Origin of the sequence: Paenibacillus sp. FSL M8-0228, assembly GCF_038007385.1 — a bacterium.
Classification (GTDB): Bacteria; Bacillota; Bacilli; order Paenibacillales; family Paenibacillaceae; genus Paenibacillus; species Paenibacillus polymyxa_D.
Genome location: NZ_JBBOXA010000001.1, coordinates 115,001 through 172,671 on the forward strand (window position 1 = coordinate 115,001; position 57,671 = coordinate 172,671).

Sequence of the window (57,671 nt, forward strand, 5' to 3'; positions counted from 1 at the left end):
CTCGTTGCTCAGTTTTGAGAGCTCAAACTCTCAAGCTTCGACGAATACTTCATTCACACATTCGTGTGGAACCGAAATATTCATCGGGTTTCGCTTCGATGAAGCGAATTGCACCTTGAAAACTGGATACCGAAACGAAATTGCGTTTTAGAATATTCCTTTAAGCTGATCTTGTGTAAACAAGTGAAATAAAGGTAGCTGCCTTGAATTTCATTCACACGTAAGTGTTGAACCGAAATTCAAAGCAAATCGTATTTACGATGTAAATACTAGGTTAAGCTACAAAGAGCACACGGAGGATGCCTAGGCGCCAGGAGCCGACGAAGGACGTGGCGAACAACGATAAAGCCTCGGGGAGCTGTAAGCAAGCTTTGATCCGGGGATGTCCGAATGGGGAAACCCGGCTGTCTTCATCGACAGTCACTTTCTGCTGAATACATAGGCAGAATAGAGGCAGACCAGGGGAACTGAAACATCTAAGTACCCTGAGGAAGAGAAAACAATAGTGATTCCGTCAGTAGCGGCGAGCGAACGCGGATTAGCCCAAACCAAGGAGCTTGCTCCTTGGGGTTGTGGGACGTCTCACATGGAGTTACAAAGGAACCGGTTAGATGAAGAGGTCTGGAAAGGCCCGCCAGAGAAGGTAAAAGCCCTGTAGTTCAAAACTTGTTCTCTCCGAGACGGATCCCGAGTAGTGCGGGGCACGTGAAACCCCGTATGAATCCGGCAGGACCATCTGCCAAGGCTAAATACTCCCTGGCGACCGATAGTGAAGCAGTACCGTGAGGGAAAGGTGAAAAGCACCCCGGAAGGGGAGTGAAATAGATCCTGAAACCGTGTGCTTACAAGAAGTCAGAGCCCGATCTATGGGTGATGGCGTGCCTTTTGTAGAATGAACCGGCGAGTTACGTTCCCGTGCAAGGTTAAGGTGAAGAGCTGAAGCCGCAGCGAAAGCGAGTCTGAATAGGGCGATCTTTAGTACGTGGACGTAGACCCGAAACCGGGTGATCTACCCCTGTCCAGGGTGAAGGTGCGGTAACACGCACTGGAGGCCCGAACCCACGCATGTTGAAAAATGCGGGGATGAGGTGGGGGTAGCGGAGAAATTCCAATCGAACCCGGAGATAGCTGGTTCTCCCCGAAATAGCTTTAGGGCTAGCCTCGGAAAGAAGAATCGTGGAGGTAGAGCACTGATTGGGTGCGGGGCCCGCAAGGGTTACCAAGCTCAGTCAAACTCCGAATGCCATAGATTTAGTTCCGGGAGTCAGACAGTGAGTGCTAAGATCCATTGTCGAAAGGGAAACAGCCCAGACCATCAGCTAAGGTCCCCAAGTGTGTGTTAAGTGGGAAAGGATGTGGAGTTGCACAGACAACCAGGATGTTGGCTTAGAAGCAGCCACCATTGAAAGAGTGCGTAATAGCTCACTGGTCGAGTGACTCTGCGCCGAAAATGTAACGGGGCTAAACACACCACCGAAGCTATGGCTTGATGCTTGCATCAGGGGTAGGGGAGCGTTGAATGCGGGTTGAAGGTGTACCGTAAGGAGCGCTGGACTGCATTCAAGTGAGAATGCCGGTATGAGTAACGAAAAGATCTGTGAGAATCAGATCCGCCGAAAGCCTAAGGGTTCCTGAGGAAGGTTCGTCCGCTCAGGGTAAGTCGGGACCTAAGGCGAGGCCGATAGGCGTAGTCGAAGGACAACAGGTCGAAATTCCTGTACCACCGTAATCCGTTATGAGCGATGGGGTGACGCAGTAGGGTAGTGACGCGGACGGATGGATGTCCGTCTAAGCAGTGAGGCTGATGTGTAGGCAAATCCGCACATCGTTAAGGCTGGGCTGTGATGGGGAGCGAAAATTATAGTAGCGAAGGTCATGATCTCAGACTGCCAAGAAAAGCCTCTAGCCAGGAGAAGGTGCCCGTACCGCAAACCGACACAGGTAGGCGAGAAGAGAATTCTAAGGCGCGCGGAAGAACTCTCGTTAAGGAACTCGGCAAAATGACCCCGTAACTTCGGGAGAAGGGGTGCCTCGGTAGGGTGAATAGCCCGAGGGGGCCGCAGTGAAAAGGCCCAAGCGACTGTTTAGCAAAAACACAGGTCTGTGCGAAGCCGCAAGGCGAAGTATACGGGCTGACGCCTGCCCGGTGCTGGAAGGTTAAGGGGAGTGGTAAGCTCGCAAGAGCGAAGCTATGAACCGAAGCCCCAGTAAACGGCGGCCGTAACTATAACGGTCCTAAGGTAGCGAAATTCCTTGTCAGGTAAATTCTGACCCGCACGAATGGCGTAACGACTTGGGCGCTGTCTCAACGAGAGATCCGGTGAAATTTTAATACCTGTGAAGATGCAGGTTACCCGCGACAAGACGGAAAGACCCCATGGAGCTTTACTGCAGCTTGATATTGAATTTGGGTACGATCTGTACAGGATAGGTGGGAGCCGTCGAACTTTGAGCGCCAGCTTGAAGGGAGGCATCCTTGGGATACCACCCTGATCGTATCTAGGTTCTAACTTGGTACCGTAATCCGGTGCGAGGACAGTGTCAGGTGGGCAGTTTGACTGGGGCGGTCGCCTCCTAAAGAGTAACGGAGGCGCCCCAAGGTTCCCTCAGAATGGTTGGAAATCATTCGAAGAGTGCAAAGGCAGAAGGGAGCTTGACTGCGAGACCTACAAGTCGAGCAGGGACGAAAGTCGGGCTTAGTGATCCGGTGGTACCGCATGGAAGGGCCATCGCTCAACGGATAAAAGCTACCCTGGGGATAACAGGCTTATCTCCCCCAAGAGTCCACATCGACGGGGAGGTTTGGCACCTCGATGTCGGCTCATCGCATCCTGGGGCTGAAGTAGGTCCCAAGGGTTGGGCTGTTCGCCCATTAAAGCGGTACGCGAGCTGGGTTCAGAACGTCGTGAGACAGTTCGGTCCCTATCTGTCGTGGGCGTAGGAAATTTGAGAGGAGCTGTCCTTAGTACGAGAGGACCGGGATGGACGTACCGCTGGTGTACCAGTTGTTCCGCCAGGAGCACCGCTGGGTAGCTATGTACGGAAGGGATAAGCGCTGAAAGCATCTAAGCGTGAAGCCCCCCTCAAGATGAGATTTCCCAGTATGTAAGACCCCTTGAAGACGACGAGGTAGATAGGTTGGGGGTGGAAGTGCAGTAATGCATGGAGCTGACCAATACTAATCGGTCGAGGGCTTATCCTAAGATAAAACGCAATGAGTTTCGGATCCAGTTTTCAGGGTGTAAGTTTTGTATTGTATAAGCACAAGTGGCTTATATGGAACAAGCGAACACACAGCATTTGGCGATGCTGATTCCTGAAAAAGAATTTGCTCAGCAGATTCATGTTTGGTGGCGATAGCGGAGGGGTTCCACACGTACCCATCCCGAACACGACCGTTAAGCCCTCCAGCGCCGATGGTACTTGGACCGCAGGGTCCTGGGAGAGTAGGACGTCGCCAAGCAACAAGTAAAGAGGACCATGATCTCATTGAGATCATGGTCCTCTTTGGTATATTAGGGTACAAACCACTTGTATAATTGCTTCTATGCTGCGCATTCAAAGAAGAGATACGCTCTTGTGAATAGCTATTACTCTTAAAAACGCTTATTTTTAAAGGTTGTCCTCCGTAGGAGTACAGTTGTTTGTACAGGGAAATACTAAAAGTTAGGGCTATTGTTGAAGGCTTGACACCCCTATACCGCTTTGCTAAGATTGCAATAATATATTTTCAGAGAGCCTTGATTTGTCCATGTCGGACAGACAACAAGACCAATACAGACTAAACAATTTGAAGGAGGATCATCTTGGTGTGGGAAGATAAATTCGGTAAGGAAGGCCTTACCTTTGACGATGTTTTACTGGTACCTCGCAAGTCGGTGGTTCTGCCCAAAGAAGTAAGCGTGGCGACTCGTTTGAGTGATAACGTAAAGCTGAATATTCCTTTGATGAGTGCTGGTATGGATACTGTTACTGAGGCAGTGTTGGCAATCGCGATGGCTCGTGAGGGCGGTATCGGTATTATTCATAAAAATATGTCGATTGAACAGCAAGCGGTAGAGGTGGATCGGGTCAAACGTTCGGAGAGCGGTGTTATCACCAATCCATTCTCATTGACTCCGGATCATTTGGTATCTGATGCTGAAGCAGTTATGGGTAAATACCGTATTTCTGGTGTACCTGTTGTAAACGAAGAAAACAAACTGGTGGGTATTATTACTAACCGTGATCTTCGCTTTATTCACGATTTTAACCTTAAAATCAGTGAAGTCATGACGAAGGAAGAACTGGTAACTGCACCTGTAGGTACGACTTTACAGGAAGCGGAAGTTATTTTGCAAAAGCATAAGATTGAAAAGCTCCCTTTGGTCGATGATGAAAATTATCTCAAAGGTCTTATCACCATTAAAGATATTGAGAAAGCTATTCAATTTCCGAACGCAGCGAAAGATGCACAAGGTCGTCTTCTGGTCGGTGCGGCTGTTGGTATTTCCAAGGATACATTTGATCGGACTGAAGCACTTGTAAAAGCGGGTGTGGATATGATTGTTGTGGACTCTGCTCACGGCCATCATATTAACATCATTGAAGCGGTCCGCAAGCTGCGTGAAGCTTATCCTGATCTGACGATTGTAGCAGGTAATGTAGCTACTGGAGACGGAACGCGCGAATTGATTGAAGCAGGAGCATCGGTCGTAAAAGTCGGTATTGGTCCAGGCTCCATCTGTACAACACGCGTAATCGCAGGGATAGGTGTTCCACAAGTAACAGCAATTTATGATTGTGCAACAGTAGCACGTGAATATAATATTCCGATTATTGCAGACGGCGGTATTAAATACTCCGGTGAAATTACAAAGGCCATTGCGGCAGGCGCTTCTGCGGTAATGCTGGGAAGTCTTTTTGCAGGTACGGAAGAAAGCCCGGGCGAATCTGAAATTTATCAAGGACGCCGCTTTAAAGTATATCGTGGTATGGGCTCTATGGCTGCGATGAAGCAAGGTAGTAAAGATCGTTATTTCCAAGATGACGACAAGAAATTGGTACCGGAAGGCATTGAAGGACGCGTTGCTTATAAAGGACCACTTTCCGACACTGTCCATCAGCTGTTGGGCGGTCTTCGTTCCGGTATGGGTTATTGCGGGACAGCTAATATTGAGGAGCTTCGTAACGATACAAGCTTTATCCGTATTACAGGTGCTGGTCTGCGTGAGAGCCATCCGCATGATGTGCAAATTACGAAAGAAGCACCAAACTACTCTCTATAAAGTTCGGCTGTAGTAGACTTGACGACAGGCAGAGCGTATTTCGCTCTGCCTGTCTTTTTTTAGAGATACCCCTGTGATAGAATAGACAAGTGTCCGCCTTTATGACGAAATTATTGACGAATTAGGGCACGTAGGTCTTTTGGACGATTCCTACCAGTAAAGAAGATTCGAGCAGAAAATGCTCATGACAGGATACAACTAAGAAAACGAAATAAAACGAAATAAAACGAAATGGAACTGGATTTTAACACTAAAACATTAATTACATTGGCCAAGTAGAGGCTGTAACCACCGTCTCGTTGTACATAACGGATCGGGTTGAGGTACGAGAGGAGTTTGTATTCATTTGAAAGCGAACAATTTAAAGCAAAATACAAAACGCAGCATGATTAAAAAGAGCGTGACTGCAGTCATGGTGCTCAATATGATGTATATGTCGGCATTGCCTGTTGTAGGCAATTTCGATCCGAGCGTGGCTACTTTTGCAGCTGGAGCGGCAACACAGGCAACCAATATTACGGGGACAGGTTCTATTAACCCCCCTAGTCTGGCACTACGTTCTGCCATTTTGATCGAGCCTTCCACGGGGCAAGTATTGCTGTCTATGAATCCAGATGAGCCACTTCCACCAGCAAGTATGACTAAAATGATGACAGAATACATCGTGGCTGAACAGGTTAAGCAAGGCAAACTCAAGTGGACGGATAAGGTTACGGTTAACGAGAATGCTTCTAAGAGCATTGGATCACGTATTTTTTTGGCTCAAGGGGATCAACATACGGTAGAAGAGCTTTATATTGCCATGGCGGTAGGTTCTGCTAATGATGCAACAGTAGCCCTTGCTGAACGCGTATCCGGAACTGAGCAGGATTTTGTAAAACTAATGAATGAAACAGCTCAGAAAATGGGCATGAAAAATACGTATTTTATCAACTCGACTGGTTTGGACCGTGGTGATATGCCGAAAGGCTTCCAGCCGGATACAGACCGGGAAACGGTGATGACAGCGAGAGATGCAGCTACTCTGGCTGGTTACATCATTAAAGATCATCCGGATTACACACGATTCACGACAATTCAATCTTACAAATTCCGTCCTACTGACAAGGCGCCGATTATTAACTATAACTGGATGCTGGAAGCAAACAAAAATATTACTAACTTTAGAAAGTTTGCTTACCCAGGTTTAGACGGGATGAAAACAGGCCATACGGCCAATGCTGGCAACTGTTTTACAGGAACCGCTGAACGCAATGGAATGCGTCTCATCAGTGTAGTTATGGGAGCTGATTCAGATGCACACCGTTTTACAGAGACAGCTAAAGTGCTGAACTATGGTTTTGATAATTTTGAAGTGAAGCAGGTTATTGCCCCAAAGACGGTGGTTAAGGGTGTTGAGAATGTGCCAGTGACCAAAGGTACGGAAACAGAAGTGCCGATCGTTACAAAAGATGCAGTAAGTTTTATCGTACCCAAGGGTGCGAGCAATCCCAAGGTAACCTTTACAACGAACATTACACCAGCAAGCTCTCTTGTAGCACCTTTGAAGCAAGGGGCCAAAGTCGGAACCATTACGTACACGTACAAGACAGACGGTGTGGATAAAGGGCAGACGAAAACCGTTGATCTGGTTACTACGACAGCAGTAGAAGAGGGCGGCTGGTTCCGAATGCTTTTCCGGGCAATCGGTGATTTCTTCGGAGATCTGTTCCAAGGAATTAAGAATCTCTTCTAAATAAGCAAAGCTAAGCGACCTACCTTGTTTTTCATTACTTATTTTGCAGCTTGAAATGATTGTGTATTTGGCATTGGTGCGGTAAAATATTTAGTTAGAATCTAAACGTAACCCTTACAGGAGGCAACGACATGGAAACGGGAACTTCGCGTGTAAAAAGAGGTATGGCAGAGATGCAAAAAGGTGGCGTAATCATGGATGTCATGAACGCTGAGCAGGCTAAAATTGCAGAGGCAGCAGGAGCTACAGCTGTAATGGCTCTTGAACGGGTACCTTCGGATATCCGTGCAGCTGGTGGGGTTGCTCGTATGGCTGACCCAACGATTGTGGAAGAAGTTATGAAGGTTGTTTCTATTCCTGTTATGGCTAAGGCTCGCATCGGTCACTTTGTAGAGGCAAAGGTACTGGAATCTCTCGGTGTTGACTATCTCGATGAGAGCGAAGTATTGACACCTGCGGATGAAGTTTTCCATATTGATAAGCGGGAGTTCACCGTTCCATTTGTTTGTGGAGCCAAGGATCTGGGAGAAGCGCTGCGTCGCATTGGTGAGGGTGCATCTATGATCCGTACGAAGGGTGAACCGGGAACTGGGAATATTGTTGAGGCCGTTCGTCATATGCGTTTTATCAATGGTCAAATTCGCAAGGTGCAAAACTTGTCGAAGGACGAGCTGTATGCAGAAGCGAAAAACCTCGGTGTTGCATATGAACTGCTGTTAGAAGTGCATGAGCTTGGCAAGCTGCCAGTGGTTAACTTTGCAGCGGGTGGTGTAGCAACACCTGCTGATGCCGCGTTAATGATGCATTTAGGCGCTGATGGCGTCTTTGTAGGTTCTGGTATTTTCAAGTCGGATAGCCCTGAGAAGTTTGCACGGGCAATCGTGGAAGCGACCACTCATTATACGGATTACAAGCTGATCGCAGAAGTCTCCAAGAATTTGGGGACTCCTATGAAAGGCATTGAAATTTCCAAACTGGCACCGCATGAGCGCATGCAGGATCGTGGTTGGTAAGAAAGAAGGGACCGGCATGAAAATAGGTGTATTGTCGCTGCAAGGCGCTGTAGCTGAACATATACGAAGCGTTGAACGTGCGGGTGCGGAAGGTATAGCGGTGAAGAAGATCGAACAGCTCGATGAGCTGTCCGGTCTTATCATTCCCGGTGGTGAAAGTACCACTATCGGTAAGCTAATGCGCAAGTATGACTTTATAGAGGCTATACGTCAGTTTTCCAATCAAGGCAAGCCTGTATTTGGCACTTGCGCAGGATTGATTGTACTGGCTAAAACGATTCAAGGACAGGAAGAAGCACATTTGGGACTCATGGATATTACAGTATCGCGTAATGCATTTGGTCGCCAAAGAGAGAGCTTTGAAACAGACTTGAACATTAAAGGGATTGAGGAACCGGTTCGTGCCGTATTTATACGCGCACCATTAATACAGTCTGTTGGAACGGGAGTAGATGTGCTGTCTGAGTATAACGGCGAGATCGTGGCAGCCCGTCAGGGTCATTTGCTGGCTTCATCCTTCCATCCGGAGTTAACAGACGATTACCGGTTACATCAATATTTTGTGGATATGGTCCGCGAATAGTGAAAGTCAGGTTTGTAGTGTAGGAGGGATTACCTGTGTTAGATATAAAGATTTTACGTAATGAGCTTGGTCGGGTTGAGAAAGCTTTGCAGAACAGGGGAAAATCTCTGGATCTGATTAATGGTTTTACAGATCTGGATGTAAGCCGTCGTGAGTTACTTCAGGAAAGTGAAGGGCTCAAAAATCGTCGGAACGTGGTATCCGGTGAAGTAGCCAAGTTGAAGAAGAATAAGGAAAATGCGGATGATCTTATTGCAGAAATGCGTCAAGTCTCCGATCGTATCAAAGAATTAGATGAGCAAGTACGCGAACTGGAAGTTCAGATCGACGAATTGGTGATGTCTATTCCCAATATTCCCAATGAAACAGTACCTGTTGGCGCATCGGAAGAGGATAATGTAGAAATCCGTCGCTGGTCGGAGCCGCGCGAGTTTTCTTTTACACCCAAAGCGCATTGGGAGTTGGCTCAGGATCTAGATATTCTTGATTTTGAAGCAGCAGCCAAGGTAACGGGTTCTCGTTTTACGTTCTACAAAGGACTGGGAGCAAGACTAGAGCGTGCGCTGATTAACTTTATGATGGATCTGCACAGCAGTGAGCATGGTTATGAAGAAATGCTTCCTCCATACATCGTAAATCGGGACAGCTTGTACGGAACGGGCCAACTTCCGAAGTTTGAAGAAGATTTGTTCAAGCTGCGTGATACGGAGTATTATCTCATTCCTACGGCTGAAGTTCCGGTAACGAACTACCACCGTGAAGAGATCATGAATGCGGAACAGCTTCCGAAATATTATGTGGCATACAGCTCTTGCTTTCGCTCGGAGGCAGGATCAGCGGGACGTGATACACGTGGCCTGATCCGTCAGCATCAGTTCAATAAGGTAGAGATGCTTAAGCTGGTTCACCCGGATACCTCTTATGAAGAATTGGAGAAAATGACGAATAACGCTGAGCGTGTTCTACAACTGCTCGGACTTCCATATCGCGTGCTGGCACTTTGCACTGGAGATATGGGCTTTACGTCTGCCAAAACGTACGATCTGGAAGTATGGTTGCCTGAGAGTGGCATGTACCGCGAAATTTCTTCTTGTTCAAATACGGAGGACTTCCAAGCGCGTCGGGCGAACATCCGGTTTCGTCCAGATTCGAAGGCAAAGCCTGAATTTGTACATACGCTGAACGGTTCAGGTTTGGCTGTAGGGCGGACGGTGGCTGCTATTTTGGAGAACTATCAGCAAGAGGACGGAAGCATCGTGATCCCAGAAGTGCTACGTTCATACATGCGAGGCATTGAGGTTATCGCTCCTAAACAGTAAGTGTTGCATTCTTAGAAGTTCTGTGGTAAAATAATTTTGTTGCGCCTGAGTATGTTTAAAGGGGAAGCAGCTTTATCCATTTACCACCTGGAGAGGTACCGAAGCGGTCATAACGGGGCGGTCTTGAAAACCGTTAGGGGGCAACTCCACATGGGTTCGAATCCCATCCTCTCCGCCATATTCTAAATAAACCAAGCCATTCGAATACGATAGCTGGTACATTGGCCTTTATACGCCAATGATCAGGAATCGTGGGGAATGGCTTTTTTGTTGTATAAAAAGCTCGTTTTTTTCACACGTTATCAGATGTGGAGGTGCTGGCATGAATCGAGAAATGACAGTAGATCAGCAAAAGCTGGTAGAGGCCTGGCAGGAACAACTGCCGATTCTTTTGAATTCAGGGGATAAATCGCAGGTACAGGCAGATGAAGCTGACAACCGGGCTATACGAATCCACATCGAGGTAGAAGGCCGACAAATGTACTCCTTTGATTTTGCATGTACTTATGTAGATTCCCGGGAAGTGCAGGTTAGCTTAGTCGATGTAGAGCGGGATGGACAGTCTGTAGATGAACGAACAGATATCATTCAACAGCTGGTGTCCGATTATACTCGGCATATTCACCAATGTGCCCAAACATTACAGTCATTGACGCATTCGTAGTATGAAGGAATGAGGAGGAAGGCTACATGACAAAAGCCAAAAACGGACTGGATAAAAACCTATCTAACATTGTTGATGATTTGGAGCAACGTCCAGTGAATAGTCATCAGGCACAGCAAGTGCAGCAGGATCGTAATGATCGCCGTCATCAGGATTCACTAAACCACGATAAAACAGAAGATCTACACCATCTATAGTCCTATTTTTAATGGTAATAAACGGATTTGTTGATGTACCACAAATATAGACTGAGAATGGAGGATGCATAAATGGGCAAGCCTAAAGCCATTCCTGTCCCTGAAGCACAGGATTCTGGTGGAAGTAACGAAAAGCGTGAGCGTAGTCATCAGCAGGAGCCGTTATCTGGTTCCAAGAAGGTGAAACAGCGGAATCACGTGGATCATCATAACAGAGAAGGTTCATAAGCAGGAAGACCTTTCTCCTAAAAATATATTGCATCGATAGTACACCCTGGTTAGGAGAACCAGGGTGTCTTTGTGCTTATTGTAAGAAAATTTTCCAATAAGTGTTTCGCTGTTTGAGAATATGAGTTAAAATAGGAGGTGTGTATTTTTTTTGTTAGCATAAAAAAAGGGGTTAATTACGAGAGGAGAGAATCTACACAATGAGTAAAAAGTTATCCGTCTTGGTACTCACTATGGTGTTGCTTTTGACGGTAGCCCTGGTAGGTTGTAGCAAGAAGTTAGAACCGAAGGAAGCAGTTACGACCGGTACTGCAAATGCAATGAAGTTGAATTCTTATGAATCCAAAAGTCAATTTACCGTTAAGGATCTGACAATTTCATCCGCTACTTTACCAAGTGAACAAAGTGCAATGATAACCAGTATGCTGAAAAATGCAGACATTACGCTGGACGGTGTATATCAAAAAGAACCTTTCCAATCTGAAATGACGCTCGGCATTCATTTGAAAGGTGATCTTTCCACCAGCTTCACGATTCCAATGGTGATGACTAAAGATAAACTGTACGTTAAAATTCCTAATATTCCATTTTACCCGCTTCCACAGGATGTTGTAGGTAAATTCCTGATCATTGATCCACAAGAACTGGCTAAACAATCGGGACAAGAATTTAACCCTGCAGCTATGGATCAAGAAAAATCGCAGAAATTTGCGAATGAAGTGATCGCTGCTATTATGAACGAGTATGATCAAGCTACGTACTTCTTTGATATTGATCCTAAAGACGCTAAGTTGCCACAAGGCGTTGAAGCTAAACAAGTAGTTCAGTTTAAAATAACGAACGACAACGTGAAGAAAGCTGTCGATACATTTGTTACTAAAGCAGTTCCTAAAGCTATTGATATTATGTCAAAAGACGAGTACATTAGCTTGTTCCAATTGAAGAAAGAAGATCTTACTGCAGCAAAACTTGCAGTAGAAACAAACACCAGCGATTTTAGGAAAAAGCTGGATGAGTTGAAAAACTACTTGACAGTGAAGCAGTTTGACATTAACACAGCTTTGAACAAGGATAACATTCCTGTGTATCAAGACCTGAATGCGAATGTAGAGATGAATGATCCGGCTACAAAAGACAATGTGAAATTGTCTGTAACAGGCTACACGCAATACAACAAAATCAATGCTAAAGCAGCATTTAAAGTAGGTATTCCAACAGCTGATCAAGTCCTGACGATGGAACAACTGCAACAAAAAATGCAAACTGTTGCTCCTTAAGTATGGGATAACATGATTGCAAGAAAACCGCTCGGCATAGGCCGGGCGGTTTTTTGTTTACTTTTAATGTTGTCCCTGTACAGTCATTTAGCTCTGCCACACGTCATCCTCGGCTAAAAGTCCAAACATCTGGTGATCCTGCCATGTGCCCTGAATCTGTACAAGCTTGCGAGCAATGCCTTCTGGTCGAAAGCCACATTTTTCTAATACACGTTGTGAGCGATCATTATGCAAAAGAGTACCCGCTTGGAGACGATGTAGAGATAAGGCACGAAAGGCATATTGTATGATCAACTTTAAGGCGGCGGTCATATGCCCTTTACCCTGTTCATGATGATCCATCATGTAGCCGATATCAGCGAATTGTCCAACTCCACGTACTAGATTGGAAATGGAGATATAACCGATGAGCCGTTCTTCCTTTAAGAGAAAGATACCGAATACGTAACCTCGATCTTCTTCAGCTTGCCGCAATTTCTGACGGATGTAGTCCTGTTGTTTCTCTAATGTGAAAAATGAATCCTCGTAAAGCGGCTCATAAGGCGCATGGGAATCCCTATTTCGGTGCCTAAGGGCGAGAAGGGCTTCGCTATCCGCCAAGCTAAATGGCCGTAAAAAGATACCTTGAGGCGTATTATACAAGCTCATAGGCATGGGGTGATCTCCTTCCATGGGGAATTAGCAATGAGATGAGGTATTTTGGACTGTGTCTCCTCAGAATGAAGACGGGGGAGGAGACAATTTGGCTGCCGCTCTTTTTTGCCGCAGATGCCGAAAGAAGCTCGTTAGCAGCGATGCACATTCCTCCTGCAGTACACCACTAGTTACTTCTGTACAATGATTGAACCGAGGCTCCTGTAATAAATTCATCAGCGTGCCTGCGCAGCCTGCCTTGGGATCTGTAGTGCCGTATATCAAATGGGGAACCCGTGATTGCACAATGGCTCCGGCGCACATTGGACACGGCTCCAGAGTGACATACAGCCTACAATCCAGCAGGCGCCAGGCACCTAAGTGCTCACTGGCCTGACGAATGGCGACCATCTCTGCATGTGCGGTTGGGTCAGCATCCGTCTCGCGCAAATTGTAGCCGCGACCGATGATTTCATTATCTTTTACGATGACAGCCCCGATAGGGACTTCACCTAATGTTTCTGCCTTATACGCTTCCTGAATGGCTTCTTTCATCCAATAGGCGTGATCCATGGTGGTCACTGGGAAAATGCTCCTTTCAAAACGCGGAATTATCCAACGAACAAATATTCCGTTGTTAACATGATGTGAATAAAATTGTGGATAACAAGGTACTTGTCCACAGGTTTATCCACAGTTTATAATAAAATCTGTGTATTTGTGGACTACCTGTGGATGATTATCTTTTATATTGTAGGCAAATCCTCGTCTATTGACAATACTGTACACAAGGTGTGTATTTATGTATATCCGGTAAATGTAAATGCTGGTATCACAGGCGCTATTACGGTATCATTGAGTTAGCAATTCCCAGTAATCGCCAGCATGCGGCAAGAGGTGAGAAATCAGTGTGTCGATAAAAATCAGAATAACGATCATTTTGTCGGGGTCCGTCCTGTTTATCCTTTTATTAAACATCGCACTTAATTATTACACGACCCACGAAAACCTAAGAAGTGACAGTGAAACTAAAATGGTTCTGACGGCTAAAATTATCGGAGGAGCTATCGAACAAACCCAACATAGCTGGGAGGCCGTTGACAAACAGCTCGGATATAATCTGTGGCTTTCTGCCACGTTGGCTGCCAATCAGCTCGATCCTGACATTCGAAATATTCAGCAGGAACAGCTTCAAAAGGTGGCCTCACTCCACAGAGATACTAATATTTCCTTGATGATTCGAGACGGGCAGGGGTATAAGGTTGTTAGATCCTCGGATCCTAAAGAAGTAACGCCATCCGATCCATTGACAGGATATTGGAAAAATGCAGTTGACCAATTATATGAGCACGGACAGGCTGCAATGGTGCAAGGTCAGAAACTGGATCATTTTTGGACGGGGTCATTTGACTACACCGGTTCAGACTCCTCAGATATTAACAAATGGGGATTTTATTATGATCAAAAACGTAACTACTTAATTCGAATTTCCTTTCAGGATACTTCAGTACAAAATTTCATAACCATCCTGAGCCCCGATGAGATCGTAAAGCAAACTCAACAAGTGGATTATCGCATCATGGAGATTACAGGAATTAACCCTGCAACCTTTGGTGGCGCTTCGATGGACAAGAACGGAAACGATTCGAAATACTATTACATGTACAACAAACCGATCCAATTCGGCACGTATCAACTAACAAGGGTGCAGGAAGATCGTTTGGCCGTGTCCAGAGCTATCCTCTCGGGGGAGAGTATTGTACAAGACTGCTATATTAAAGGTGAGCGGGTTCTCGTCAGTTACATACCTTTTTATCCGGCTAATCGTGATGCCTATGTTATCCGTATTGTTATGAATTATGATACGATCACTTCTGTTATTTCCAAGCAATTGATAAGTTTAATTGCCATTTCCATTGTCCTTTTAGAGGTGGTGATCATTGGAAGCTATGTGCTGGCAAGTCTGTTTGTCCGCCCAATTCAGTCGATTCTGGGGAAAGTGAATGAGATGGCTGACGGTCATTTTGATACACGGCTAGAAATAAAAGGTGGTCATGAGCTTGCACAGTTGGGTGAGCGCATCAATGCGATGGCCTACAACCTAGGGATGTACACGAGAAGACTCGAGCAGATGTATGAAGAGAACCGTTCTGTAAAGGAACATCTAGAATCGGTTATTAATCAGACAGCAGATGCGATTCATGTAACCGACGAGGAGGATCGCGTCGTTCGGGTCAATCATGCCTTTGAAGCTTTGTACGGCTGGACCAAGAAAGAATTGGTTGGTCGTAAGCTGGAATTTGTACCTCCACAGCAACAGGAGGAATATGAATTTCAGAAGAAGAGCCTGCTTCAGGGAGAGAGTATCGTATCAAGTGAGTCCCTTAGAATGCGGAAGGATGGAAGTACAGTAGAGATTAGTATGAGCACATCGCCTATTCTGGATGAAGAAGGCCAGATTTTGGGGTTTATCTGCGTGTCGCGTGATATCACGGGTCGCAACCGGATGGAGGAGTTGTTGCGCAGATCAGAGAAACTGACAACCGTCGGGCAACTGGCGGCAGGCGTAGCGCATGAGATTCGTAATCCGCTAACCACGCTACGTGGCTTTCTCCAACTACAGCAGCAAAATCAAGTGTTGAATATGAAACACAACGATATTATGATGTCTGAGCTGGATCGCATTAATTTGATCGTTAGCGAGTTTTTAATACTGGCGAAGCCACAGGCAGTGCATTTTCAGAAAAAAGATGTTCGTTATATTGTGAGCGACGTGATTTCTTTACTAGATAGTCAGGCGCATCTGCTGGGCATTGTATTCAACCTTCAGGTCACGGACGAGCCTGCCCTGGTATACGCTGAAGAAAATCAGTTAAAGCAAGTATTCATTAATTTACTTAAAAATAGCATGGAGGCTATGAGTAAAGGTGGCATCATCACGATTCATTTGTTCTTGGAGGGAGAAAACGTTAAAATCTTCATACGGGACCAGGGAGCGGGTATTCCCGCAGAAATGCTGTCCAAGTTGGGAGAACCTTTTTTCACAAACAAAGAAACAGGTACAGGACTAGGACTTATGGTCAGCCAGCGTATTATACAGAGTCATAAAGGCACACTGGATATTGAAAGCACAGAGGGAGAGGGAACGACAGCCCTGGTGCAGCTTCCGATTGCCAAGCCGGAGTAACGGGCTGGGGCGCAGGAGGAAGTGTGTTAGTAGAAATGGAGGGTACACAGGTTGCGCATTAACAAGTTTATCAGCGAAACCGGTTTTTGCTCGCGCCGGGAGGCAGACAAGCTGGTAGAGAGCGGTCGCGTGACGATTAACGGCGAAGTGGCTGTGCTGGGTAGTCAAGCGGAAGAAGGCGATGATGTTCGCGTGAACGGCAAGCCACTGCGCGATAAGTCTGATCACGTCTATATTGCATTGAACAAACCGGTGGGCATTACAAGTACAACGGAGAGCCACATTAGAGGCAATGTTGTTGATTTTGTGGGGCACCCGCAGCGGATATTCCCGATTGGACGCCTGGATAAGGATTCGGAAGGTCTCATTTTACTTACCAACGATGGAGACATTGTGAATAAGATTCTACGGGCAGAAGGCAAGCATGAGAAAGAATATATTGTAACAGTGGACCGCCCTGTCGTACCGTCTTTTGTGCAGGGCATGTCTAGCGGGGTGAAAATACTCGGTCAGCGGACGCTACCTTGTGAGGTGACGCGTGTATCTGAGTATGTATTCCGTATTATCCTGACTGAAGGGAAAAATCGTCAGATCCGGCGTATGTGTGCAGCCTTCGGTTATGAAGTTAAAAAACTGCAAAGGCTGCGAATCATGAATATTCGGTTGGGGTCCCTTCAGAAAGGTGCCTGGCGTGATCTGACAGAGGCTGAGAAGCTGGAGCTTGGTCAGATGCTCGATTATACGCTTAGCTAATGCCAGAGGGGCTCGTATAGCCTAGAGCGTATGATCGTCGTATCTGAAAGGGCAAAGTACAGGAAGCACTAAACAAAGAGGCACCAGCTGCATAAAAATGCGGCGGTGCCTTTGTTCATATAACATATGCATAATCAACCTTCACTCGAGCTTGAGGTAGGACTGATGACTTGTGTCCCGTTCTGATATTTGCGGAGAACAGATATTTCAACACGACGGTTTTTAGAGCGTCCTTGACCATCTTGATTGCTTGCCAATGGACGATACTGGCCATAACCGATGGATACAAACTTGGTTGGGTCGAGATCTGGATTGAGCAACAAGATACGCAAGAAATTCAGAGAGCGCTTGGCGCTCAAATCAAAATTGGACGGGAACTGGCTGTTGGAGATCGGTACATTATCCGTGTGACCCGATACGATAACATCATAGCCAGGGAACTGCTGGAGCATACTAGAAATGGACTTGGCCAGCTTTCTTGCTTCCGGCTTTACTTCGGCCTGCCCGGATGAAAACAAGGCATTATCACTAATGGTGATCATTAGTTGCGATTGGTTTAGCTTGGTATTCAGCAACGGGGTCAGGCCGTTATTTTGAATGTATTGATCCATCTGTTTTTTAAGCTTTTTTAAATCTTCTTCTTCCCGTTGGGCCAGCTGTTTTTGCAGTTCAGAGGTAGAAGTAGCTTTCGATTTTACGGGTTGTGACACTTGTTCTTTATTTTTGCCCATATCCATGGATTGTGACGACGGATTCGCGGCTGAGTGATCCAGCACGCCAGTGCCGCCATTAAAAGCTGCACTCAGGGATTGAGCCATAGTTTCAAATTTTTTGGCGTCGAGCGAGCTCATACCGAATAAGACAATGAAAAGAGCCAACAGAAGGGTCATTAAGTCGGAATATGGCAACAGCCAGCTTTCGTCAGCATGCTCTTCATGCGGTTCATGTCTCTTTTTACTCACTGGAATCGCCATCCTTCTGGGTCATCGTAGCCCGTTCGGTCGGAGTCAGGAAGATCGTCAGTTTCTGACTGATGGCGATCGTCGATATCCCCGATTGAATGGAAAGCAGACCTTCGACCATCATTAATTTAAGCTCGACTTCTTTTTTGGATAACCGTTTCAGCTTGTTGGACATCGGATGCCACAGGACATAACCTGTAAAAATACCGAGCAACGTCGCAATGAAGGCTGCTGCAATGGCATGAGAGAGCTTTTCCATGTCACTAAGGTCGGCCAGAGCGGCGATCAGACCTACAACCGCACCGAGTACCCCGAGCGTTGGAGCGTACATACCGGCTTGGGAGAAGATCAGCGCGCCAGAGCGATGTCGATCCTCGGTGGCATTGATATCCTCCATTAGAACGTCCCGTACGAATTCCTGATCATTGCCGTCAATAATCATTCGCATGCCGCCACGCATAAAGGGATCGTCGATTTCCTCTACCTTGGATTCCAAGGCGAGCAGACCTTCACGACGGGTAATGGATGCCCACTCGGTAAACGTACCGATGAGCTCTTTGCGGTCTAACAGTTTTTGTTCGGTGAAAATAACCTTGAACAGCTTCGGAATCCGTTTGATTTCTGCCATCGGGAAGGCCATAAATATACTCGCTGCCGTTCCGACGAAAATAATCATGTAAGCAGCGGGATTATTGACCAGATTGACGACCGGAGCGCCTTTTAAGATCATCCCGACGACCAGTGACAAAATCCCGAGCACAAGTCCAATAATGGTTGAAATTTGCATGATACACCTCATCCATGAGAATAGATTTTGAATCCTTTCATGCCGCCGGGGTCGTCCTTGCCCCAAGCGCGTCATTACAAGACGGATTATAGTATTTATCGACAAAACTCTCTTTTTTGTTAAGTGCGAATTTCCGGTATAATAAGGTGATTATGTATTGAATGGCGGAACCATTGGAGGAAATGGCATGGGAGTAAAGCATGGACGTGAGTATGAACAAATTTTGAACGATTTGACAGAGGCTGTGGGGCGCATCCCAGATAGCTATGAATTTTTTGAGATGGAAGCAGAAGATTGGGACAGGCTGGACCCGGCGGGACGTCAGGAAGTCAATGAAGCTTTGGCAGAAGACTTATTTTATGCACTGGGTACAGAGCCCACAATCACTGTAGGGAGTGGCGTTGTGATCTATGAGCCGGAGCAGCATCGTATCTATGTACTGATTGGGGACGAGGAGCTGACGTCAGTCCCTTTGATTTGAGGTCCGTCTTATGGATTTATCAACGGGGCCGTGGTAATATGTACACCAATATATCGTAGTTTTGGCCGTATTTAAGCGGTCGAAAGGCTTCCGTATAAACGGGGAGGAGTTCGTAACATGCCTTTTACACAAGAAGAGATTGAAGCACATCTGGAGAAACTGGAGGGCTGGGAGCTGGAGGAAGGACGTTGGATCGTTCGGAAATATAATTTTTCCAGTTTTATGAAAGGGATTGCATTCGTGGATGAAGTTGCCGCTATATCTGAAGCATTCAATCATCATCCATTTATTACGATTGATTACAAGACCGTGACTCTGCGTTTGACCTCTTGGGACGATGGCGGTATTATGGCCGTGGATATTAAGGAAGCCCAACAATATAATGAAGCTTTTGAAAAAATGCGTAGCAGTCATTGAGCTTGTAATGATCTGTCGTATGATGATAAAAGCGCCTTCGCTATACAACATCGTGGTTGTATGCCGAAGGCGCTTTTATCATAGAATCTGGGTTGGGTGCTCGGGACGATATACCATACAATAAAATGGTTTCTTGCCGTCGGGGGTCTGGCGTTCATAGGTATCTGTAAGCTCAAATCCAGCCGCCTTGTAGGCCCGGATAGCGCGCCCATTCCAAGTAAGCACCTCTAGATCAATTTCATTCTTCGGGTTGCGTCGTTGGGCTTCCTCTGCAATGGCACGGACAAAATCAGAGCCTTTGCCATGTCCGCATCTTTCAGGATGCATGCCAAGACCTAGCCGGGTCACACCGATCATAGGAAAATATTGAGCAAATCCCATCAGCTTGTTCTCTTCATCCAGTACGGCAACATATTGCTCTTGGCGAAGCGTGGGACTTCCAAATTCGACCTCAAGCGCCTTCATTTGTTCCCAGGGGAGCCAACCGTATATGTTATAAGGTGGATCATAGCGCCACTCACAGATTGCAGCCGCTTGATGCTCGTCCATGGGTACGATCCGATAGTTGGATATTGAGGCCGGCATGTGTTCCATCCTCCTTTTACAGGTGCTTCAATCATTAACAACAGATTGTAGACAAGTTGCAGGGGAATGGCAAGCGTGTTTATTTTATACCCAAGACGGGTATACATTCAATAAGAAGGAATTACTGCTCATATGCTCCCCCAGCGGTGACGGTAAAACCGACGATGTTCGCTAAAATTGAAACCTTTTGAGGTGTCAGTTCGTCAGTAAAGATAATCATTGCTGATGTTGTGGACATAAAAAGCCGCAATTCGATTCCGGCAGAATCAAATTGCGGCTAGAGTTAGCTTGCTGTGCGTTAGTTATTCTACGTTGTCGTCATCAGGAATATCTGAAGCTACAGAATGGTAAGCGTCTGTGCTCATAATTCTTTTTGCACCGACATAGCGGTTAGCGTAATAATTTTCGTTCAGTGAGCTAACTACTACACCACGTGAAGTCGAGGAGTGGGCAAATTTCCCTTCACCTACGAAGATACCTACATGGGAAATGCCTCTTCCTGTGGTGTTGAAGAACACCAGGTCCCCAGGCCTCATTTCATCGCGGGATACAGAAGATCCCATTTTGAATTGTGATCCAGATTGATGCGGAAGTTTAATTCCCAGTTTGTTGAATACATACATTGTGAAGCCGGAGCAATCGAATCCCTCGAGTGTAGTGCCTCCGCTTCTGTAGTTCGTTCCTTTGGCATCTTGGATGACCTGGTCCATCTTGGAGTCTGCAAATGCACTGCCGCCACCGAATGTAAAAGATGTAAAGGCAATGGCAAGACTCATAGCTGCGATCGTTAGCTTCTTCTTCAAAAAAAATATACCCCTTCCAATGCCTGCGAGGTTAGCTTAAGGATTCGGTAGAAGGTTCCCCTATGACCACTCTGTTGCGAGATCAATTCACCCAAACTGGTTCCCCCGCTTCCTAGGTGCCAGGAATTAGGCTTTACTTAAGATGTGCACCTTGGAGAGCAGTATTCACAATAACGATATTTTTGAGATAAAGGTTACAATAAAGATTACAAAGTTGTTACTATCAGTTCACTGCGATTATTGTAACAAAGTCGGCTGGCTTTGGCAAATGTTTCATTGCAAAAAGTTACAAAAAAAATCTGCTCCTAATGTCCCAGGAACAGATCTTGTTAACAGTATTCAGTTATGTGCCGTTTGCGCGGTTATGCATAAAGTTTTTTCGACAGACGGAAATGAAGTGATTAACATAAAGGAAGGGCTTAGCTTCTACTGGAGATATCGGTATGCCATAGTCTGTACTGCGAACTGATATGCCACAGCCTGACCAGACTAGTAACAAAATGATACGATTGTTGGAGAATGAGCGCGAGCATGCCAGTCCAAATCATCGCCACGGTGCCAAATAGACCGAAGACCAGCAGCACACAAGCACCGAGCAAAAGGGATATACCGACAGCTGGGAGAAGCTGGCGAAAGAAGGCGAGCAGGGACGATAGTATGGCGTGACCACCGACAGTGCCTAGTTGCATATACAGGATGCACTGCCGAATGAACCATCCGTATGCCATCCATCCCATGGCATAGGGCAACAAGTGCAGCAGGTAAGAGGGAGATTGAAGCGTACCTGCTACAATAGGGTAGAGTCTCGGTACTACCCAAAAGGCGGGAATCAGCAGCAGTCCCAACTCGATGATGTAATACAACAGCGACGACATGCCATGGCGTTTCATACCTTTGAAAAAGGACAGGCTTTGCGGCTCAGTCGCATCGGTATGCAGGCTTTGATATATTCCGGCTCTAATGAAGGGAGTGATTAGTATGCGTAGTACAGTCGCCCCTAGTAGTATCCACAAATACACATGTACTTCCCGGCTGTCCATCAGAGCAATCTGGCTCTCCATCCAAAACAAGGTCTGTCCCAGCTCGTTTTGACCCTGATCAGGATAACGGAGCAATAGCGGGATAACGGCAGACTGCACCAGTCGATAGAGAAACACCCCCCACAGTAGTCGATACAGAAATAAAATGATAACGATATAGAATCGTATGCGCACCAGCGCCCAGCCCTCTTTTATAACAGTCCGCATCTATAGACACCTCACCATGACAGACTTCCAAGCAGTGTCTCCAACAGCTTGGTTACACTTATACTCCAACGGGTTTGTTGCTTTTCGTCCAATTCGGCTTTTAGGGTATTGTTAATATGCTTGTTCTCCAGTGCAATGGTATATAGGGGATCAAGGGTTACATAGGAAACGGGAGAAGTACTTTTGATCCGAAAAGTTGTGCTTTTGCCCGCACCGTCCCAAGCCTTGAATTTCGTGGTTCCATCCTTGAAGGTAAATTGGACAGGGATCTTGGGATAATCCGCCCCTTTTTTGCTGACCGTCACGACTGCTTCATATCCATTCTCCAGCTTGTGGTTTGTGATGTGATCCACTGAAAAGTCCGCCATCTGGCCGTCATATACATACTGTTCAAAATAGTGGCTCCATGAGCGTCCGGTGACTCTCTCCACGATACGTTGAAAATCCTGTGAGGACGGATGCTTAAATCGGTACGTCTGGACGTAGGTCCGCATAATGCGATCCATTTTTTTCATACCCACCTGACGTTCAATGCCCCGTAGTACCAGCTTGCCTCGAGAGTAGGCATTTTGCGCGTACTCAGCAGCCGAGCCGTACTTCCATGACTCACGGTTTAGCGGCTGTGGGGAGGATACCTGTCCCGATTGTAATGGCAAGTTGGGGGTAAGCCCATATTCTTGCTCCATAAGTCGCTCCTCTGCATAGGAGGTGAAGCCTTCATCCAGCCACGGCTCCTCAAATTCATTATTGGCTACCATTCCATAGAAATATTGATGTCCAATCTCATGAACTAATGTCCGTTCCAGACTATAGCCAGGATTGAGATTACCCGCAGCAGCGGCCGTGATGAGTGTCGGATACTCCATGCCGCCAGCTCCATTGCCTGATTTAGGTGGAACCACGATGGACAGGGTGGAATATGGATAAGGCCCGTACCATTTGCTGTAGTACAAAAGAGCGGCCTTCGCTGCGCTCATATAGCGTCCTTTGAGCTCCTTGTGCGATGGGTCAAGGTAGAGCTTGATTTTGACACCAGGGACTTCAGCAGAAGAAAAGGGTTCTTCTACGGCTACAAAGTTGGGTGAAGCGGACCAGGCAAAATCGTGTACATCATCGGCATAAAATTGATATATTTTTTGTCCGTTCTGTCGGACGGCACCACGGGTGGGAAATCCGGTCGCTGCTACGATATGAGTTTCAGGCACCCGAATCCGTACGCTGTAAATTCCAAAATCGGCATAAAACTCGGAGTTACCATGATACTGGTGGAGGTTCCAGCCCTCCTCGGCGCGTCCACGCTGCCCTGCAGTCTCGTAGACACTGAGCTTCGGGAACCACTGTCCTGCCATTACAAAATCATCTGTCCCACCCATACGAGCAAAGATGGCAGGCAGTTTTACCTCAAACTTCATATATAATGTGATTTCTTCGCCACCTCGTACTGGCTTGGGTAGACGCACCTTCATGAGCGAACGGTCGCCTGCGTTACCGTCATCTGGCTGCACATATTGGATGCGATGCATGAGGGATAAACCGTCTTCTGTTTTTAGTTCAGTCAGCGTCATAGAGCCAAAGCCGTCTTTGGGCATGGTGTCTCCGCGCAGCTTTCCACCGGATTCCTTCATAAAGGTGGTTTCCATGGAAGAGAAGGCGTTCGGGTATAGATGAAGATACAGATCATTCACGGTTTTCTTGCCCGGATGTTTCCAGGTCAGTGTCTCAGTGCCTCGCAAAACCTGTCCCTTTTCCAGAGATACATCAATGTGGTACTCTACCACCCGTTTGCTGAGGATTTCTGTAGCGGGTTGTGGAGGGTTCTTGGGCAGGTCAGGCAGGATGTTTGCCCCTAGAGGCTTGCCCACATTTGGGGCAAGCGCAGACTCAGACAGGGAGCCGTATAGTGGTTGGCCTATGGACTGCGGGTCGGATTGCGATTGGGGCTGCCAGGCAAACCATAACGTCCCTGCGAGGAGACCGAGGGCTAGTGTAGACAATAAAACGATTTTAGTGCGTGCTGGGGTCATACAATGGATACCTCCCGTTGACAAGCATCTACAGCATGTATATGTTTGCTTTCAGGAGATTATTAGTTAAAATATTTATAGTGTAGAATGAGTGTGAAGACGGAAAATGGAGGTCTAGTGACGCATGAGTGAAAATCAGCCGGACGGCAAAAAACAGATTGCACTGAACATTGTCAGTGGCAAGAGTAAACATAAGGGTTTCGGCGCAGGCTCAATTGACCTGAACAGCATGTCACCGGTCATCATTGACCGAGGAGAGGCGAAAATTGATATCGGTGCCATGCATGCCAAAAGTAAAGTAGAACGTGGTATCAAGTTCTCTACGAATAAAGAGGACGTACCGAACGGACGCCAGGTATGGCTCGTATGGGTAGCTGTGGACCGTACAGCCGAAGGACGTATGTACGGCGGCGCCACCGCCTGCGAGATGCTGATTGACGACGAGGCCAAACGCGGCTGGAAAATCCTCGCCGATCACGTCAACCGTATGGATTACGCGCTCAAGCGTCGTTTCATGCTGGAGGATCTCGGCAGCGAAGATAAGGCAGCGCTCAAAAGCCTGCTCATTTCGCATAACGAGGAATGGTGGGACGCTTCGCCTGAGGAATTGAAGCAGGCGCTGGAAGGGTAGGCCAAGCGTTAACACGATTCCAGTGTACACAACTGCTTAAAGAGCAGTCGGCAGTAAGGTTCAGAAGTAGACCGATACCTTGGTTGGGGGCGGTCTACTTCTTTTTCATGTAGGTAAGCAATGCTGAATGAACATGCCAAACATGATCATCAAAGAAATTGCTGGAAAAGTATACTATAAAAAATCTGTTTTTAAGAGATAAAACACTTAAATCCGCAATTTGTTAGAGCACCTCCAAGTTACATGAAAATTATTGTAACAGATATGTAGTTATGAACTGATAGCTCCTTGACATCCTGGAAAGGCATTCACTATAATTCAGATAGAAATCGCTTCCACTCTTCTTTCTATTCATTTTGTGGAACCGGTTCCTTGAAAGATGTAGTTAAGTCCTATTTACTGTTTATGAATGTAATCTCTAAATAAGGTGGCATCGTTATGTTTAAATGGTTGAAAAAGAAGGCGGCTCCTCGTATTGAAGAATTCGAAATGATAGCACCAATCAAAGGAAAAGTGGTTTCCCTGGAGGAGGTTCCAGATCCTGCGTTCTCTACGAAAGCTATGGGGGATGGCATCGCTATTCATCCGTCTGAGGGTAGGGTCACCGCTCCTTTCGCGGGAAAAGTTGCCCATGTCATGGAGAAAAGTAAGCATGCTCTGATTATTGAACATGAATCCGGCGTACAAGTTTTGATACATGTCGGGATTAATACCGTCTCTCTCAAAGGACAAGGGTTTAATCCTCATGTCCAAGTAGGAGATAGCATTAAAGCTGGGCAATTATTGATGGAGTTTGACCTGGATGCGATTCAACAGGGTGGATTGCCTGTAATTACGCCGGTAATCGTTCCAGATGGGCAAGAGATGATTAGCCATGTGGAAATCCTGGAAGGTACATCTGCCTCTCCAGAAGTACCTGTATTAAGAGTTCACTTAAAAGCCTAGTTCTCATTCAAAAAAGACTAACCAGGAATTCCTGGTTAGTCTTTTCTTTAGATGATTCACTGACCAGTCAAGGGGTGGGTACGACCATGTAAATCAAAGGTTAGGATTCATATATTTCAGATATCCGCTGATTACAATTGCCTTCGTACAGCCCTCCATGAAAGCAGACCACTTTTTTAATATCATATGGCAGCAGGTTTTTAAGAGATTCTTTGGCCATATTGAAATCACAGCAATATTGCGGGTCTGGAGCCAGTAATTTGCCGCTTACCACGCGTAGAGCATCTCCTGCAATCAGGGTTTGACTGGATTTATGATAGAAACTTAGGTGTCCTGGTGTATGTCCAGCAGTATCTATAACTACGATCCCCCCACAGAAGGGCAGTTTCTCTCCGGCAACGATGGTGGAGTTTACAATAGCCTTTGGGGGATTTTCAAGTGTACGCCGGAATGCGTGTCTCCACTCTACCGGAACGGATTCGGGCATGGAGCTTACAGCTTGATCTATTGCTTCTGGAGTCAGCTTTATAAGCTGTTTTTCTCCCTGTATATAGGGCTTTTCGATAGAACTGGCTAATACTTGAACTGGGGATGAAGAGGCTCGGACTATATCTGCTAAACTGCCGATATGGTCAAGGTCCTGGTGTGTTATTAATATAGAGGTAAGTTTATGGATTGCTAATCCGGTGTCTAGAATAGCCTCATGTAAAAGTGAGAGTTGCCCGGGGTAAGCCGTATCAACTAAAATCATGTTATCTTCGTCCCACACTAAAGTCGGGTGAATACTCTCTATACTTCCCATAATGTTAGCAGAAACCTGGAGCATGTGTATTCCCTTGTCTAATTGCATCGAATCCCTCCCATAAGAGTTGATGTAATACAAAGGAATCGTATCATTAAACATAAATATGTAAACCTATACTATATCATAAAAATAATTATTTGTAAATATGTAGAATTTTAAATTTGTGTGACAGTTAGGAGTGATGACGTGAAGAGAATTTATTTTGTCAGACATGCCCAAGCAACAGGACAGGAACCAGATGCCCGACTTACCGATGAGGGTACCCGACAAGCTGAGCAGTTGGTTGATTTTATGGAGAATGTAGGTGTGGAATATATTGTGTCCAGCCCGTGGAAACGGGCCGTGCGAACCATTCAGCCCTTGGCTGAACGGAAACAGTTGCAGGTGTATACTGATGTACGTCTTCAAGAACGGGTACTTAGCCATGAGCATTTGGATCATTGGCTGGACGTGCTGGAACAGACCTATTTGGACGAGGACTTGAAGCTGGAGGGAGGGGAATCATCCCGTGAAGCAGTAGATCGAGGAATCCAGCTTGTTCAGGAGCTTATAGAGCGGGCGGAAAAAACGGTTATCATTGTAACTCATGGAGCTTTACTATCTCTTCTCATTCGACATTACGATCCGCAGTTTGGGTTTGAGGACTGGAAAAAGCTTTCGAATCCCGACGTGTATTTGCTAGAACTGAAAGAAGCAGAAGCCAAGATTCACAGAGTGTGGGGTTGAAATAAATAAAGCACGTTCACATAAGTGCAGAATGGAATCGAAAGGGGAGGCGCATGTTGAAGGCAAACCGTTTTTTAGAATTAGAAAAGGCGTTGTTTCAAGCTTGGTCTTTGGAGTCTAGCTCTAAATGGACCGCAAATAATCCTGCGTCTGGGCAATGTGGTGTCACAGCACTCGTCGTTCAGGACAGGCTTGGCGGCGATATTTTGAAAACATGGCTGGATAGTGGTTGGCACTATTACAACCGTATTGGTGAGGACATTGTAGATTTTACGAGGTCGCAATTTTCAAGCCTTCCACAGTATCAGCATGTACACTCCAACCGGGAAGAAGCATTCTCAGACACCAATGCAGAGCAGTATGCAGCCCTAAGTCAGAGATTAAAGGAATTTCTAAACGAAGAAGAATAAGGGGATTTAAATCTGGATGCAGTCATAAAGGCGTGATTTTTGAACCTGATCCAATGGAAGGTGCTTTTTGTTGCCCAATATACATTAAAGAACTGAGTAATCAGTAAAATTCTTGAAGATAAAAGCTGTATTTACGTTATAAAATGAGCTATATACTGAGGTGAGAATAATAAAGAAGTCGTGCGCTAACACGACTCGAATATACAACCACTGCTTAGAAAAAAACTAATGCAGCCAATGGTTTGGAATGCTTAGAGAAGGGGGCAGTTTGGTTTTACAATTGCCCTTAGCCGAATTTAATTGCGCCTGTGTAAGAAAGATACTTCCTTCCAGATTAGCCCCACTTAAATCAGCATCTCTAAAATCCGTACCGATCAAGTCCGTCATTCTCAGATCAGCCTCTCGCAGATCAGCAGCAATCAGTAAAACTCCTCTCAGGTTGGTACCTCTAAGATCAGCGCCTCTCAAATTGGCCCCGATAAGGTCTCTACTCCTGATCTTTTTACTATATTTGTTGTGCTCTATGTTTTTCTTAACTTTTTCTCGTACTAACTCACTTGTTTGTAAAAGTAAATCATTGACTAACGCCCTATGGGTGGGTACATGAAGATTTATGAGAGATTTTGGATCTTGATTCGTAAGCTGCTCGGTTTTCGCCATAGCCTTTTGTAAGTCTGTATAGATGGGATGAGTTTCTTTTAAGTTAAGGGCTTCATTTAGGTAATAAAGCATTTCATGAAGCTGTTGCATGATGGGAAATATATTGAACATTTCCTCAGCTATTGCCGGATCGTCTCGCCAGCTTTTTCCGTTGTATGTAACTTGGGAAACTTTTTGGCCTGCTCCAAAGCAATCATATACTGTACAGCCTCGCAAGCCGTTATTTCTTAGGTTCTTATGAATATTACAACGATAATCCGCATTTAGGTTTTGACAAGGGGTTCCTCCGTCCTTATTAAAAGCAAAATCGGCTGATTTAGCATAAGGCAAGGCTACACAGCATAAACCAAAACATTGTTCACAATTTGCACTATACAATAAACACACATCCTTTTATTGGCACCTATTAAATATAATATTACCAAAAAAAGATGGAGCATGGTCTATTGTTTTTCTATAGACTTCTAGAGTCTGCTGGATCGTTTAGAGAAGAAATTTAGTCTTTTGCCAAATTTAATTGCCATGAAACACCGTATTTGTCTTCAACCCAGCCAAATTGTTGGCTTACGGGCGAGGCTTCAAGGGGCATTAGAACTCGGCCTTCCTGAGATAGCTGACCAAACACACGATGAATTTCTTCTTCCGAATCACAAGTGACGAATAGCGATAGAGCTGGGGTAAAAGGGTGTTTGTCCTGATGGTTATAGTCTATAGCCATAAAGGTTTGCCCTTTGAGGTTGAATACGGCATGTAACACGGTCCCATCTTCCTGATGGAAAATGCTCATGATACCAGACGGCTTAAAGACAGAGGTATAATATTGCATGGCTTCTTCTGCTTGACCAGAGAACATGAAAAATGTTGTAATTTTTGGATTGGAATCATGCATGAGATCAGCTCCCTAGACTGGATCGTAGATGGTAACATCTTTCCTCTTTTTTAATAGAAATATTCAGCATTAGAGAATTGCTTTATGAAGACGTACACACGTGAAAGGAGAAAACAGGATGATGGACACGACAGCAAGACTTATGGATATGTTCGGCTCAGGCAAGAAGCTGGACGCCAGCATCATTTCCGCCTATACGGATGTGGTTGCCCAATATGGGACAGTGGAGGATGCGTGGGAGTTATATAGGCTTTTTGTAGAAGATCCCCACCATTATATCAGGGGGTTGCTCCTCCAGCCGATCATGAGATGCGGGGATGTTACTTTGGCGCAGGATATGTACGAGCGTTATGTGCGAAATCAGGCATCCCCAGAACATATACCTGACGGCGTGCTGTATGTGCTAGGTTATTTGGGTTATGTGGAGGCTGCTGCTGATCTTGTCGCTTTGGTGAACGGACCGTATGGAGCTGTGTCTGTGGATGCCTGTTTGGGACTGGTACATCTTCCATGCGAACCGTACCGTGAGAAACTGGCGGCTGAATTGGAAAAAGTGTTGGATCAGCATTTGTTTAATGAATTCTTACCTCTGCTAAGCTTCAAATGCACTACTGAAGATATGGTTCCACGATTGGTGCATTGGGGAGAACGACATGCCTCGGTAGACTGTAATGCGGGAATTATTGCTGGAATTGCCTTGTTTGGAGAGGAGCAAAGGGATACGATTCGGTCTATTTTGTGGAATCCGCTTTGGGAGGCTCATGGAACAGCTACGGGAAGCTGTGTGTGGTCTTATATTGCTATGCAGCATGTAGGGTTGACCTTTAGAGAGCTTATTCAGGATATAAAAAGCTGTGATGTGTCCAAAGCAGGTGTACAGGACTTGGAGTACCGTTTGGAAGTGTTGTATGAGATGCTGGAACTAAAACTAAGTTATACAGCCCGACCGATCCGGTTCGCTCGCTGTAACGAGGAATCATTTGGTCAGCTCTATAGCGATTTATTTAGCTGGTCCACAGAGCATAAGGATGACTCTATGATAGGCTGGATGAACGACAATTTAGGGTATAAGCATCGGCTGCTGGAACAGTATGATGAGCTCAGGAAACGAGTCGAGATTAAAATGATACATGAAATTGAGCTGGAGCATGTTCAAAAAGGAAGTTAATCGTATCAGGAAATAAGAATTTTTGATGTAAAAGGACGAAATAGCGGAGTTTGGCGGAGATATGGGGATTCGCCCAGTCCGCGGGCTGGTGTCCCGCATAGGATACATCAGCCTAGACACAAGGAGTGAAACACATGTCTTTACTGCCACAAGTTCCTTTCGGAACGCAACCGGGTATTCCGGGTCCATTCACGCCGTCAAGTCCTTCGATTCCACAATTTCCTGATATGCAGGATTCGTTCCCGTCTCCGATAGGTCCGCCACCAGGCCCAGGATCATTTTCGCCACAGCCGTTCTCACCGCCGCCGCAAGGGCCGTTCGGTCCGCAAGGTGGGCAGCAAGCTCAAGCACCCACTTCTCCACCACCGCAATTTACGCCACCGAAGCCGCTGGTTTCGGCCTATGCTGTTGACCCTGGAGCCATCTTCGGTTGTTTGTTCCGCAACACGTTTGTATGGCTGACGAACGGAGAGCGTTTTTGGCTGTACCCTGTCTTTGTAGGCAGGACATCGGTAGCGGGTTTTCGGTGGAGTGGACGTTTTTGGTTTTATTATGGTGTAGACCTCAACCGTATTGAGTCGTTTAGCTGTTATTGGTAATAGCGCAGCTTTAGGGAAGAGCGGGGTTTAACGGGATGATGGCTGATGGCACTGGCAAGAGAGGTAAATGGGCATATGAGGTAAGTGATGCGAAAATAAAAAGACTGAGAGAGCGGTCATCGCGTTCCCCCAGTCTTTTTTTGCTATTAATCCATCCACCAACGCTTAAAATTGCCCCACCACGATTTCTTTTCAGCTTGTCGCTCCGCTTGGTCAGTTGGTGTGGATGCCGGTTGGTTATCTTGCCCCGATAGCGTCTCCTTCGGCTCCGTGCCGCTGACGAATACCTCCAGCCGCTTGTCCGGGCTGTCCGGTGCAGCCAGCTTGCCGCTGGCCGGGTCAATATAAGCGCTGACTACGCCGTCAGGGATAGGAAAGATTTTGGGTGGCACATTCTCCAGCGCTTTCTCCGTATATTGCGCAAAAATCGGAGCCGCCCGTCGGGCATCCTGTGTGCTGATGTCCTTGCCCTTGTCATAGCCGACCCAGACAGCGGTGGACAGCTCGGGGGTAAAGCCGACCATCCACGCATCGGTGTTGGTCGTGCCGCTCTTGCCGGCAACCGGGCGCTTGATCAGCTTCGCGACCCGGTTGCCAGTGCCGCCTTCCTCGAACACGCCTTCCATAAGGCGTGTGAGGACGTAGGCGGAGGCGGGCTTCACCACCTGCACGGGCGCGGCTTGGGGCGCTTCGTACAGCGACCGCCCGGCAGCATCGGTGATGCGCAGCACTGCCACCGGAGCCACCTTTTGCCCGCCGCTACCGATGACCGAGAAGGCCGAGGCCATCTCGAACGGGCTGACGGGCGACACACCCAGCGCTAGCGAAGGTACGGGCTTGAGCTCGCTTGTAATGCCCATTTTGCTGGCGAGGTCCATGACCTTATCCGTTCCCACCTTCAAAATGGTGCTTACGGCATAGATATTATCGGACGCCGCAATTGCGCGCCGAAGATCTATTTCGCCCAAATATTTGTCTCCAAAATTTTTGGGCTTATAGGTCTTGCGATTGTTATCGTAGTGGAACAACGTCGGTCGGCTTTCGAACTTGGACGTACTCGTCAATTCGCCGGAATCCAGTGCGCTTAGATACATAATCGGCTTGAAGGAGGAGCCTGGCTGCCGGGTTGTGGCCAGCGCATGATTATATTGATTCCCGACATAGTTCGTTCCACCAACCATGGCTTTGACATGTCCGTTGCGCGGGTCCATGGAGATTAACGCGGTTTCCAGTCCGTTGCTGTTCTTCATGCCTTCGTTTACAGCCGCCTCGGCTGCTTGCTGCATGTGCATGTCCAGCGTGGTATAAATACTCAGGCCGCCATGCTCAAGCACCCCTTCGCTAATCCCGAGCTGATGTGTCACCAACTGGCGGACGTAATCGCGGAACCAGGGAGCGGTTTCCACTGTCCGACGCTGGCTCTCGGGCCGCAGGGCTAACATTTCCTCATAGGCCTTGGTGGCTTCAGCCGGTGTAATTTTGCCGATAAGCGCCATGGAGTCCAGAACAATTTTCTGCCGATCCTTTGCATTTTTCATATGATTATACGGTGAATAGTAGGTTGGCCCTTTTGGAATACCTGCTAACAGGGCGCTTTCGGCCAAATCCAGATCTTTTGCGGATTTACCGAAATACATTTGCGAAGCTGCTTCAATGCCATAGGCGCCGTGACCATAGTAAATTTCGTTCAAATACATTTGTAGCAGCTCATTTTTGGTGTACTTCATTTCAAGCTGTGCGGTATAGATAGCCTCCTTGGCCTTGCGCGTCCACGTTTTCTCATGAGATAAGTATAGATTGCGTGCAAGCTGCTGAGTCAGCGTGCTGGCCCCTTGCGACATATCCCAGCGGGTCAGATTAACGATTACCGCCCGGCCCAGACCTTTGAAATCAAAGCCAAAATGATCGTAAAACTTCCGATCTTCCACAGCCAGGGTAGCTGCAATCAAATCGGGTGAAATGTGATCAAGCTGGACCGGAATGGATTCTTTGCCTCCAGCAGAGAAAGTGGCGATGACTTGCCCCTGACTATCGAGCAGACGTGAATTCCGATCCGTATCCGCGAGCGGAAGGCTGGTCGTGTACAAATAGGCGAGCAGGATGCAGGCGGCGATGACCGTCAGGATCGTGAGAGACATCAGTCCTTGAAACAATCGAAGCCAAAGCGGTTTACGCTTGGGGGATCGTCCGGTCGTATCGGTCATCATGCCACCTCCTTCCATAGTTGATGTTCTCAGTATAGTCAATCCGAAAGCGTCTATTCATCAGATACACATACGTGTCTATTTTAAACAAGATTAAATCTCCAAATTGCTTTAGCAGCTCATTCAGGTATCACTTATAATGCAAAAAGTGTGAAATTCCAATGTGTTTGGTACAATAAATATAGCAAACTTGGCGTTTGCGTGTTACTGATATAAGGAAAGTCAACGTTTATGCTACCGGATTGCCGGACACATACTTTGATCAGAAAGAAGGTTGGAATGATGGACTTGTGGTTTACGGAGAAGCAGACTCCCTCTTTCGGCATTACAGCAAAAATCAAACAAACCTACGTCTCTGAGAAAACAGATTTTCAGGATCTGGCTATGATCGAGACAGAGGAATTCGGCAATATGCTTGTTCTGGATGGCATGGTGATGACAACGGTTAAGGATGAATTTGTGTATCACGAAATGGTAGCACATCCGGCTTTGAATACACATCCGAATCCGAAAAAAGTTTTGGTTGTGGGTGGTGGCGATGGCGGCGTTATTCGTGAGGTCATCAAGCACCCTGAAGTGGAAAAGGCTGTATTGGTGGAGATTGACGGTAAGGTGATAGAATATTCTAAAAAATATTTGCCTGAAATTGCCGGAAAGCTGGACGAGCCTAATGTAGAAGTGCTGGTCAATGACGGATACATGCACATTATTGAACACAAAAATGAATACGACGTCATTATGGTCGATTCGACGGAGCCGGTAGGTCCGGCAGCCCCGCTGTTCGAGCGCGGGTTTTACCAAGGTATTTTTGAAGCATTGAAGGAAGACGGTATTTTCGTTGCACAAACGGATAATCCTTGGTTCAAGGCAGATCTGATTCAGAAGGTTAACAAAGATGTGAAGGAAATTTTCCCGATTGTGCGTGTATATGGTGCGAACATTCCAACCTATCCGAGTGGTCTATGGACATTCACGTTGGGTAGTAAGAAGTATGATCCGCTCGAAGTAGACGAAAACCGAATTCCAGAGATGGACACCCGATATTATAGTCCGCGTTTGCACAAAGCGGCGTTTGTACTACCTAAGTTTGTAGAGGATTTAACGAAGTAAACATTTTAAGAAAAAGCGTCTTAGTGGTCTTTATTGCCTGTTTCTGGGCGGAAAGGAGCGCTATAGGCGCTTTTTTGTCTTGAATAAGATTTAAAAATGGCCATGAAAGCATACTGGACACTGAATTTCCTTTTAAGATAAAAGAAGGAAATTTAAGGGTGTGTGTAGAATATACAAAAAACCAGACATTTAACAGATTTGTAATGTCAACAGGGACGGTTTGGTTATGGAAATACATAAATCGGCGATGTACCAAAGAGGGGGAAACTTTTTTGATCAGACGCTCTTTTTATTACCTGTGGGGGTCCCAGACGATCTCCAACGTAGCAGATATCATCTACATGTTGAGTGTAGTGGTATTGGTGTTCAGCTCAAGTAATTCCTTAATGACGACTATTCTAATCCCGCTGTTCCGATTGTCTGCCCAAGTGCTTAGTGGGCTCGTTGCACCAATCGTCCTCGGCCGATTTCGGCTAACACGCGTGTTGCTATTTTCCCAGTTTGGTCAGTTTGTCATTTTTACGCTACTGCTGCTTTATTTGTGGATCGTACCTGAGCAGAGGTCGTTTCTATTTATTTTTGTGATGGTGTTCGGTATGTCTTTTCTGGATGGCTGGACCAATCCTGCGCGTAATGCGCTTGTACCCCGTTTGGCTACGGGTGAAGGGCTAATGCGTGCCAACGGCATGGTGGCGGTCAGTGATCAGGTGGTCAGGTGTGCAGGCTGGGCGCTGAGCGGAATTATTGTGGCTTGGCTGGGTTCCCTGAATACGCTTGTGATTGCATCCTGTTGTTATCTCGTGGCTGTAACTGTCACGTCCTTTATTCGTGATCCGCTGGATCAGAAGGAATTAAGTCTTGAAGCTTCGGATTCCTCGACAAATGCAGTAGAGCCTGCAAAGGCAAAGGAAAAAGGCTCCCATTGGAAAGAGCTTGGGGAAGGCTGGACAATCATTTGGCACAACCGTCGTATTCGTTCTCTGATGATCGTCGATAGCGTGGATAGTATCGGGGGAGTCTCCTGGCTTGGGGTATTTATTCTGGCGTACGTCAGCCAAGTGCTGCATCGGGATGCGAGCTGGTGGGGCTTTATGAATGCGTCCTTTTTCTCGGGCACGATTTTGGGTGGATTGATTGTCGTTGGCTTGGTCAAGCGATTGCAAAAGAACAGCTTTTTGTACATGCTCGGAGCATTGCTGGTGTATGTACTGATTACCATTGTATTTGCGCTGAATACCATCCCCGTTGCTGCGCTTATTCTTTTTGCTGTATCAGGCTTACCTGTTCAAATGGCGGGGATTATTCGCCGCACCTTGCTGCAAACCAGTGCACCGCCAGCCCAGCTGCCCAAAGTGATGGCGGGAATTGATGTGCTTACAAATCTCGCTTTCGGTCTGTCTTTGTTATTCATGGGCTGGTATGCAGACCGTTTCGGTATGGTGCAGGTGTATTTGTTGGCTGCGGCCATGACTACCGTTGCTGTTCTGATCGGCTGGTTCTACCGCAGGGATTTTCAGGAAAGTGAGCAAATGGACCAACCAACCGCTACGGGCGCTGGGATTTAAAATTGGGGTTCCCGTTAGGCGTGACAGCATTCATTGGATGAGTTCAATTTTACAGGAACACCACTGGAATAACGTTGACGGTGGTGTTCCTTTCATATCATATTAAATTAAATGGTATGTCTGTTGAGCAATACGTGCCATTCCTAATGTCAGGTCCGTTTGCTCGTGAGATATGTTTTGACGGCAGGAGGAGTGTAATTTGTAAATTGCTGTAGGATTCCTTGCGAAGTAGTATCCGTAATTACCAACGCACGATATTTTTCCTGCATAAATTGTTCCTCAACCATACGATTAAACAAGGAAATAAGAGGATCGTAATAATGGTTAATATTTAAAAGACCGCATGGCTTTTCATGCAAGCCTAATTGCGCCCATGTGAAAATTTCAAAGTATTCTTCCATTGTACCTGGGCCACCTGGTAAAACAATGAATCCGTCCGCAATCTCTGCCATTTTAGATTTTCGTTCGTGCATGGAATCAACAATGATTAATTCGCTCAGGCCATTATGTGCAATTTCACGGCTTTGCAAAAAGTGAGGGAGTACACCGATGACGTGACCTCCTGCATGAAGTGCCGCGTCAGCCACTGCACCCATTAAACCAACACTTGCTCCTCCATAAATCAGGCTTATTTCCTGTTCGGCAAGTGCCTTGCCCAGAGCAACAGCATGCTCTCGATAAATCTCAGACGCTCCATTACTGGAACCGCAAAAAACAGCAATGCTTTTCATATGAGATTCTCCTTTATGTATATCTTTTTGCAAGTTTTTGCTGGTGTGTTCGAAATATATCCTCCAAGGTGATGTCATACTTGTTGGCGATCACGATGAGATTACCCAGTACGTCTCCAAGTTCTTCAGTTAAATGCTCCCTGTTCTCCTCGAATGAACCATCGATCTCATCAGGCCGGTCTCTGCCGATCTCCAGGGCGCGAATAGCTCTCGCAACCTCCCCGGTTTCCTCTGCCAAGAAACCAATTCGGACGAAGATATCTAAATCAGACCAGTTCCTCTCTTGATAATATTGCTTGACCCACTTTTGAAATTCATTAATATCCATATTCAGCCTCCCAACTGAAACCCATGCATGATGTTGGCTATACAAACCATAAGGTTTAGATGAAACGGAAACGTTTGTTCTCGTTTTATTATATAATATAGGGGGGGATTTATCAAAGAAAAATAAAAAAGCCAATTGCTTAAAAAGCAACCGACTTTTTTTAAGAACGTTGACCTTACTGATGCGACCGTATCCGGTCAGCCTTTTAAGCCGTAGTAAACTGGCTGTTATAGAGCGAGGCATAATGGCCGCCGCTGGCAAGCAGCCCCTCATGGGTACCACTTTCGACGACATCGCCGTTTTTCATGTATAGAATCAAATCCGCTTCGCGGATGGTCGATAGTCTGTGGGCGATCACAAAGCTGGTGCGTCCGGCAATCATTTTCATAAATGCTTTTTGGATACGTGCTTCTGTCAGGGTGTCTATGCTACTGGTGGCTTCATCTAGGATCAGCATAGGTGGATCGACCAGGATAACCCTCGCGATGGTGAGCAGTTGCTTTTGGCCTTGCGACAGGCTGTCGCCGGAACCGCTGATGACCGTATCGTAGCCATGAGGCAGTCGCTTGATGAAGCTATGCGCATTGGCAGCTGTTGCAGCCGCGATGACTTCTTCGTCCGTGGCTTCCGGCTTCCCGTAAGCGATATTGTCCCGAATGGTTCCGCTGAACAGCCATGTATCTTGAAGCACCATACCAAAGTTAGTCCGCAGGCTGTCCCGGCTCATGTCGTTGATATTCACCCCGTCGATGGATATCGAGCCGCTGTCCACATCGTAAAACCGCATGAGCAGATTGACGAGTGTGGTTTTGCCAGCTCCGGTCTGCCCGACAATGGCCACACGAGTGCCTGGCTTAACTTCTAAACTGAAGTTCGTAATGAGCGTACGTTCCGGGTTATAGGAGAATTTGACATGATCAAAAAGAATCGTGCCTTTGCTGCGCTCCAGCTGTACGGCGTTCGATTTTTCCGGCTGCTCTGGCGGTGAGTCCAAAATCGCAAATATGCGCTGAGCAGAAGCCGTGGCTGCCTGGAACTGGGTGAGAACACCCGTAATTTCATTAAAGGGCTTGGCGAACAAATTGGTATAAATCAGAAAGCTCGACAATCCACCTACCGAGATCCCACCCAAAATAATGGAAATACAGCCAATCATGGCGGTGACTGAAAAAGTCATGTTGTTCACCAATCGGGTAGAGGGGTTGGACAATGATCCGTAAAACTGCGATTTCACCCCGGCTTGATACAATTGTTCGTTTCTGGCGGAAAATTCCTCAAGCGAGCGGTTTTCATAATGAAAAGCAGTAACTACCCGTTGCCCGCCGATCATTTCTTCCACGTAACCGTTCAGGCTTCCTAAAATTTTGGCCTGTTCGCGGAACATACGCTGTGACCTTGTCGTAATGAACCGTGCCACACCGTATGTGATCGGGGCAGACACCAATACGACCAACGTCATGATCGGACTGATATACAGCATGAGTACAATGGAGCCTATAATCGTAATAATCCCGGTAATCAAGGTGGAAAATCCCTGCAGCAATCCATCCGACACAGCATCCATATCGTTCACGAAACGGCTAATGCTGTCTCCTTGCGGATGAGTGTCATGAAAGCTTAACGGAAGGATATTAAAATGATCAAATAACTCCCGCCGCATATCATTTACGGTCTGAAAAGCAATACGGTTCGTCAAATACGTGAGTAGCCAGCTAAACAGACTGCCTACAACATATACAATGCCTAATCCAGCTAGAATCTGTGCAATACCTTTAAAATTCACTGCTCCCTTATCCACCATGTGGTCGATAGCTTGACCAATCATGTAGGGTCCGATCAGACTGGCAAGCACGCTGAGAATCGCACTGACGATGACCCAAAATGTTGTTGTTTTATATTGACCGACATAGGTTAACGATCTTCTCCAGGTTTCCTTGCCACTCATTGGTCCACCTCCTGCGTTGAGAGCTGGGAGCGATTAATTTCCTGATATACCTCCGAGCTGCTCATCAACTGATCATGTGTGCCGATTCCGACAATCCGGCCTTCATCAAATACAATGATTTTATCAGCATGCTGTACGCTGCTTACTCGTTGCGAGACCAGTAGGACAGTCATGCGGGTGCTTTTTTCCCGTAGCGATTTCCGGAGGGCGGCGTCAGTTGCAAAATCAAGTGCGCTTGAGGAATCGTCCAAAATCAGAATTTCCGGATTGCCTACAATAGCTCTGGCAATGGTAAGTCGCTGTTTTTGTCCTCCCGATAGATTAAGTCCTCCTCGGGTGATCGGGGCATCGAATTTTTCCGGCAAGTTAGAAATAAATTCATCCGCTTGCGCGATTGCTGCGGCTTGAGCGACTTCCTCGTCGGTGGCGTGTTCATGTCCCCAACGGATATTATCCGCTATCGTCCCAGTGAACAGCAGCGCCTTCTGAGGAACAATACCGATTTTCTGCCGCAATTGCTCAAGCTTATACTGCCGTACGTCGATGCCGTCAACCTGTACACAACCCTCTACCGCATCATAGAAGCGGGGAATGAGATTCACAAAGGTGGATTTCCCCGAACCTGTTCCTCCGATGATTCCAACCGTTTCACCAGAATAGATGTTTACCACTACATCGTTAAGTGCCAGTTGCCCTGTCGTATTGTATCCAAAGGAAACATGATCAAAAGAGATGGCTGGTACAGCGCCATGCCCACTTGTTCCCTCCCTATCTATAGATGTAGAAGTAGCAGCAGTGTCGGAAATCGAAGCTTGCGTGTCTAGGACCTCCTGAATCCGCGCTGCTGAAGTGGCAGCCTTGGTGAACAAAATAATTAAATTGGTCACCACAATCAGAGCTAATAAAATTTGCGTAATGTAATTAATAAAGGCAATAATCTCCCCTTGTGTAAGTGATCCATATTGGATATGGATGGCGCCGATCCACAGGATTGCAATAATAGCTCCGTTTACCACCAGCAAGGTGGCAGGGCTTAGCAAAGCAGAAATACGTCCGACACGAATAGCGGTCTGAGTCAGGTCATCCGAAGCGGCGTTGAATTTAACTCGCTCAGCGCCTCTTTTGGCAAATGCGCGTATGACCCGTACGCCTGTAAGATTTTCGCTAAGTACCAGAGCGATTTTATCGAGTTTTTTTTGATACCGACGATACAGTGGTGAAGCCTTCGTAATGACCACATACAGGATCAAAGCTAGAACCGGTGTAGCCGCCAACAGCACCAAAGCCAGGCGGAAATCCAGGATCATGGACATGATAATAGCCCCGATACAAATAAAAGGAGCACGAATGACCAGACGAATCAGCATCGCTACAGCCGTTTGGAGTTGATTGACATCATTCGTAATCCGGTTGATGAGCGAGGGCGTACCGAACTTATCGAGATCAGCATAAGAAAACGATGAAATATGTTTAAACATCGTATTGCGCAGCGTAGTTCCGAATCCTTGGGAGGCACGGGCTGCGTAAAACTGACACACTAATGAACTGCCAAAGCCCAGTATAGTCATGAGTAACATCAAAAGACCCATCTGCCAAACATAATGGGTGTCTCCTTTACCTACACCATGATTGATCATTAAGGCAACCATAGTGGGCAGCAATAGTTCCAAGATGGCCTCAATCAGTTTAAATAGAGGCCCAAGAATCGTTTCCTTTTTATAGGGTTTCAAAAAAACAGCAAATTTCAGCAAATAAACCATCACCTAACCTAAATAATGTATATAGCCTCATGCCGCAATAGCATATCTGAATTTGATTATGTCATATCCCCAACCATATGAATAATATTTAATATATATTAGAGGTATAGGTTTTACATATATCAGTACCGGAGGGCCATAATGATGGAATTGAGACATCTCAAGTATTTTTTGGCGATCGCAGAGGCCGGACAGATTACAGCGGCAGCCAAAAAGCTGCAAATCGCACAGCCTCCCTTAAGTCAGCAGCTCATGCAACTGGAGGAAGAGCTTGGTGTAAAGCTCGTGCATCGAGGCTCGCGAAGCATCCAGTTGACGGAGGCCGGCATCATTTTACAGAATAGGGCCAAGCAGATTCTGGAGCTGACAGATGCCACAACGAGAGAAATTAACGATTTTGCCTTGGGGATGAAGGGTACGCTTACCATTGGAACGGTCTCCTCTTCCGGCGCAGCCCTAATGAAAGACAGGCTTTCCGAATTTCATAAAACCTATGCGGGTGTAAAATTTGAAATTCATGAGGGAAATACCTTTAGGATTCTCGATCTTTTGAACAAAGGAATTGTCGAGGTCGGTATCGTCAGAACCCCTTTTAATACCACTGATTTAGGGTGCAGATATGCGTCCTCCGAACCGATGATCGCAGTGATGACAGAAGAACATGACTGGAACCCCGAACAGAAGACCATCCCGTTGTCTGACTTGAAAAACAGGCCGCTCATCGTTTATCGCCGCTTTGAACAATTGATCCACGATACCTGTATAAAGCATGGCTTTGAGCCAAATTTCTTTTGCAAAAACGATGATGCTCGCACCACGCTTCATTGGGCTAATGAAGGGTTGGGGATCGGTATGATTTCGCGGTCTGCGTTGTCACTCGGAAGCAATAACCAGTTAATCGTTAAGGAAATTATGTGTGAAGAATTGCATACACGTGTGGCGGCTGTCTGGATGAAGGATAAATACATGTCTTCTCTAGCCTCTCGATTCATTGAAAGTTTTAGCCAAGCATCTGATGGAGCTGACTTAAGGTAGCTAAATTTTTTGGATGAAAGCATCTTTTTGTAAAAACTCATTTGAATTGCAATCGGGAACTGGATATAGTAGTACAGTAGGATAGCAATAGAATGGAGTTTGAATACATGCCACATAATGCAAAGGTCCGAATCCGTCTTCATAGTCATCATGACGGAGAAGATGTGGTACAGGAACTTCCCGGAGAAGCGATTGTGCGTGGGAAGCATCTATATATAAGGTACGATGAGCCGCAAGAAAGTCCTGAGGGCGGTACGACACGGAACACAGTCAAGATCGGACCGGATGAGCTAAAGCTGATTCGTCACGGTGAGGTACAATCAGAGCAGTCGTTTGCGCTGGGACGCAGGTTGCCTGGATTTTACCGCTCGCCTTATTTAAACCTGAACATGTCTGCGCATACGCAGAAGCTTGATATTCGGATGGATGGATTCAGCGGACATGTGAGCTGGACCTATGATCTGTACGTATTTGAGGATTTCTCGGGGCATTTTGCCATCAGTTTGCATATACAGGAGGAGCAATAATCATGACAAGCAATCCACTGGAACTTATTAATCAAAAGGTGACTTTAGCAATCGAGGCGGCGGTGCTGGCTGCCGGAATCGTGAGCCGCGAAGAGCTGCCGACCATTACGCTGGAGGTGCCCAAGGACAAGTCACACGGTGATTTGGCTACCAACGTTGCGATGCAGCTCACCCGCATTGCGAAGAAGAACCCACGGCAAATCGCTGAAGACTTAATCGCGAATATGGATTTAGCTTCCGCTTCTATTGAAAGTGCGGAAATCGCTGGACCGGGTTTTATTAACTTCCGCCTGAACAAGAGCTACCTGTACGCAGTCATTGGACAAGTGCAGGAGCAGGGGGCAGATTACGGGCGTATACAGGAAGGTGCAGGCAAAAAGGTACAAATCGAGTTTGTCAGCGCCAATCCGACAGGTAGCCTTCACTTAGGTCATGCACGTGGTGCAGCCGTAGGGGATGCTCTTTGCAACGTGCTTGATTTTGCCGGATACAAAGTAACTCGTGAATACTACATTAATGATGCGGGCAACCAGATTTACAACATGAGCCGCTCTATTGAAGCGCGTTATTTGCAGGAGCTGGGACAGCCTGCGGAGATGCCGGAGGATGGTTACCATGGTGAGGATATCATCGGGTTTGCCAAGGAACTGGTGGCCGAAAAGGGCGATTCTCTGTTGTCCATGGAACCGGGAGATCGTGCTGCTTATTTCCGTGACTACGGTCTGGAAAAGGAACTAAACAAGATTAAGCGTGATCTGGAGCTGTTCCGTGTACCTTTTGACTCCTGGTTCAGCGAAACGTCGCTGTATGAAAATGGTGAAGTGCTTAAAGCGCTGAATGAGCTGCGTGACCGTGAAGAGATTTACGAGAAGGACGGAGCTACATGGCTGAATACGACCAAGTACGGCGACGATAAAGACCGTGTCTTGATCAAAAATGACGGTACATATACGTACCTGACCCCGGATATCGCTTACCATCGCGATAAATATGCTCGTGGGTATGACACGATCATCAACATTTGGGGAGCGGATCACCATGGCTATATTCCACGGATGAAGGCAGCAATGGAAGCACTGGGTAATGACCCGGATAAGCTTAAAGTGTTGATTGCCCAAATGGTCAGCTTGTTCCAAAATGGGGAAAAAGTAAAAATGTCCAAACGTACTGGCAAGGCCGTGACGATGGAAGATCTGATGGAAGAAGTGGGTGTAGACGCGATCCGTTACTTCTTCACTATGCGCAGCATGGATTCGCACCTGGATTTTGACATGGATTTGGCGATTTCCACTTCCAATGAGAATCCAGTATTCTACGTACAATATGCGCACGCACGTGCATGCAGCGTATATCGTCAAGCTGAAGAGCAGGGGATTGCTGTGCTGCCGTTGGCGGAAGTTGACTTGTCCAAGCTGACGGCTGAGCATGAATACGATTTGCTCCGCAAAATCGGCGAGCTGCCGGAGGAAGTATCGGTGGCGGCTGCAAACTTTGCACCACACCGTATGATTCGCTATGTCTACGAGCTGGCTTCATTGTTCCACAGCTACTATAAGGCAGAGCGCGTCATTACAGAGGATGCCGCTCAAACGCAGGCACGCTTGGCGTTGTTTGGTGCGGTGCGCACGACCATTGCCAACGTACTGAAGCTGGTGGGCGTGTCTGCACCGGAACGTATGTAAGCAAGCAACTTTAACATCATGACCTTGTAGTCATATAAATAATAATAAAAGGAACCGAGGCGCCACTCTCAACAGGTTGGCGCCTCGGTTCCTTTTTATGTTGGATTAGCTTAGTAGCGTTCCAGTACCAAATTCGTTTTCAGGGAATCGGCGGGAACCAGCCATCCTTTGGATTGCAACAGGTTCATCAGCTTGGTGCGGTTGCTGGCGGCAACACTGTAATCCGAGGTTTTGAAGGAGATTTCGATAATATTTTCTGTACCTGATCCGTTTGCGCTGCGAATAGGCCATATTTCAACGTCGGTATCCAGTCCCTGAAAGCTACCTTCATATTTGCTGACCTGTACCGGACCGCGTACTCTGGAGTCTGCCAGAGTTTTCTTGCCCCAGTTGCTGGATTTCCAGTTTTGCAGCTTGCCCGGAAGATTATCCTGTAGTTGCTTTAATGCTTGATCTGGGGAAGGCAGAGCCAATCCTTTGGAGGCGTTTGTTTTTTTATCATTGGAAAAACTTAGTGTTTGCTTGCTGTATCCCCAATCCACCTCAGCCTCATAATTATCATCAGATGCGCTGAACCCTTCTTTATTCGCTTGGGTGAGCGCCGCGTCGATATTTCCATTTGTGACCGTATAGCGCTTTTTGTAGGTTAATTCATAATTTTTTTTGTCCTCTTTTTTGCGAAACCTCACGTTCCAGCCCTCGTCATTTAATTGCAATGAATTTGTATCAAAATACTCGACGCTCAATCGTTGTGCATCGTCGCTAATTTGAAACTCGTTCACGATGCCACTTTTTAATGAGCCATCCGCATTGAGCACCTGAGCCGTATCCAGTAGTAGCTTCACCTCATAGCTTGGTGTGGCATTGGCGGCAGCTTGTACCGGTTCTGCTCCTTTCCATCCTGTTACGAGCAGTACTGCACTCAGAGTTACTACCGACATCAATTGGGTGATACGAAGGCCTGTTTTCATTTCATCCTCTCCTGTTCGTCCGAATAGGTTACACGCTACACTTTATGGGTGTATTGTCAGTCGTATGTCAAAGCAAGAGGGTACTCCGGTAAAAAAAAGACATAATTTCTATATGACAGGTAAGATTTAATCTTGGTTCCATGATAAATATTCGGTGAATCTGTGAATGAGTGCCGAGCGATGGCGGTCTTTGTTGCTGACCATATAAATATACCGCTCAACAGACTGCCCCGGAATAGGTCTTACAACCAGTAAGCCCCGCTCAACCTCTGACTGAACGGCAATGCGAGAGACAAAGGAGATGTGTTCTCCCAGCATAACCGCCTGTTTGATGGCTTCCAGTGAATCCAACTCCAGATAGGAGGGAAGTCGCCGACTCCCACGCTCCAGCCATTTGTCGGTCACGTGGCGTGTGCTGGAATCCTTGCCATGTAATACGAAGGAGGAAGAAGCGATAAGCTCGGGTGTCAAATCGGTTTCGTTGGCGAGCGGATGAGTGGGTGAGCAGATGAGCATCAGTTCATCTTCGCCCAAGGATTCTGAGAGTAGCGTTGGGGATTGAAACGGCTCTGCCGAAATGATGCCAAGATCAATTTCGTGACGAGCGAGCATGTCCTTGATCACGGGCGCAGTTTTCACAGACAAGGCGATGTGAATGCCCGGATGCTCACGGGCAAAGCGGTGCAACACAGCAGGAAGCAAGTAGGTAGCGGGTACATAGCTTGCGCCAATACGTATGCTTCCCCGCTGGAGCGTATCGAACTCGCGGACGACTCGCTCAGCTTCGGCAGCCAGTGCATTAATTTTGCTGGCATAGTGCAGTAGCGCATTTCCAGCATCCGTCAGGATGATTTTGCCCATGCGTGTGTCAAACAGCTTTACGCCGAATTCACGCTCCAGATTTTTCATATGAAAAGTAACAGTGGGTTGCTTTAGGCCAAGAAGCTCGGCGACCGTGGTAATTTTATGGTGCTTATTCAGCAGTTCTACAATATGTAACTTTAGAAGACTTAAATTCACTTAGAATGCCTCGCTTTCAGGTTAATCGAACAATCATGCCTATTTGTATGGGTAGCAGCATCAATCCCCTCTATATAGATTAAATCTATGAGTGTTAACACAATTCATTGAAATAATTAATTTTGTTTTAACTTTCCAATAACACAGCTTGCGAATTCAAGTTTTACACTGGGGTCAGTCAGAAGAACAGGCAGGTAATGCGATGAATCAGGATCTATATATTCACGGATTAAGTAAAACCTTCAGCCAAATAACAGCGCTGCATGAGACGAATCTGGTCGTACGACGGGGTAAATTCACAACACTGCTCGGACCGTCCGGATGTGGGAAAACAACGCTCTTGCGCTTGATTGCTGGTCTGGAGACACCGGATACCGGCACAATCACGATGGGAGAGGAAATTCTTTTTTCGGCAGAACGAAAAAAGGATATTCCCGCGCATCTCCGCCACTTTGGTATGGTCTTTCAGGATTTCGCGTTGTGGCCGCATATGACGGTGTTTGAAAATGTGGCCTTCGGCCTGCGTGCGGGCAGGCGCGGGAAAGGGTTTGCCAGCGCCCGAGACAAGAAACTGCGGACAGTGGTGCTGGAGGCGCTCGACATGGTCAGATTGTCAGGGATGGAGGAACGGTATCCTCATCAGCTGTCCGGTGGTCAGCAGCAGCGGGTTGCCTTCGCAAGAGCGGTTGCTATCCGGCCTCGACTGGTTTTGTTCGACGAGCCTCTCAGTGCGCTGGATGCGGTGCTACGGGAGGAGATGCGCATTGAGATGCTGTCGCTTGTGCGCGATCTGGGGCTGACCGCCCTATATGTCACCCATGATCAGATCGAGGCCATGTCCATGTCTGATGAAGTGGTTGTTATGAAAAGTGGACATATTTTGCAGACCGGAACACCAGAGGTGATCTACGGTTGCCCAGCTCATCCAGAGGTGGCGAGGTTTATCGGCAAATCCAACTGGCTGGAGTTGGAACGGACACTATTTCGTCCTGAACATGTCCGTTGGGAACAGGAGCAAGCGGATCAGCACGCTTTTACAGTAGAGATCCTGCATGTCAGCTATGTCGGCGATCGTTATGAAATTCGTATACTAGCCGAGAGCGGCGAGCAATGGACTGCATATCATTCCATCCGCTTGCCCATAGGTCAACAAATGAACATTTGGGTATCACCGCAACACATCCACCAACTTGAAGCATAGGGAAAAGGGGTATATAAGATGATGAATAGGCATGTTTTTCGTACAGGATGGAAAAAAGGGACGATGCTCGCATTAACCTTGACTTTTGGACTCGCTGTGGCGGGTTGCGGAACAGCAACGCCAACCAAGGATGGGGCGCCAGCTAATGGATCAGCAGGACAAGCGGAGGCGGCATCCACCGATCAGAAGTTGGTGGTCTACAGCGCAGGCCCGGATGGACTGGCGAAAAAGCTGATAGCAGGATATGAGGCGCAGAGCGGAGTGAAGGTAGAGTTGTTCCAGGGAACGACAGGAAAAATTTTGGCCCGTATGGAAGCCGAGAAGACAAATCCGGTAGCGGACGTGGTTGTGCTGGCATCGCTTCCGTCTGTACAAGGCTTGAAAAAGGAAGGACTAACACTGCCTTACCCGGATGCCAAAAACGCGGACAAGCTAAATCCAGACTGGTCCGATAAGGAGGGCAACTACTTCAGTACCAGTGCTTCTGCTCTGGGCATTGCGTATAACACAAAGCTGGTGAAAACACCACCAACTTCATGGGCCGATTTAGCGAAGCCTGAGTACAAGGATCAGGTTAATATTCCCGATCCATCCCTGTCCGGCTCAGCGTTGGATTTTATGACAGGCTATCTGAGCGCCAAGGGCGATGGAGGCTGGACGTTGTTCGAGCAGTACAAGGCTAACGGTGTTGCTATGGCTGGTGCCAATCAGGAAGCGCTGGACCCCGTGATTACCGGAGCTAAAGGTATAGTCGTTGCTGCAGTCGATTACATGACCTACAAGGCTAAAGCCAAAGGCGAGCCGATTGACATCGTCTATCCAACAGAGGGAACCGTCATCAGCCCACGTCCTGCTGCAATTCTCAGGTCAACGCAGCATGAGCAGAATGCCAAGGCATTTATTGACTATCTGTTGTCGGACGACGCACAGAAACTAGTAGCGGATGCCTCCTTACTCCCGGGCCGCACGGATATCAAAGCTGACAAGCGTGCCAATCTGGACGAGATCCCATTGCTGAAGACCAATTGGGAATGGATGGGCGAACATGGATCAGACGTGACAGAGAAGTTCACGCAAATGTTCAAATAAGCCGATGGGAGGCTTATCCGTTAAACACATCAGAGCGTGGTGTCTGACGCTGGCTCTGATCGCGCTTCTTTTCTTGATTGTGATGCCGTTGCTGCAAATCTTTATCCAAAGTGTGTATGTTGATGAAGAATTTCAGTGGGATGCACCTTTTCGAACGTTAGCTGCTTCACCATTTGCGGGAGTGCTATTCAGCTCGATTTGGCTAGGTATCTGTGTGATTGCAGGAACAACGGTACTTGCACTTCCGCTAGCCTGGATCATGTCCAACACTCGTCTTGCGCACTGGCGCTGGTTGGATGTCGTGCTGCTAATTCCGTTTATGACCCCGCCCTATATCGGGTCCATGGGCTGGATTCTGTTTATGCAAAAAAACGGATATCTGGAGCAGTTGTTCCCGGACCTGTATTTCTTAACGCCATCCTTCTTTAGCCTTGGTGGCATGGTGATGATCATGAGCCTACATCTATTTCCATTCCTGTACCTGCTGCTGCGCGGGGCGCTGGTGAGGATTGGCGGGAGTCTGGAGGAGGCGGGTGCCGTAATGGGCGGCGGCTTTCTGTACAGATTCCGTCGAATCATTTTACCGCTGCTGCTTTCGGCTTACGGAATGGGCGCGCTGCTCATTTTCGTTAAAACGATTGCCGAGTTTGGCACCCCCGCTACCTTTGGGCGACGTATCGGGTATGAGGTCATGACTTCAGAAATCCACAAATACATTTCTAGCTGGCCCATAGATTTTAGCAAAGCGACGTCGATGGCCTCGGTGCTGTTAACCGCCTGCCTGCTCATGTGGTATGCGCAGTCGGTGATCAACCGGAAGTTTACGTATAGGCTGGTAGGTGGTAAAGGTTCGCGTCCGTCCCGTCTTCGTATATCCGGTTGGACTACGGGGCTGAGTGTTGCATTCATTCTATTGTTGCTCATTGCGTCCATTGGCATTCCTTATTTTTCAATTCTTTCAGCCTCGACGATGAAGCTGAGGGGAATGGGACTTGCCTGGGATAATTTGACGCTCGACTCTTACAAGGAACTGCTGTCTTGGGGATCAGAGAGTATGGAGGCGCTCCTGAACAGCGTATTTCTCTCTTTGGGCGCATCGACGCTTGCTGTGGTGCTGGGCACTTGGTTTGCACTTGTCATTGGCGGCTCACGCACAAGAATCCAACGGACGGTTGATGCATTTAGTTTGCTTCCGAATACGGTGCCGGGAATTGTTATGGTGGTGGGCCTGATTTTGTGGTGGAACTCACCATGGATGCCGATTCCATTGTATAACACATACGGCATGGTCATTCTGACGTATGTTATCTTGTTTGTTCCTTATACTGTGCAGTATGTCAAAAGCGCCTTTACACAGGTGGACGCTGGCCTTTTTCAGGCGGGGCAGGTATTTGGCGGGCGACCGTCTTATATATTCCGCCGGATTGTACTGCCGCTGATTGTACCGGGAATGCTCGCTGGTTGGATGATGACATTTACCATTGCTTCACGCGAATTGGTAGGATCATTACTGATTTTGCCACCATCCGTTCAGACGTCAGCAACCTACATATTTGCACAATTTGAACAGGGACAGGTGTCGCTTGGGATGGCGATGGCTGTCATATCGGTCGGAATGACCACGTTGCTACTGATCTTAATGGAAAGCTTAAACTCGCGAAGAAAGTGGAAATAATCATGACTAAGCTTAGGATTTGGGGAGGGGCGGGCGAACATGGCCGTTCCTGCTATGTTTTTGAAGGAAAACAGCATCGCGTCATGCTGGATTGTGGCGTGAAAAAGGAAGGAACCGGACAATATCCGGTTTTCCCACCGCAGGTGGCGGAGAGACTGACCGCTGTATTGCTGTCTCATGCACATGAGGATCATTCCATGGCACTCCCCCTACTGTACAAGTATGGATACCAGGGGGAGGTCTGGACGACCAAGGCCACTGCTGAGCAGTTAGGCTCCTATTTTCGCTCCTGGCATACTTATGTTGAATCAAGAGGAGCAGAACTACCATACGACGAACAGAACATCCAATCCATTGCTTATCGCTATCTAGAAGATGAGGCGCCAGCAGGAGAATGGCTTGAGGCTTGTCCGAGTATGAGAATCATGTGGGGACGCAGTGGACATTTGGCTGGTGCAGTATGGTATGTGGTAGAAATGGAAGGGAAGCGGTTGTTTTTTTCTGGAGATTACAGCCGCGAATCTGAGCTTCTTGCTGCCGATGCGCCAGACTTGGGTGTTGGGGAGGGGCTGCATGACCTGCCTGAATGGAAGTCAGAGCCCAATCTAGCGGACATATCCATTATGGACAATGCGTATGGCATGGATATAGACCCGCAGCCTGTTAAGCTGGAGCGGCTGAGGGTCGAGATGGAGCGGATATTATGGTCTGGTGGCCATGTGTTGTTGCCGGTGCCTGCCTTTGGCAGAGGACAGGACTTGATTGTATGGGCTAGTGAGCAATTCCCTGAACAGGCAATGATTGTAGAGCACGACATATGGCAGGGATTGAAACAGTTAAACCGCTGGAAAGAATGGCTGCGTCCGGAAGCTCTAGCGCGAATAAAACATGTGCTAAACAGTGACAGGGTCTTCGTGCCTCGTGATGCTGCGGAACGAGTGAGTCTGCTGGAACAGAACCCAACGGCTATTATCATAACAAGAGACGGCATGATGGATTCCCCACAGGCGCGCTGGTACTATCAGTATCTATCGGATAACCGCAACATGGGGGAGGGTAATGATAGCGGAGAAAGAATCAGCAACAGTGTTATATTGACCGGGCATGCTCCACATGGTTCTTTTGGCAAATATCTGTTGGAACGTATGGATCAAAATAACAGCTGTGTAGCTCGGCATTTGATTTATAAGGTGCATCAGGGATTATCAGATGTGCGGCAAATGCTGAAGGAGCTGCCTAGCAAACAGGTTGTACTCGTTCATGCGCCGAAGCTGCAGACTGACCTGGTACGAGATGAGTTGATAAGAGAAGAAAATAGTGGATGTGAAGGTCCTTCCAGAAAAGTTCACTCTCTGGAGCCAGGCGATACACTAGAGGTTTAGCATCACATCATCATTCACTTTGTGCCCTCCTGCATCAACCGGAAGGCATCGACTTCGCCAAGTTTGGTCGAGATAGAGCTACGTCCAGCGCTTTTGCGCAGGCGTAGTGGTGTGGCGGTACGCTTAAGCAACGCCTTGATTTCTCCAGGCCCCAGTTCCGGCCTCAGTGAAAGGAGAAGTGCGATGCTTCCGGTCACATGGGAAGTAGCCATAGAGGTACCACTCATTTCGTGATGCTTGCCATGGATCCAGGAGGATGTGATCTTTTCGCCAGGTGCGTACACGTCTACAAATTGCCCTCGGTTGCTGAAAGGTGCAATGCGTCTGTATTTGTCAGTAGCCCCCACTGAGATCGTCTGGGAATAGCGGGCGGGGTAGTCAATACTTCGGCGCTTGCCCTCGTTTCCTGAGGACGCTACAACGACGATGCCGTTATGATATGCCTTATTCACCATATCAAGTAATGCCTTGCTGCGCGACTTCATACCAAAGCTCATATTGATGATATCGACACGATTTAATACACACCAGTCGATACCAAGAATGATATCGGAGACGTAGGCGGCTCCATTATGATCAAATGCTTTTACGGGATGAATTAAAGCTCGTGGTGCTACGCCCACCATACCTTCGTCATAGTTGGACGCCGCGATAGTTCCAGCAATATGAGTACCATGGCCATTATCGTCATAGGGTAGCATGGTTCGGTTAAGCAAATTAATACCTCTGGCGAGAGAATGGCGAAGATCAGGATGTTGAAAATCCGCTCCTGTGTCGATCACACCGATTCTGACCCGATTCCCTGTCGAGGAAGGCCAAGCCTTGTATGCACGTACCTGTTTGACTCCCCATGGCATGGAAAGGTTCTTCTCTGCTTTTGGTATATGAGCAGTTTCAGCGTGAACCTTCATGCGGGTATCTTCTTCAACGGTAACACCGTTGTGATATTTGCCCAGCCTGTCTCCCCCTGAAAGCGGAGCGATTAAAGCACGGATTAGTCTGGCCGGTTGTACTTGCCGTAATCCCGCAAGCTCGGGTTTCAGCTTCCTGAGATAGGACAGGCATTCCCGGTATTGGTGAGGCTTATCGAACGTGATAATCTGTTTGTTCCGTCCACTGCCGGACGGCTCCGAAATACCCTCATGCAAACGCTGCAAAAAATCCGGATAGTCCATTTGAGACGGTCCCCCTCCGATGAGCCATGCTGAGGTATAGTATGAGCAAGCGTCAGCTGCGGCATGGGAAACCTGCCCCTTTTTTAAGTAAATAGGCCTGCTTGTCGTGTCAAAGTGGATGTGGACACATACGATACATGGAGGGCATAAGCTCTTGTGCAACAACTTTGGGGGTTCTCCCGAAGCGGGTACAGTCGAAGACGGGGGGGACCCCGTCTTTTTACGTGTGCCGTCTTGTTTAGGGGGATATTCCTGGAAATTATGACGATACCCATCTTTAACTTGCAATTTGCTTCCAAATAGGTTTTACTTAGTTTTGATAATGGATATGTTAGTATTGCATGTATCGTGTATGCTCTGAAACATGTTCTTGTGAATTACGTGTGAGAGGAAGTGTCCCTAGGTGAGTACCCCACTCAACTTGAAGATTGACCCGGAGAAAGTCCACGAGACTCCAATGGTGGACTTGGCATTTATGGTATTGAAAGCAGCCAATACTCCATATTATTACCGTGACCTGATGAAGGAAGTCGCCAAATTGCGCGGCTTGTCTGACGAAGAAATTAATGACGTTATTGCTCAGCTATATACTGAAATCAACATTGACGGGCGTTTTGCCTGTGTCGGTACGAATCTGTGGGGCTTGAAACGTTGGTATCCGGTAGATAAATCCGAAGATGCCCTGACAGGCGCCAAGCGTCCTCGTATTATTAACGACGAAGACGATGACGACGAAGATGACTATCATGAAGAAGAAACATACAACTCTGATGACGACTTCGATGCAGATAGCGAAGACGAGGACGGCGAAGACGAGCTGTTCGACGGAGAAGATGATGATGATAGTGATGAAGACGTGGTTATAGACGACGAGGACCTCAGTGATGAGGAAGATTCAGAAGATGAAAATGACGATGAGTCGACGGAAGACGACGATTCACTTCGTTAGGAACAGGCTGCAAGGGGAGATGCGTTCTCCCCTTTTTCATGACCGTTTTATTGAAAACCTCTTCTGATTTAAAGCTTTCAGGTGGATTCTCTCCAATCTGGTTCAATGGACAAATTAACACATATAACTTCCTTGACAGCGGATTGGACACGGGGTAAACTATTGCTTGGGCTTATGATTGATTCACTTATATGTTTGCTTTTTTTATAAAAGTGCCCCGTACTACGGGAGTGCTTTTTTGTTTTTTATAGGGGTGTTTTCACTCATGAAAGAAGGCTAAGGGCGGCGGACATGGAAAATGATTCCGCTGCCTTCTTCATGGATGATAATCCGTGCAAACGGGTTACGATAACATCATAATGTCGCCTGAATTTTGCATCTTATCTAGGAGGGTTTTGAACAGTGACAAAGTATATTTTTGTGACAGGCGGGGTTGTGTCTTCCTTGGGCAAAGGGATTACGGCAGCTTCACTGGGGAGGCTTTTGAAGAACAGGGGACTGAAGGTAACGATTCAAAAATTTGACCCTTACCTGAATGTCGATCCGGGTACGATGAGTCCTTACCAGCACGGTGAAGTGTTTGTAACGGATGATGGTGCGGAAACGGACCTTGACTTGGGACACTATGAGCGCTTTATTGATATTAATCTGTCCAAGAACAGCAATGTCACAACAGGCAAGGTATATTCCAGCGTAATCAGCAAAGAGCGTCGCGGAGAATATTTGGGCGGTACGGTGCAGGTTATCCCTCATATTACGAACGAAATCAAGGAGCGCGTGTACCGTGCAGGCCGTGAAGCGGGTTCGGACGTAATTATTACAGAAATCGGCGGTACTGTGGGCGATATTGAGAGCTTGCCATTTTTGGAAGCTATTCGTCAGCTCAAAAGCGAAGTTGGGCGCGAAAATGTGATGTATATTCACGTAACGCTCATTCCTTATATTAAAGCTGCTGGTGAGGTTAAAACCAAGCCAACCCAGCACAGTGTAAAAGAACTGCGCAGCATCGGCATCCAACCGAATGTCATTGTTTGCCGTACAGAGCATGAACTGTCCTCCGATATGAAGGCTAAAATTGCATTGTTCTGCGATATTGATGCGAATGCAGTGGTAGAATGCCGCGATGCTTCAACCCTCTACGAGGTTCCGTTGAACCTACGTGAAGAAGGCTTGGACGAAATCGTAGTTAACCATCTCAAGCTGACAACACCTGCACCAGATATGACCGAATGGGAAGGGTTAGTTGATCGAATCAGCAAGCTGGATAAAACGGTTGAAATTGCTATTGTTGGTAAATATGTTGCATTACATGATGCTTATTTAAGTGTGGTTGAATCACTTTCGCACGCTGGATTTGATGCGAATGCAGACGTAAAAATCCGTTGGGTGAACGCTGAAGAAGTGACGGACGAGAACGTAGCTGACATGCTGGGCGGCATTGGCGGCATTCTCGTACCAGGTGGCTTCGGCGATCGCGGAATTGAAGGCAAAATTAGTACTATCCGTTATGCGCGGGAGCAAAAAATTCCGTTCTTCGGTATTTGTCTGGGTATGCAGGTATCTGTCATTGAGGTTGCACGTTCCCTGGCTGGTCTCGAAGGAGCCAACAGCTCGGAAATTAATCCGGCAACGGATTATCCTGTCATTGACTTGCTTCCCGACCAAAAAGACATCGAAGATCTGGGCGGTACGATGCGTCTTGGCTTGTATCCATGCAAACTGGTGGAAGGTTCCCTGGCTTCGGCTTGCTACAACGACGAGCTGGTGTACGAAAGACACCGTCATCGGTACGAATTCAATAACGAATATCGTGAAGTTATTGAAAAAGCGGGTCTTCGCATTTCCGGTACTTCACCGGATGGACGCTTGGTGGAAATCGTGGAGCTCCCTGAGCATCCGTGGTTCCTGGCGGTACAATTCCACCCGGAATTTACTTCCCGTCCGAATCGTCCGCAGCCTTTGTTCCGTGAATTTGTAAAGGCAGCATTGCAGCTTCAAGGTTAATGCTACGGCTTGAAAGACCTCCTACGGGAGGTCTTTTTTTATCCCATGCTTCCTGATTATGAAAGAATATTCCACAATTATGTATTAGAGAAGGATTTTCTTTTTGCAGGAGCGAATATAGTTTTAGGTATGGGACGGATATTGTACGTCATCGGACGCTGTTATGGCAATAGCTGCATGATCCTCGTTTTAAGATCTTAGGAGGTTAAAACATTGGAAAAGAAGAAAGTATTAATCGTCGATGACCAGAATGGAATACGGATTTTACTGATGGAAGTGTTCGGAAGTGAGGGTTATGAGACCTTTCAGGCGGCGAACGGGAAAATTGCACTTGAAATTGTTGAGAAGGAACCACCTGATCTGGTTCTGCTCGATATGAAAATTCCAGGTATGGACGGACTCGAAATTCTGAAACATCTAAAAACCATGAATCCCGATATCAAGGTTATTATGATGACAGCATATGGAGAACTGGACATGATTAAAGAGGCGACGGAGCTAGGTGCGCTAATGCATTTTACCAAGCCCTTTGATATTGACGAAATGCGGATTGCTGTGAACAAACAACTCAGAGGTGACTAGGTGAGTCACGGTGGTTGAGAACTCTGTTAACACAACAGGGTTTTTTGTTTGTGATTATGGGAAATACTGAAAGTAAATCCTCTCCTTATACAATTCTATCGAAAAACGGCGTCCTGAGCGTGATTTTTGTATGTGTTGATATGCAAAAGCTTGTTTAGTATTTAACATGGGTTGTGGTATAATAAGCCCGTATGTGATGTCGGCTAAAAATATAGACAAACCCAAACACCTTTAGGAGGACTGTAACCATGCCATTGGTATCTATGAAAGACATGTTGAACAAAGCACTCGAAGGAAAATACGCAGTAGGTCAATACAACATTAATAACCTGGAGTGGACTCAAGCTATTTTGGGCGCTGCTGAAGAAGAAAAATCCCCAGTAATCTTGGGTGTTTCTGAAGGCGCAGCACGTCACATGGGCGGATTCTACACTGTAGTTAAAATGGTAGAAGGTCTTATTCATGACATGAAAATCACCGTTCCGGTTGCGATCCATTTGGACCACGGTTCCAGCTTTGAAAAATGTAAAGAAGCTATCGACGCTGGGTTCACATCCGTTATGATTGACGATTCCCACAGCCCAATCGACACAAACATTGCTACAACGAAAAAAGTGGTTGAATATGCTCATTCCAAAGGCGTTTCTGTTGAAGCTGAAGTTGGAATGGTTGGCGGTCAAGAGGATGATGTTGTCGGCGACGTAATGTACGCTAAGTTGGACGACTGTCTGCGTATCGTTAACGAAACAGGTATCGATACACTGGCACCTGCACTGGGTTCCGTACACGGACCATACAAAGGCGAGCCAAACCTCGGATTCAAAGAAATGGAAGAGATCTGCAATGCAATCAAACTTCCACTCGTTCTGCACGGTGGTACTGGCATCCCAACACATGACATTAAAAAAGCAATCTCCTTGGGAACTTCCAAAATCAATGTAAACACTGAGAACCAAATCGTATTTGCGAAAGTGGTTCGTGAAGTGCTTGCTGAGAAACCGGATGCTTATGACCCACGTACATTCATCGCTCCAGGTCGTGAAGCGATTAAACAAACCGTTATCGGTAAAATTCGTGAGTTCGGTTCCAACAACAAAGCGTAATAATAAGTTAAACTGGTCGTGCGTCTGCACAGGCTAGATGTATTTCTTAGTTGTAGCTGTAGTTCTGCTGCACAAAATACTTAAATCTGTACAGTTGAATAGTTTGGTATGGAAAGCACACCGCTTAGCCGGTGTCTTTCCATTTTCACCACTAAAAAAGTTAAAAATTTTGATTTGAGATTATTGTTTGACCGACTGCAAAACACGTAGGGGGACCCTCAAGCTTATGGAAAAATTGATGATCACCGGTGGACGGCCGCTTCAGGGTACAGTTTCCATCAGCGGTGCCAAAAACAGTGCCATCGCCTTGATTCCCGCAGCCATTCTGGCAGAGTCGGAAGTCATTTTGGACAATTTGCCACTGTTAAGTGATGTGGCGGTGTATTCCGAGATACTGGAGGAACTTGGTGCAACGGTTGCCTGGGAAGGTAGCCAGATGAAAATAGATCCATCCTCTATTAAATCCATTCCTATGCCGAATGGGCCTGTTAAGAAATTACGAGCCTCTTATTATATGATGGGAGCCATGCTGGGCAGATTCAAGGAAGCGATCATCGGTTTGCCAGGAGGGTGCAATTTCGAACCCCGGCCCATTGATCAGCATATCAAAGGTTTTGAAGCGCTGGGTGCCACGGTTA

52 protein-coding genes, 1 tRNA gene, 2 rRNA genes and 1 riboswitch (1 of these 56 cut by a window edge) are annotated in these 57,671 nt (G+C 46.9%); of the genes, 36 read left to right on the top strand and 19 right to left on the bottom strand.

The genetic code is table 11. The features are described from left to right. Positions 1-272 precede the first annotated feature (272 nt). From MKY98_RS00435 to MKY98_RS00490, 12 genes are all read left to right on the top strand, one after another. Positions 273-3,202: ribosomal RNA gene (locus tag MKY98_RS00435) — 23S ribosomal RNA — on the top strand. A gap of 144 nt (positions 3,203-3,346) precedes the next feature. Beyond that, a 5S ribosomal RNA gene (gene rrf / locus MKY98_RS00440) occupies positions 3,347-3,463 on the top strand. A gap of 346 nt (positions 3,464-3,809) precedes the next feature. After that, positions 3,810-5,267 (top strand): IMP dehydrogenase, encoded by a 1,458-nt coding sequence (gene guaB / locus MKY98_RS00445; protein ID WP_013308172.1) that lies wholly within the window; start codon positions 3,810-3,812, stop codon positions 5,265-5,267. 346 nt (positions 5,268-5,613) lie between these two features. Continuing rightward, positions 5,614-7,002 carry a D-alanyl-D-alanine carboxypeptidase family protein gene (locus tag MKY98_RS00450; RefSeq protein WP_029514963.1) on the top strand — a complete coding sequence of 463 codons (1,389 nt, stop codon included), beginning with the start codon at positions 5,614-5,616 and terminating at the stop codon, positions 7,000-7,002. 131 nt (positions 7,003-7,133) lie between these two features. Next, entirely contained in the window at positions 7,134-8,015 is an 882-nt protein-coding gene (gene pdxS / locus MKY98_RS00455) for a pyridoxal 5'-phosphate synthase lyase subunit PdxS (RefSeq protein WP_025720037.1), read from the top strand. Between the two features lie 16 nt (positions 8,016-8,031). Next, entirely contained in the window at positions 8,032-8,598 is a 567-nt protein-coding gene (gene pdxT / locus MKY98_RS00460; protein ID WP_029514961.1) for a pyridoxal 5'-phosphate synthase glutaminase subunit PdxT, read from the top strand. 35 nt (positions 8,599-8,633) lie between these two features. Beyond that, complete coding sequence (serS, locus tag MKY98_RS00465) at positions 8,634-9,917, top strand: serine--tRNA ligase (protein ID WP_025720034.1); 1,284 nt, start codon at positions 8,634-8,636, stop codon at positions 9,915-9,917. A gap of 89 nt (positions 9,918-10,006) precedes the next feature. Continuing rightward, positions 10,007-10,095: transfer RNA gene (locus MKY98_RS00470), tRNA-Ser, on the top strand. Positions 10,096-10,239: 144 nt separating this feature from the next. After that, a complete protein-coding gene (locus tag MKY98_RS00475) occupies positions 10,240-10,581 on the top strand; it encodes a hypothetical protein (RefSeq protein WP_029514958.1) in 342 nt (113 codons plus the stop codon). 26 nt (positions 10,582-10,607) lie between these two features. Beyond that, entirely contained in the window at positions 10,608-10,778 is a 171-nt protein-coding gene (locus tag MKY98_RS00480) for a hypothetical protein (RefSeq protein ID WP_007428073.1), read from the top strand. A 72-nt stretch (positions 10,779-10,850) separates the two neighbouring features. Continuing rightward, positions 10,851-11,006: a small acid-soluble spore protein P gene (locus tag MKY98_RS00485; protein ID WP_029514956.1), complete on the top strand. Its 156-nt coding sequence runs from the start codon at positions 10,851-10,853 to the stop codon at positions 11,004-11,006. A 200-nt stretch (positions 11,007-11,206) separates the two neighbouring features. Next, on the top strand, positions 11,207-12,283 hold the full coding sequence (locus MKY98_RS00490) for a hypothetical protein (RefSeq protein WP_069011493.1): 1,077 nt from the start codon (positions 11,207-11,209) through the stop codon (positions 12,281-12,283). 87 nt (positions 12,284-12,370) lie between these two features. Here the strand turns inward: MKY98_RS00490 and MKY98_RS00495 are convergent, their stop codons facing one another. Both MKY98_RS00495 and tadA read right to left on the bottom strand, forming a co-directional pair. Further along, positions 12,371-12,937 carry a GNAT family N-acetyltransferase gene (locus MKY98_RS00495; protein ID WP_069011492.1) on the bottom strand — a complete coding sequence of 189 codons (567 nt, stop codon included), beginning with the start codon at positions 12,935-12,937 and terminating at the stop codon, positions 12,371-12,373. A 60-nt stretch (positions 12,938-12,997) separates the two neighbouring features. Continuing rightward, entirely contained in the window at positions 12,998-13,498 is a 501-nt protein-coding gene (gene tadA, locus MKY98_RS00500; RefSeq protein ID WP_069011491.1) for a tRNA adenosine(34) deaminase TadA, read from the bottom strand. A gap of 328 nt (positions 13,499-13,826) precedes the next feature. Here tadA and MKY98_RS00505 point away from each other — a divergent pair, with 328 nt between their 5' ends. Beyond that, the gene (locus tag MKY98_RS00505; RefSeq protein WP_029514948.1) at positions 13,827-16,103 is read left to right on the top strand and encodes a PAS domain S-box protein; all 2,277 of its coding nucleotides are present in this window, start codon (positions 13,827-13,829) and stop codon (positions 16,101-16,103) included. Between the two features lie 51 nt (positions 16,104-16,154). Beyond that, positions 16,155-16,856 carry a 23S rRNA pseudouridine(2604) synthase RluF gene (rluF, locus tag MKY98_RS00510; protein WP_029514947.1) on the top strand — a complete coding sequence of 234 codons (702 nt, stop codon included), beginning with the start codon at positions 16,155-16,157 and terminating at the stop codon, positions 16,854-16,856. Between the two features lie 134 nt (positions 16,857-16,990). Here the strand turns inward: rluF and MKY98_RS00515 are convergent, their stop codons facing one another. After that, positions 16,991-17,818: a flagellar motor protein MotB gene (locus tag MKY98_RS00515; RefSeq protein WP_029514945.1), complete on the bottom strand. Its 828-nt coding sequence runs from the start codon at positions 17,816-17,818 to the stop codon at positions 16,991-16,993. Further along, entirely contained in the window at positions 17,811-18,605 is a 795-nt protein-coding gene (motA, locus tag MKY98_RS00520) for a flagellar motor stator protein MotA (protein ID WP_029514943.1), read from the bottom strand. Before motA ends, MKY98_RS00515 begins: the two co-directional genes overlap by 8 nt. Positions 18,606-18,792: 187 nt before the next feature. Between motA and MKY98_RS00525 the strand changes: the two genes are divergently transcribed. Further along, a complete protein-coding gene (locus MKY98_RS00525) occupies positions 18,793-19,086 on the top strand; it encodes a hypothetical protein (protein ID WP_013308186.1) in 294 nt (97 codons plus the stop codon). 117 nt (positions 19,087-19,203) lie between these two features. After that, positions 19,204-19,503: a 4a-hydroxytetrahydrobiopterin dehydratase gene (locus MKY98_RS00530; protein WP_007428083.1), complete on the top strand. Its 300-nt coding sequence runs from the start codon at positions 19,204-19,206 to the stop codon at positions 19,501-19,503. Between the two features lie 78 nt (positions 19,504-19,581). On the opposite strand, the gene MKY98_RS00535 is transcribed toward MKY98_RS00530, so the two are convergent. The 4 genes from MKY98_RS00535 to MKY98_RS00550 form a co-directional block, all read right to left on the bottom strand. Further along, positions 19,582-20,088: a GNAT family N-acetyltransferase gene (locus MKY98_RS00535; protein ID WP_069011490.1), complete on the bottom strand. Its 507-nt coding sequence runs from the start codon at positions 20,086-20,088 to the stop codon at positions 19,582-19,584. Positions 20,089-20,390: 302 nt separating this feature from the next. Next, entirely contained in the window at positions 20,391-20,891 is a 501-nt protein-coding gene (locus MKY98_RS00540; RefSeq protein ID WP_029514939.1) for a C40 family peptidase, read from the bottom strand. A gap of 5 nt (positions 20,892-20,896) precedes the next feature. Then, a riboswitch (cyclic di-AMP (ydaO/yuaA leader) is annotated at positions 20,897-21,034 on the bottom strand. 276 nt (positions 21,035-21,310) lie between these two features. After that, complete coding sequence (locus MKY98_RS00545; RefSeq protein ID WP_029514937.1) at positions 21,311-22,138, bottom strand: hypothetical protein; 828 nt, start codon at positions 22,136-22,138, stop codon at positions 21,311-21,313. 11 nt (positions 22,139-22,149) lie between these two features. After that, positions 22,150-24,162 (bottom strand): M1 family metallopeptidase, encoded by a 2,013-nt coding sequence (locus tag MKY98_RS00550; protein WP_069011489.1) that lies wholly within the window; start codon positions 24,160-24,162, stop codon positions 22,150-22,152. Positions 24,163-24,286: 124 nt separating this feature from the next. Here MKY98_RS00550 and MKY98_RS00555 point away from each other — a divergent pair, with 124 nt between their 5' ends. Together MKY98_RS00555 and MKY98_RS00560 are read left to right on the top strand one after the other, a co-directional pair. Further along, positions 24,287-24,793: a YwhD family protein gene (locus MKY98_RS00555; protein ID WP_029514934.1), complete on the top strand. Its 507-nt coding sequence runs from the start codon at positions 24,287-24,289 to the stop codon at positions 24,791-24,793. A gap of 438 nt (positions 24,794-25,231) precedes the next feature. Beyond that, the gene (locus tag MKY98_RS00560; protein ID WP_029514933.1) at positions 25,232-25,738 is read left to right on the top strand and encodes a PTS sugar transporter subunit IIA; all 507 of its coding nucleotides are present in this window, start codon (positions 25,232-25,234) and stop codon (positions 25,736-25,738) included. A 100-nt stretch (positions 25,739-25,838) separates the two neighbouring features. On the opposite strand, the gene MKY98_RS00565 is transcribed toward MKY98_RS00560, so the two are convergent. Next, a complete protein-coding gene (locus MKY98_RS00565; RefSeq protein WP_029514932.1) occupies positions 25,839-26,588 on the bottom strand; it encodes an MBL fold metallo-hydrolase in 750 nt (249 codons plus the stop codon). Positions 26,589-26,729: 141 nt separating this feature from the next. Between MKY98_RS00565 and MKY98_RS00570 the strand changes: the two genes are divergently transcribed. Then, positions 26,730-27,269: a histidine phosphatase family protein gene (locus MKY98_RS00570; RefSeq protein ID WP_029514930.1), complete on the top strand. Its 540-nt coding sequence runs from the start codon at positions 26,730-26,732 to the stop codon at positions 27,267-27,269. A 56-nt stretch (positions 27,270-27,325) separates the two neighbouring features. Continuing rightward, positions 27,326-27,679, top strand: a complete 354-nt coding sequence (locus MKY98_RS00575) for a YunG family protein (RefSeq protein ID WP_069011495.1) — start codon at positions 27,326-27,328, stop codon at positions 27,677-27,679. 225 nt (positions 27,680-27,904) lie between these two features. Here the strand turns inward: MKY98_RS00575 and MKY98_RS00580 are convergent, their stop codons facing one another. Beyond that, on the bottom strand, positions 27,905-28,717 hold the full coding sequence (locus MKY98_RS00580) for a pentapeptide repeat-containing protein (protein WP_069011488.1): 813 nt from the start codon (positions 28,715-28,717) through the stop codon (positions 27,905-27,907). A 118-nt stretch (positions 28,718-28,835) separates the two neighbouring features. Beyond that, entirely contained in the window at positions 28,836-29,228 is a 393-nt protein-coding gene (locus tag MKY98_RS00585) for a VOC family protein (protein WP_029514926.1), read from the bottom strand. A 118-nt stretch (positions 29,229-29,346) separates the two neighbouring features. Here MKY98_RS00585 and MKY98_RS00590 point away from each other — a divergent pair, with 118 nt between their 5' ends. Both MKY98_RS00590 and MKY98_RS00595 read left to right on the top strand, forming a co-directional pair. Further along, complete coding sequence (locus tag MKY98_RS00590; RefSeq protein ID WP_069011487.1) at positions 29,347-30,396, top strand: hypothetical protein; 1,050 nt, start codon at positions 29,347-29,349, stop codon at positions 30,394-30,396. 134 nt (positions 30,397-30,530) lie between these two features. Next, positions 30,531-30,995, top strand: coding sequence for a transporter (locus MKY98_RS00595; protein WP_069011486.1), 465 nt, complete (start codon positions 30,531-30,533; stop codon positions 30,993-30,995). A 146-nt stretch (positions 30,996-31,141) separates the two neighbouring features. Here the strand turns inward: MKY98_RS00595 and MKY98_RS00600 are convergent, their stop codons facing one another. After that, the gene (locus MKY98_RS00600; protein ID WP_029514921.1) at positions 31,142-33,199 is read right to left on the bottom strand and encodes a transglycosylase domain-containing protein; all 2,058 of its coding nucleotides are present in this window, start codon (positions 33,197-33,199) and stop codon (positions 31,142-31,144) included. Positions 33,200-33,481: 282 nt separating this feature from the next. Here MKY98_RS00600 and speE point away from each other — a divergent pair, with 282 nt between their 5' ends. Together speE and MKY98_RS00610 are read left to right on the top strand one after the other, a co-directional pair. After that, on the top strand, positions 33,482-34,309 hold the full coding sequence (speE, locus tag MKY98_RS00605; RefSeq protein WP_029514919.1) for a polyamine aminopropyltransferase: 828 nt from the start codon (positions 33,482-33,484) through the stop codon (positions 34,307-34,309). A 272-nt stretch (positions 34,310-34,581) separates the two neighbouring features. Next, complete coding sequence (locus MKY98_RS00610) at positions 34,582-35,874, top strand: MFS transporter (protein ID WP_069011485.1); 1,293 nt, start codon at positions 34,582-34,584, stop codon at positions 35,872-35,874. Positions 35,875-36,023: 149 nt separating this feature from the next. Here MKY98_RS00610 and MKY98_RS00615 read toward each other — a convergent pair whose 3' ends face one another. From MKY98_RS00615 to MKY98_RS00630, 4 genes are all read right to left on the bottom strand, one after another. After that, positions 36,024-36,605, bottom strand: a complete 582-nt coding sequence (locus MKY98_RS00615) for an LOG family protein (RefSeq protein ID WP_029514915.1) — start codon at positions 36,603-36,605, stop codon at positions 36,024-36,026. A gap of 13 nt (positions 36,606-36,618) precedes the next feature. Continuing rightward, entirely contained in the window at positions 36,619-36,933 is a 315-nt protein-coding gene (locus MKY98_RS00620; protein WP_029514913.1) for a MazG nucleotide pyrophosphohydrolase domain-containing protein, read from the bottom strand. A gap of 205 nt (positions 36,934-37,138) precedes the next feature. Next, complete coding sequence (locus tag MKY98_RS00625) at positions 37,139-38,878, bottom strand: ABC transporter ATP-binding protein (protein WP_069011484.1); 1,740 nt, start codon at positions 38,876-38,878, stop codon at positions 37,139-37,141. After that, entirely contained in the window at positions 38,875-40,629 is a 1,755-nt protein-coding gene (locus MKY98_RS00630) for an ABC transporter ATP-binding protein (protein ID WP_069011483.1), read from the bottom strand. Before MKY98_RS00630 ends, MKY98_RS00625 begins: the two co-directional genes overlap by 4 nt. Before the next feature lie 153 nt (positions 40,630-40,782). Here MKY98_RS00630 and MKY98_RS00635 point away from each other — a divergent pair, with 153 nt between their 5' ends. From MKY98_RS00635 to argS, 3 genes are all read left to right on the top strand, one after another. Continuing rightward, positions 40,783-41,673 (top strand): LysR family transcriptional regulator, encoded by an 891-nt coding sequence (locus tag MKY98_RS00635; protein ID WP_029514908.1) that lies wholly within the window; start codon positions 40,783-40,785, stop codon positions 41,671-41,673. Positions 41,674-41,765: 92 nt separating this feature from the next. After that, positions 41,766-42,200, top strand: coding sequence for a DUF1934 domain-containing protein (locus MKY98_RS00640; protein ID WP_080658551.1), 435 nt, complete (start codon positions 41,766-41,768; stop codon positions 42,198-42,200). A gap of 2 nt (positions 42,201-42,202) precedes the next feature. Then, the gene (gene argS / locus MKY98_RS00645) at positions 42,203-43,882 is read left to right on the top strand and encodes an arginine--tRNA ligase (protein WP_069011482.1); all 1,680 of its coding nucleotides are present in this window, start codon (positions 42,203-42,205) and stop codon (positions 43,880-43,882) included. A 110-nt stretch (positions 43,883-43,992) separates the two neighbouring features. On the opposite strand, the gene MKY98_RS00650 is transcribed toward argS, so the two are convergent. Both MKY98_RS00650 and MKY98_RS00655 read right to left on the bottom strand, forming a co-directional pair. After that, the gene (locus MKY98_RS00650) at positions 43,993-44,853 is read right to left on the bottom strand and encodes a hypothetical protein (RefSeq protein ID WP_069011481.1); all 861 of its coding nucleotides are present in this window, start codon (positions 44,851-44,853) and stop codon (positions 43,993-43,995) included. Positions 44,854-44,979: 126 nt separating this feature from the next. Continuing rightward, positions 44,980-45,873, bottom strand: a complete 894-nt coding sequence (locus MKY98_RS00655) for a LysR family transcriptional regulator (protein WP_029514902.1) — start codon at positions 45,871-45,873, stop codon at positions 44,980-44,982. Positions 45,874-46,075: 202 nt separating this feature from the next. Between MKY98_RS00655 and MKY98_RS00660 the strand changes: the two genes are divergently transcribed. From MKY98_RS00660 to MKY98_RS00675, 4 genes are read left to right on the top strand one after another with little or no spacing between them, the layout of a single operon-like run. Beyond that, positions 46,076-47,074 (top strand): ABC transporter ATP-binding protein, encoded by a 999-nt coding sequence (locus MKY98_RS00660; RefSeq protein ID WP_069011480.1) that lies wholly within the window; start codon positions 46,076-46,078, stop codon positions 47,072-47,074. An 18-nt stretch (positions 47,075-47,092) separates the two neighbouring features. Next, the gene (locus MKY98_RS00665) at positions 47,093-48,163 is read left to right on the top strand and encodes an ABC transporter substrate-binding protein (RefSeq protein WP_069011479.1); all 1,071 of its coding nucleotides are present in this window, start codon (positions 47,093-47,095) and stop codon (positions 48,161-48,163) included. Between the two features lie 4 nt (positions 48,164-48,167). Then, positions 48,168-49,838 (top strand): ABC transporter permease, encoded by a 1,671-nt coding sequence (locus MKY98_RS00670; RefSeq protein WP_069011478.1) that lies wholly within the window; start codon positions 48,168-48,170, stop codon positions 49,836-49,838. After that, complete coding sequence (locus tag MKY98_RS00675; RefSeq protein WP_069011494.1) at positions 49,835-51,220, top strand: MBL fold metallo-hydrolase; 1,386 nt, start codon at positions 49,835-49,837, stop codon at positions 51,218-51,220. Before MKY98_RS00670 ends, MKY98_RS00675 begins: the two co-directional genes overlap by 4 nt. A gap of 14 nt (positions 51,221-51,234) precedes the next feature. On the opposite strand, the gene MKY98_RS00680 is transcribed toward MKY98_RS00675, so the two are convergent. Next, positions 51,235-52,395, bottom strand: coding sequence for a S8 family peptidase (locus MKY98_RS00680; protein ID WP_029514895.1), 1,161 nt, complete (start codon positions 52,393-52,395; stop codon positions 51,235-51,237). Positions 52,396-52,798: 403 nt separating this feature from the next. Here MKY98_RS00680 and rpoE point away from each other — a divergent pair, with 403 nt between their 5' ends. The 5 genes from rpoE to MKY98_RS00705 form a co-directional block, all read left to right on the top strand. Then, positions 52,799-53,344 carry a DNA-directed RNA polymerase subunit delta gene (gene rpoE / locus MKY98_RS00685; protein ID WP_029514893.1) on the top strand — a complete coding sequence of 182 codons (546 nt, stop codon included), beginning with the start codon at positions 52,799-52,801 and terminating at the stop codon, positions 53,342-53,344. 402 nt (positions 53,345-53,746) lie between these two features. Continuing rightward, a complete protein-coding gene (locus MKY98_RS00690) occupies positions 53,747-55,348 on the top strand; it encodes a CTP synthase (RefSeq protein WP_013368772.1) in 1,602 nt (533 codons plus the stop codon). Positions 55,349-55,561: 213 nt separating this feature from the next. Next, on the top strand, positions 55,562-55,930 hold the full coding sequence (locus tag MKY98_RS00695; RefSeq protein WP_013308218.1) for a response regulator: 369 nt from the start codon (positions 55,562-55,564) through the stop codon (positions 55,928-55,930). Between the two features lie 248 nt (positions 55,931-56,178). Continuing rightward, entirely contained in the window at positions 56,179-57,033 is an 855-nt protein-coding gene (gene fba / locus MKY98_RS00700; protein ID WP_013308219.1) for a class II fructose-1,6-bisphosphate aldolase, read from the top strand. 226 nt (positions 57,034-57,259) lie between these two features. Then, positions 57,260-57,671: the beginning of a UDP-N-acetylglucosamine 1-carboxyvinyltransferase gene (locus tag MKY98_RS00705; RefSeq protein WP_029514892.1), read on the top strand. It continues 842 nt past the right edge of the window; only the first 412 of its 1,254 coding nucleotides appear in the window; its start codon is at positions 57,260-57,262; the stop codon falls past the right edge of the window.

Coding starts and splice junctions, on each gene's coding strand:
- pdxT (WP_029514961.1), top strand. CDS start 8,032: ATGAAAATAGGTGTATTGTCGCTGCAAGGCGCTGTAGCTGAACATATA.
- MKY98_RS00490 (WP_069011493.1), top strand. CDS start 11,207: ATGAGTAAAAAGTTATCCGTCTTGGTACTCACTATGGTGTTGCTTTTG.
- MKY98_RS00650 (WP_069011481.1), bottom strand. CDS start 44,853: ATGAAAACAGGCCTTCGTATCACCCAATTGATGTCGGTAGTAACTCTG.
- speE (WP_029514919.1), top strand. CDS start 33,482: ATGGACTTGTGGTTTACGGAGAAGCAGACTCCCTCTTTCGGCATTACA.
- MKY98_RS00495 (WP_069011492.1), bottom strand. CDS start 12,937: ATGCCTATGAGCTTGTATAATACGCCTCAAGGTATCTTTTTACGGCCA.
- MKY98_RS00545 (WP_029514937.1), bottom strand. CDS start 22,138: ATGCGGACTGTTATAAAAGAGGGCTGGGCGCTGGTGCGCATACGATTC.
- MKY98_RS00615 (WP_029514915.1), bottom strand. CDS start 36,605: ATGAAAAGCATTGCTGTTTTTTGCGGTTCCAGTAATGGAGCGTCTGAG.
- MKY98_RS00475 (WP_029514958.1), top strand. CDS start 10,240: ATGAATCGAGAAATGACAGTAGATCAGCAAAAGCTGGTAGAGGCCTGG.
- MKY98_RS00555 (WP_029514934.1), top strand. CDS start 24,287: ATGAGTGAAAATCAGCCGGACGGCAAAAAACAGATTGCACTGAACATT.
- motA (WP_029514943.1), bottom strand. CDS start 18,605: ATGCAAATTTCAACCATTATTGGACTTGTGCTCGGGATTTTGTCACTG.
- pdxS (WP_025720037.1), top strand. CDS start 7,134: ATGGAAACGGGAACTTCGCGTGTAAAAAGAGGTATGGCAGAGATGCAA.
- MKY98_RS00560 (WP_029514933.1), top strand. CDS start 25,232: ATGTTTAAATGGTTGAAAAAGAAGGCGGCTCCTCGTATTGAAGAATTC.
- MKY98_RS00665 (WP_069011479.1), top strand. CDS start 47,093: ATGATGAATAGGCATGTTTTTCGTACAGGATGGAAAAAAGGGACGATG.
- MKY98_RS00480 (WP_007428073.1), top strand. CDS start 10,608: ATGACAAAAGCCAAAAACGGACTGGATAAAAACCTATCTAACATTGTT.
- MKY98_RS00670 (WP_069011478.1), top strand. CDS start 48,168: ATGGGAGGCTTATCCGTTAAACACATCAGAGCGTGGTGTCTGACGCTG.
- fba (WP_013308219.1), top strand. CDS start 56,179: ATGCCATTGGTATCTATGAAAGACATGTTGAACAAAGCACTCGAAGGA.
- MKY98_RS00660 (WP_069011480.1), top strand. CDS start 46,076: ATGAATCAGGATCTATATATTCACGGATTAAGTAAAACCTTCAGCCAA.
- MKY98_RS00600 (WP_029514921.1), bottom strand. CDS start 33,199: ATGACCGATACGACCGGACGATCCCCCAAGCGTAAACCGCTTTGGCTT.
- MKY98_RS00640 (WP_080658551.1), top strand. CDS start 41,766: ATGGAGTTTGAATACATGCCACATAATGCAAAGGTCCGAATCCGTCTT.
- MKY98_RS00595 (WP_069011486.1), top strand. CDS start 30,531: ATGTCTTTACTGCCACAAGTTCCTTTCGGAACGCAACCGGGTATTCCG.
- MKY98_RS00585 (WP_029514926.1), bottom strand. CDS start 29,228: ATGCATGATTCCAATCCAAAAATTACAACATTTTTCATGTTCTCTGGT.
- MKY98_RS00530 (WP_007428083.1), top strand. CDS start 19,204: ATGCCTTTTACACAAGAAGAGATTGAAGCACATCTGGAGAAACTGGAG.
- MKY98_RS00565 (WP_029514932.1), bottom strand. CDS start 26,588: ATGCAATTAGACAAGGGAATACACATGCTCCAGGTTTCTGCTAACATT.
- MKY98_RS00525 (WP_013308186.1), top strand. CDS start 18,793: ATGGGAGTAAAGCATGGACGTGAGTATGAACAAATTTTGAACGATTTG.
- MKY98_RS00620 (WP_029514913.1), bottom strand. CDS start 36,933: ATGGATATTAATGAATTTCAAAAGTGGGTCAAGCAATATTATCAAGAG.
- MKY98_RS00625 (WP_069011484.1), bottom strand. CDS start 38,878: ATGAGTGGCAAGGAAACCTGGAGAAGATCGTTAACCTATGTCGGTCAA.
- argS (WP_069011482.1), top strand. CDS start 42,203: ATGACAAGCAATCCACTGGAACTTATTAATCAAAAGGTGACTTTAGCA.
- MKY98_RS00680 (WP_029514895.1), bottom strand. CDS start 52,395: ATGGACTATCCGGATTTTTTGCAGCGTTTGCATGAGGGTATTTCGGAG.
- MKY98_RS00550 (WP_069011489.1), bottom strand. CDS start 24,162: ATGACCCCAGCACGCACTAAAATCGTTTTATTGTCTACACTAGCCCTC.
- MKY98_RS00635 (WP_029514908.1), top strand. CDS start 40,783: ATGGAATTGAGACATCTCAAGTATTTTTTGGCGATCGCAGAGGCCGGA.
- MKY98_RS00535 (WP_069011490.1), bottom strand. CDS start 20,088: ATGCCGGCCTCAATATCCAACTATCGGATCGTACCCATGGACGAGCAT.
- MKY98_RS00485 (WP_029514956.1), top strand. CDS start 10,851: ATGGGCAAGCCTAAAGCCATTCCTGTCCCTGAAGCACAGGATTCTGGT.
- MKY98_RS00590 (WP_069011487.1), top strand. CDS start 29,347: ATGATGGACACGACAGCAAGACTTATGGATATGTTCGGCTCAGGCAAG.